Here is a 54,592-nt window from a genome sequence, read left to right on the forward strand (position 1 = left end):
CCTAAGTTCAAACCAGGTAAAGCTCTGAAAGACGCAGTTAATTAATAATTGCGTAGTGCTTTTTACGGCAAGATGCTGTAAAATAATTTTCTTTGCGGCGTGGTGACAACGCTGTATGTTTGACTGGGTAAAGCAAGGCTCGTTGGGTGCTTAGCTCAGTTGGTAGAGCGGCGCCCTTACAAGGCGTAGGTCGGGAGTTCGAGCCTCTCAGCACCCACCAATTCAGTCAAACTCGCAAAGAAACATCAAGTAGTCAGGAGTGGTAGTTCAGCTGGTTAGAATACCGGCCTGTCACGCCGGGGGTCGCGGGTTCGAGTCCCGTCCACTCCGCCAAAATCAAAAAGGCGAACGAGAGTTCGCCTTTTTTCATATTCGACGTCCTGATCGTGTTCTGCCTGTGATTGGTTAGCCATGTTTGAATTTATTCGCACCCACCAACGTTTGATGCAGTTCCTGCTGCTGCTGATCATCTTTCCGTCATTCGCTTTTTTCGGACTGGAAAGTTACACCAGCATGAGCGACTCATCGAGTGCGGTGGCAAAGGTCAATGGTCAGGAAATCACGCAGCCGGAATGGGATGCGGCACAGCGCGAACAGATGGAACGTTTCCGTCAAATGTTCGGCGATCAGTTCGATCCGAAAATGTTCGATACGCCGGAAGCCAAGCAGGAAGTGTTGAACAATCTGATTTCGCAGCGTGTGCTGGCTGCGGAAGCCAAGCACAACCAACTCGCTGTTTCCGACCAGATGCTGCAGCAGACGATCGGCAATATGGCTGCCTTGAAGGGCGCGGACGGCAAGTTTGATTTTGAACGTTACAAGACATTGCTGGCAGCGCAGGGCATGACGCCTGAAATGTACGAAGCTCGTTTGCGTCAGGATATGGTTCTGCAGCAGGTCAATGCAGCGATCCAGACCACAGCGTTTGCGCCGGATTCGCTGGCAAAGCGTTTGTCCGAACTGGGCGAGCAGGAGCGGGAAGTGCAGCAATATTCGTTCAAGGCTGCCGACTACAAGACGCAAGTCAAGGTGACGGACGATATGCTCAAATCGTATTACGAGAAAAGCACGCAGTTCGACGTGCCTGAGCGTGTGAAAGCGGAGTACGTCGTCCTGACTGCGGATGCCGTCGCATCCCAAATCAATGTCAGCGATGCCGATATCAAGGCTTATTATGACCAGAATGCTGCGCACTACAGCACGCCGGAACAGCGTCGTGCGAGCCATATTCTGATCGCGGTAAAGAAAGACGCATCTGACGAAGAGAAAAAAGCAGCAAAGGAAAAGGCAGAGAAATTGCTGGAAGCGTTGCGCAAGAATCCCCAGCAGTTTGCAGAACTGGCCAAAAAGAATTCAGATGATCCGGGCTCTGCAGAACGTGGTGGCGATCTGGATTTCTTTGGCAAAGGCATGATGGTCAAACAGTTTGAGGATGCTGCATTCAAGTTGAAGCAGGGGGAACTGAGCGATCTGGTGCAATCCGATTACGGTTACCACATCATCAAGGTAACGGCGATCAAGCCGTCTTCCGTCAAGCCGCTGGATGAAGTCAAAAACGAAATTGCAGGCGATATCAAAAAACAGTTGTTGACGAAGAAATTTGCCGAAACTGCCGACGTGTTCAACAACACAGTGTACGAGCAGGCTGACAGCCTGAAGGCAGTGGCAGACAAACTGAAATTGAAAATCGAAACCGCTGATAACCTGTCACGTCAACCGAATCCTGCTGTTGCGGCGACGGCACCTTTCAATAACGCAAAATTCCTGACAGCGTTGTTCTCGGATGATGCGTTGAAAAACAAGCGCAATACGGAGGCTGTCGAAATTGCGCCAAATACGCTGATCGCGGGTCGTGTAGTCGAATACAAACCGGCATCGAAACGTCCTTTCGACGAAGTGAAGACGCAAATACATGATCACGTCGTTCAGGTAGAAGCGGCGGCATTGGCAAAGAAAGCTGGCGAAGCAAAGCTGGCTGAATTGAAGACCAAGGATGATGCGTCCGGCTTTGCAACTGCACAGACGATGTCACGTGCGAAAAGTCAGGACGTGAATCCACAGGTGTTTCTGGCTGCGATGAAGGCGGATACCAGCAAGTTGCCGGCATTCGCAGGCGTCGATCTCGGTGCGCAGGGATATAACGTGCTGCGTATCGTACGTGTTGTACAACCGACCAATGTAGACAATGCGAAACGCCAGGCAGAAAAACAGCAGATCGCGAATGCTCTGGCAGAGGAAGAAACGCAAGCCTATATCGAGGCACTGAAGCAGAAAGCCAAGGTCAAGATATTGAAACCGTCGGCAGCGACTCACGCTACTGAATAATGATTTGTCCGGCGCGTACGGGCAATCAATAAAAAAGCCGCTGATTCAGCGGCTTTTTTTATTGAAGCAATCAGTGACGACAGATCAATCTATCGGGCGATTCATTTCGCAATTAGCGGTTCAAGGGCTGGCCAGATATTGTTCAGAATGATCGGGTGAGCATTTTCGTTCGGATGAATGCGATCAGCCTGGAAAAGCTCCGATTTTTCCGCCACGCCTTTCAGCATGAAGGGTACCAGCGCCGAGCCGCTATCTTTCGCCACTTTGGGAAAGAGCGCGGAAAACTGTCGCGTGTAATCGCCTCCGTAATTTGGCGGGATCTGCATGCCGATAATCAGAACCTTGGCTTTTGCATCTTTGGCGTTTTTGATCATCGCCTGCAGGTTGTCTTGCGTAGCCGATAGCGAGAGGCCACGCAACGCATCGTTGGCACCCAGCTCTATGATGACAACATCCGGTTTGTGTTTTGTCAGCAGTGTTGGCAGGCGGGAACGTCCCCCGCTTGTCGTTTCACCGCTGATGCTGGCATTGACGATATGCGCGTCGATTTTTTCCGTGGCGAGCTTCTGCTGTAGCAGGTTGACCCAGCCGCGGCCGCGTTCGAGTCCATACTCTGCAGACAGGCTGTCGCCGAGCACTACGATGGTTTTTGATGCAGAATAGGCGGTCGTTGCCAACGAGGCCAGCATGAGCGTCAGCATCATTTGCAACGTCATCCGAAATAGTGTTCCCACCTGATGAGACAACCTGAAATCAAACGGCATGCCTGAATCCTCTCTTTCGTATCCTGCAGTCGAAGCAATCAATCTGACAAAACGCGTGGCCGATGCAACCGGCGAACTGACCATTCTGCATGGTGTTGATTTTACCGTGCAGGCTGGAGATACGCTGGCGATTGTCGGTGCGTCCGGTTCAGGCAAGTCGACGTTACTCGGTTTGCTGGCGGGACTGGATACGCCTTCGGCGGGAACGGTCAAGCTGGGCGGTAAGGATATCTTCGCGCTGGATGAGGATGGTCGGGCAGGATTACGCAAGGAACGGCTCGGTTTCGTATTCCAGTCCTTTCAGTTACTCGGCCATTTGAATGCTCTTGAAAATGTCATGCTGCCGCTGGAATTGCGCAGCGATACCAAGGCAAAAGAGAAAGCGGAAGCGATGCTGGCACGTGTCGGACTTTCCAGCCGTCTCAGACATTATCCAAAATATCTGTCGGGTGGAGAGCAGCAACGTGTCGCACTGGCACGCGCGTTTGTTAGTGAACCGCCGCTATTGTTTGCCGACGAGCCGACAGGCAGTCTTGATGCAGCAACCGGCGAGTCGGTGATCAAGCTGATGTTCGAGTTGAATCACGAGCGCAAATCCACACTGGTGCTGGTCACGCACGATCCGTCAATTGCGGCGATGTGCAAAAGAACGATCACGATTTCCGCAGGCCGGCTGGTCTGATTGTTCAGATTGGCCGCGACTTGAATGCGTGATCGTTGATCAGACGATTCAGCAACGTTCGGGTTTCCGGAATCAGTTCACTTGCGACCAGCCCGACGGGACCGATTCCGCGCGTCACCAATTCGTCGGCTGCTGCGCCATGCAGCCAGACCGCTGCAAGAGCAGCTTCCCAGACGGGCCATCGCTGAGCCAGCAATGCGCCGCAAACACCCGATAGCACATCGCCGGAACCTGCCGTCGCCAATGCGGGATTGCCGGTCGGATTGATAACGATGTTGCCGTCGGGCGCAGCGATGATGGAGCCGGAACCTTTCAGAATGACGATGGCATTGAACATTATCGCGAGCTTGCGTGCTGCAGCGATGCGATCTGCCTGAACTTCTGCCGTCGTGATTCCGAGCAGGCGGGCAGCTTCGAGCGGATGCGGCGTCAGCAGGACGGAAGTTCGGCATGCCGATATTTTTTGCCGGAACGCGGGTTCTTCCGCAACAAGATTCAGCGCATCGGCATCCAGTACCAATAATTCTTTGGCAGCCAGGGCTTTGGCGAGCAGGTCATGCGATTCACGCGAATTTCCCATACCGGGGCCGGCGACGATCGTTTTACTTGCGAAATCGATTTCCGACGCCATGCGACACATCAGTTCAGGCTGCAGGGTGTCCCAGGTCGGATTGCCGGCAATGGAGGCAACGAATACACGACCGGCTCCGCATTTCGCTGCAGTTCTTGCCGAGAGAATGACTGCGCCGGTCATGCCATGCGCGCCTCCGAGCACCGCGACATCGCCGTAACTTCCCTTGTGTGAATTGTGTTGTCTGGCGTGGAGTGCATGCGAGAACGTATCAATTCCGTTTAATACCATCGCAGATGGAATGAATGATTCGGGAGAAATGTCGAGAAAGGCGACGCTGACTTTGCCGGCATGATCGCGACCATCGCAGGTATGCAGTCCCGGTTTGTTGCCGATAAAAGTAAGGGTACTCGTGGCGCGGACGGCAATACCGGATACGCCGCCGATGACGACGCCGGTATCCGCATTCAATCCGCTCGGAACGTCAAGTGCAAGAACGGGGGCGTGCATGGCATTGACGGTTGCGATCAGTTGTCCGATGTCGCCAGTGATCGTTCTTGCCAATCCAATGCCGAACAGGCCGTCGATAATCAATGACCATTCGGTTTGTGCAATGCTGTCGATATGCTGCAGGTTGATGAATGCGATTCCCTTGTTTGCGGCATGCGCATAAGCTTGTTGCGCATCGGGCGGCAAGGTCGCAGGGTCTGCGGTGAGCAGGCAAATCACTTCGCAGCCGCTTTCTGCCAACAACGCAGCGGCCTCCAGTGCATCGCCGCCGTTGTTGCCCGGACCGGATAGCACGAGAATCGGTTTCGTCTTGTCGTTTTCGCGCTGCATTTCGAGCGCAAGCATGGCGGCGGCTTTGCCGGCGCGCTGCATCAACGTGAATGCAGGAAGAGTCCGTAAGGCAGTCTGCTCGATTTCACGAATGGATTCGACGGAGTAGAGCTGATGCGAGTCGGTCATGATGGCGGACACCTTCGAGAAGAGGAGAATGCCCGCTCGATTCTAGCTGACTCCTGCCGGCACCACGTACATCAGATTAATGTTGATAGCGTAGCGAACTCAGACCATCGACGGCAATATCCGTTGCACGTTCGGAAACGATATCCGCCGCGAGTTTGCCGGCGCCGGCCGCCATCGCCCATCCGGCAGTGCCGTGGCCAATATTGAGGAAGACATTTCTGATCGACGTTGAACCGATCAGCGGTACACCGTCTGGCAGCATCAGGCTGTTACCGGACCAGAAGGTCGCCGCGTTGTAATGGCAGGCGTCGGGAAACCAGTCGTAGGCAACCTTCAACAAGGTATTCAGCGCGGCCTCGCGTTGTGTCGCAGTGCGTGCACCAAGCTCGGCGGTGCCGGCAATGCGAATGCGGTTACCCATGCGCGCGATGGAGGTCTTGTAGGTTTCGTCCATCAATGCATTCAACGGCACCGATTCGAAATTGCGGATCGTCGCTGTCGCAGCGTAATACCTGACAGGTTGTGTCGGCAGTCGCATTCCCAACGGCGCAAGCAGGGCGGCGCTGTCGGCACCGGTCGCCAGCACGACGGCGTCGGCGGACAGATTCAGATCATCGACCTGCATCAGGACACCACGATACGATTGATGGATGGCCTTGACGTCGCAGCCGAAGTGGAATTCCACACCCATTGCCTGGGCCAACTGACGAATCTGGCGTGCGAACAAGGGGCAGTTGCCGGATTCCGCTTGTGGCAGATGCAAGCCGCCGGCGAGCCTTGCCGATGAGTTGAGGGCAGGTTCGAGCAGGCGCACGTCTTCCATCGCGAGAATGTCGTGGCGGATGCCGCTTTCTGTCAGAAAGTCGAATGCCGCTTTTGCCTGTTGCAATTCGCGCTCGGTACGATAAACCTGCAAGTAGCCGGTTGTCTGTTCGTAATCGAGTTGATGCCGGTCGCGCAGATACTGCATCACTTCCTGACTGTATGCGGCAACGCGATGCATGAGACGGCGATTGTGGCGATAGCGCTCGATATCGCATTCCTTTACCCAGCGGCGCATCCAGCTCCATAACGCAGGATCCCAGGTGCGATTGAGGAAGAGCGGCGATTCCGGCTTCATCAACAGAGAGAACAGGGATTTCGGCATGCCGGGAGCAGCCCATGGTGCAACGGCATCGGCCGCCAGAATACCGGCGTCACCGAAGCTGGCTTCTTCCGCAATATTGTTACGGCGTTCCATGACGACGACTTCGTGTCCCGCTTCGGCCAGAAAATAGGCGGTACAAACGCCGACGACACCCGCACCAATGACCGCTACTTGCATTACTTCCATCCTTCTAAAATCAACCCGCCATGTTACCAAGTCGGCGCGTCAATATGTGAGCGCAGGACAAAAGTTCGCATAAATTTTTTCGTCGCTCAGGATGCTTATGCTTACATCGGGGCACGGCATTACGCCGGGAAGCTGGCAAGAAAAAACCGCCCGCAGGCGGTTTTCAGTGTGGACAGATTGTCCTTACATGGGGCGACGGCCGCTGATGATGCGCAGCAAAACGATCACGATTGCAATGACCAGCAGGACGTGAATGAAACCGCCGATGGTGTAGGAACTGACAAGACCGATCAGCCACAGGATGACGAGTACGACAGCGATGGTATAGAGCATGGCATTTCCCTTTCTTCTCCGGATTGGTTATTTGTTGAATGCTCGCCACGGCGTCACTCGACGACGACGGCATGCGGGTACATCTGTTCAGATTCCATTGCAGTCTAGGCCGATGCCCTGAAGGAATCTGTACGTTATCGCACATAGGCAACATCACGCGGGCATACCGTAACGCCAGTCGAATAGAGGCGATGCCGTACGGAACGATCCGGTAAAAATATTGCCAAATCAGGAACATTGTGGAGGCGTGGCGGAAAATGACAGACATTACCAACGAGCAGAAGGTTGCCGGAACCGGCGTCGTTCGTCACGGGAAGATGGATACATCCAAGAACGGGCAGGATAATCCTGCCGTCCTGTTGCCAATTCCAGTCGACGCACGTGGCATTGCGTTGTTGTTGATTGCATCGATTGCGCTGGTATTCGCGTTATCGGTAGCGCACAAGTTTTTCATCCCGCTGGTATTCGGCATTTTCATCGCCTATACATTGAATCCGCTGGTCGTCTGGCTGGAACGTATTCATATCCCGCGTCTGCTCGGGACGTCGATCATTATCGCGGCGATTCTGAGCAGTGCACTGTTGACGGTCTATAACCTGCGCGATGAATTCAACTCCATTCTCAGCGATCTGCCTGTTGCCACACAAAAGATGTCGCGCACATTGAAGAATCTGCATCGCGGTCAGCCAAGCACCATTCAACAAATGCAGGCAGCTGCAACGGAAATCGAAAAGGCGACCAATCAGGCAGCCGGCGTGCGTGCGGCACCGGCGCGGAAAAGTGCCGATCAATCGTTATTCAATCTGAGCGACTGGCTTCGTGCCGGATCAGTCGGGGTGATGACTTTTTTAAGTCAGGTGGTGATGGTGATTTTTCTGGTGTTTTTCTTTTTGCTGTCCGGTGACATGTTCAAGCGCAAGCTGGTCAAGATCAGTGGGCGCTCTCTGTCCACGCGCAAGATCACCGTGCATATCCTTGATGCGATCAATACATCGATCCAGCATTACATGCTGATGCTGCTGGTGACGAATGCATTATTCGGTGTGCTCTTGTGGGTTGCCTTGCAATGGATCGGAATGGCAAACGCCGGAGCGTGGGCGATCGGTGCGGCCTTCCTGCACGTCATCCCGTATTTCGGAACGGTGCTGATCATTGCAGCAACCAGCGTCAGCGCCTTCATGCAGTTCGAAGCGCTCGGACCGGTGCTGGCGGTGTCGATGGCGACGCTGGTCATTTCGACGGTGGTAGGTACGTTCGTCACCACCTGGATGACCGGCCGTATCGCCCGCATGAATGCGGCTGCCGTCTTCGTCTCGCTGTTGTTCTGGACGTGGTTGTGGGGCGCGTGGGGAATGCTTCTCGGCATTCCGATCACGGTGATCGTCAAGGTGATTTCCGAACATGTGGAAGGCTTGCACGCCGTTTCGGAACTGCTCGGCGAATAACAGGACGACAGGACGCGCCGGGCTTGCGATTACGCCGCACAGGCGTATGATTTCAGCAAAATTCGCGATGCACCAGCCGTGAGCCGTGCGCAGGATGCGATGGTCGCGATCGCCACGATTCTTGTCCCGCGCAATCATTCAACCAATCGGGGAGAAAAATAATGGGCAATACGGACGACTTGGGGAAATTACTGTTGCGCGTGGTGCTGGGTGTATTGATTCTGCTGCATGGCGTAGCGAAAATCATGGGCGGCCCCGCGTTCGTCATCAGCGCGGCGACCAGTGCAGGCATGCCGGCCGCCGTCGGTTATCTGGTTTATATCGGCGAAGTGCTTGCGCCAATTCTGCTGATCATTGGCGTCTGGTCGCGGTTGGCTGCGCTGATCATTGCCGGCAACATGGCATTCGCGATCTTCCTGGTCCACATGAAGCAGTTGACGTCGTTGTCGAGCAGCGGCGGCTGGGCACTGGAGTTGCAGGGTATGTTCCTGTTTTCGGCATTGGCGCTGGTATTGCTGGGGGCAGGGCGCTTCAGTATCGGCGGTCGCGGCGGAAAGTGGAATTGATGGAATCGACCCGGACCGACCGGACTCCGGCCTGACCGGGTGGACAGGAGAAAAAGGGGCGCTTCGGCGTCCCTTTCTTGCATTTTGGGCAGCAATTTCGCTGCGGTTCCAGCCGTCAAGACGGCGCGTCGCGGTATAATCACGCTTTCTGATCCACGCGCGGGCCGGCTACCGATATTCTCTGCCATCCCGCCTCAACTACCATCTCGCCATGCTGATTCTGCCAGGTTCCAACGCCCTGTCTGCCTTCCGTACCGAACGTCTTTTACAGCAACTTCACCAGATCGATTCCGCCATCACCGGGGTGACGGGGCGATTCCTGCATTTCGTCGATTCCGCCGCACCGATTGCGCCGGACGACGTCAAGCGCCTCGATGCGATGCTGACTTACGGCGAACCGTATACCGCGAAGACGGAAGGTGAGGAGTTCGTCGTGATTCCGCGTTTCGGCACGATTTCGCCATGGGCCAGCAAAGCGACCGATATTGCGCACAACTGCGGCATGGCCGATATTCATCGCATCGAACGCGGCATCAGTTACGTGGTGCATCTGAAAAGCGGTTTGCTCGGCGGTGCAAAAAAACTGACTGCAGAAGCAACCAATGCCGTACAGGCATTGCTGCATGACCGCATGACGGAAATGGTCTTGCGCAATGCGGACGATGCCATCGGCCTGTTTCGCGAACTGGAAGGCAAGCCATTGGCTTCCATCGATTTGCTGAAAGGCGGAAAGGCCGCGCTGGTCAATGCCAACAGCGAACTCGGTCTTGCATTGTCGGACGACGAAATCGATTATCTGCTGGACGCCTTTACTGCCGCCAAGCGCAACCCGACCGATGTCGAATTGATGATGTTCGCGCAAGCCAACAGTGAACATTGCCGTCACAAGATTTTCAATGCCGACTGGACCATCGACGGCGAGAAGCAGGATCGTTCGCTGTTTTCGATGATCAAGAATACGCACCAGCTGGCGCCGCGTGGCACCGTGGTTGCGTACAGCGACAACTCGTCCGTGATCGAAGGCGCAAGCGTCATGCGTTTCTATCCGCGTGGTGCAGCGCAGGGCAACGTCTATCAGCCATCGGAAGAACTGACGCACATCCTGATGAAGGTCGAGACGCACAATCACCCGACGGCGATTTCGCCGTTCCCGGGCGCATCGACCGGAGCCGGCGGCGAAATCCGCGACGAGGGTTCGACCGGTCGCGGTGCCAAGCCCAAGGCCGGCCTGTGCGGTTTTACCGTTTCGAACCTGATGCTGCCGGATGCCGTGCAGCCGTGGGAAAACGACCGCGACGTCACTGTGCCTTCGTCGAAGGACGATGCCGGCGATGTGAATGTATATGGCAAACCCGAGCGCATTGCTTCGCCGTTGCAGATCATGATCGACGGTCCGATCGGCGCCGCAGCCTTCAATAATGAATTCGGACGTCCCAACCTAGGCGGCTATTTCCGCACCTACGAACAGAACGTCAACGGCATCGTGCAGGGCTATCACAAGCCGATCATGATTGCCGGCGGCATTGGCAGCATTGCTGCCAACCACACGAAGAAAAACGATCTGCCCGTCGGCAGCCTGCTGATCCAGCTTGGCGGTCCGGGCATGCGTATCGGCATGGGCGGCAGCGCCGCATCGTCGATGGCAACCGGCACCAACACGGCCGATCTGGATTTCGATTCCGTGCAGCGTGGCAATCCGGAAATGGAACGTCGCGCACAGGAAGTCATCAACGCCTGCTGGGCGATGGGCGATCAGAATCCGATTCTGTCGATTCATGACGTCGGTGCGGGCGGCCTGTCGAACGCATTCCCGGAAATCACGAACGATGCAAAACGCGGCGCGATTTTCGATCTGCGCAAGATTCATCTGGAAGAAAGCGGCATGGCGCCGAAGGAAATTTGGAGCAACGAATCGCAGGAACGTTACGTGCTGGCCATCGCGCCGGAAAGCCTGCCGCAGTTCACGTATCTGTGTGAACGCGAGCGTTGCCTGTTTGCCGTCGTCGGTACTGCAACCGAAGAACGTCAGTTGAAAGTTGTCGATCCGGAGCACAACAACAACCCGGTCGACATGCCAATGGACGTGCTGCTCGGCAAACCGCCGAAGATGCATCGCGATGTCACCCACGTCGCACAGACATTGCCGGCGATCGACCTGACCGGTATCGATCTGCTTGAAGCGTCGGTGCGCGTGTTGCGCCTGCCGACGGTCGCGGACAAATCCTTCCTGATCACGATCGGTGATCGCACGGTTGGCGGTACCTCGGTGCGCGACCAGATGGTCGGTCCGTGGCAGGTTCCCGTCGCCGATTGCGCAGTTACCTCGATGAGTTTCGAAGGTTATCTCGGCGAAGCAATGTCGATGGGTGAGCGCACGCCGCTGGCTGTCATCGACGCTGCTGCTTCCGGCCGCATGGCCGTCGGCGAATCGTTGACCAATATCGCGGCGGCACCGATTGCCGATATTTCCGATATCAAGCTCTCCGCCAACTGGATGGCGGCGTGCGGTCAGCCGGGGCAGGACGCTGCATTGTTCGATACCGTGAAGGCGGTCGGCATGGAATTGTGTCCGGCACTCGGCATCAGCATCCCGGTCGGCAAGGATTCGCTGTCGATGCGCACGACGTGGAATGACGATGGCGTGAACAAGGCAGTTGTCTCGCCGGTATCGTTGATTGTTTCTGCATTTTCGCCGGTCTACGACGTGCGCAAGTCGCTGACGCCGCAACTGCGTACCGACACTGGCGACACCGTATTGATCGCGATCGATTTGGGACGCGGCAAGAATCGCATGGGAGCCTCCGCCTTTGCGCAAGTCATGCAACAGATCGGCAACGATGCGCCGGATGTGGATAGCGCCGAAGACCTGAAAGGTTTCTTCACTGCGATCCAGCGCCTGAACAAGGAAGAAAAGCTGCTGGCTTACCATGATCGCTCGGACGGCGGCCTGTTTACGACCTTGTGCGAAATGGCTTTTGCGGGGCACGTCGGCCTGTCGGTCAATCTCGACATTCTGACGCTGGAAGGCGAACATGCGAGCGACGCCGGCGATGCGAAAAACTGGGCGGGGCAGGTTGCCGAACGTCGCAACGAAATGACACTACGCGCACTCTTCAACGAAGAACTCGGCGCGGTGATCCAGGTTCGTGCGGAACAGAAATCCGACGTCATGAACGTGCTGCGCGAACACAACCTCGGCGGTTGCAGCCATATCATCGGCAAGCTGAACGATCACGACATGATCGAATTCACGCGTGACGCGAAGACGATCTACAGCCAGTCGCGCATCGACCTGCATCGCTTCTGGAGCGAAACCAGCTGGCGCATCGCGCGTCTGCGCGACAATCCGGATTGTGCCGATGCCGAATACGATCGCATTCTCGACAAGCTGGATCCGGGCATCACGCCACTGCTGACGTTCGATCCACAGGAAGATATCGCCGCATCGTTCATCGCAAAAGGCAGTCGTCCGAAAGTGGCAATCCTGCGTGAGCAGGGCGTCAATTCGCAGATCGAAACCGCTTACGTCATGCACAAGGCGGGCTTTGAGGCAGTGGACGTGCACATGAGCGATTTGATCGCCGGCCGTGCATTCCTGAGCGACTTCAAGGGCGCGATTGCCGTCGGCGGTTTTTCGTACGGTGACGTTCTCGGTGCAGGTGAAGGCTGGGCAAAAACCATTCTGTTCAATGTGCAGCTGGCCGAGGAATTTGCGACCTTCTTTGATCGTGCCGATACGTTTGCATTGGGTATCTGCAATGGTTGCCAGATGATGAGTAATCTGAAGTCCATCATTCCGGGCGCGCAGGCATGGCCGAAGTTCACACGCAACAAGGCGGAACAGTTCCAGGCGCGTTTTTCGATGGTCGAAGTGGCATCGTCGCCGTCGATTTTCTTCGACGGCATGGCGGGTACGCAGACGCCGATCGCAATTGCACACGGTGAAGGTTTTGCCGATTTTTCGCTGACCGGCGACATCGACAAGGCGGTCGTTGCAATGCGCTTTATCGACAACAAGGGGCACGCGACCGAAACCTATCCGTACAATCCGAACGGTTCACCGCAAGGCATCACCTCGGTGACGACGCCGGACGGACGCTTTACCGTGCTGATGCCGCATGCTGAACGCGTCTTCCGCAGCGTGCAGCAATCGTGGCATCCGGAATCCTGGGGTGAGGATTCGCCATGGATGCGCATGTTCCGCAATGCGCGCAAGTGGGTCGGCTGATGGCACCCAACGCGTGACACCGGTTTTACAGATGAAAAGCGAAGCGACCGAAAGGCGCTTCGCTTTTTTTTTGACAGAAACGTACCGCGATTTCAGGAAAGATGTTTTCTGAAGAAAGCCAGCGTACGTGCATTGGCTGTCGTTGCGTCGTCATGATGATAATGGTGTCCGGCGGGCCGTGCAAAAGCGTGATTGCGACCAGGGTAGGTATGAATTTCAATCCTGGAATTGGATGCCGCTGTCTTGCGAATGGTCTCTTGCGCCTGCTTGCTCATGAATTCGTCCTCGCCCGCCAGATGTATCAGCAATGGGCTGCCGACGTTGTCCGCTTCCTGGATAAATTCCTCGGTACGTCCGCCATAGTATTCAACCGCGGCATCGACGCCGACGCGCGCCGCGGTCAGGAAGCTCATCAGTCCGCCGAGACAGAAGCCCATGACGCCGATCTTGTTTGTCGCTTCGGGTAAATGCCGTGTCGCCGCGATCGTGGCTGAAATGTCCCGTACACCTGCGTCGACGTCAAAACGGGTATAGAAATCCAGCGCCTTTTTCCAGTCGGATTCGCTGTGTTCGGACAACTGAAGACCAGGTTGCATGCGCCAGAATAAATCGGGACAGATCGCAACAAAACCTTGTTTCGCTAATCCTTGTGCAATCTGCCGGATGCCGGTCGTCACGCCAAAAATTTCCTGGATCACGATAACGACAGGAGCAGGTACGACCTGCGGCAGAGCGACATAAGCGTGGAATATGCCGTTTGCAGTTTCTACGTTGATGTTCCGATGCATTGGTATTACCTCGCGGGTTGGCATTGATCCGTCTTTGGTTAATCGGCGCCTGTTTCGCCAGCAGCACGCCGTGCTGCGGCGGTGTGAGTTAGGGGATGTCCGACGGGATCAGACGAGATTGATTTGCACGTCGATATTGCCACGCGACATTTTGGAGTACGGGCATGTTTGATGTGCGGCATCGACGAGTGCCTGCACCACGTCGCGTTCCAGTCCCGGCACATTGACGTTGAGGCGAGCCTGCAGGAAGTACGCACCGTCGGTGTTGCACAGGTCGACTTCGGCATCGACCGACAGATCTGTTGGCAGCTTGACTTTCATCTTGCCGGCGGCAAGGCCCATTGCTCCGATGAAGCATGCGGACCAGCCGGCTGCGAACAGTTGTTCAGGATTGGTGCCGGTGCCGGCAGAACCTGGCGATGAAAGCTTGATGTCCAGACGGCCGTCGGAGCTGCGCGATTCGCCGTCGCGTCCGCCGGAAGTGGTGCGGGTTTTGCCGGTGTAGAGTACTTTCGTTGCCTGGGTCATGATATTTCCTTCAATAATGGTTTAAATGTTTGTTGCCTGAATCCACGCTTTAAATCGTTGCGGTCTATGCATTGAAATGAAGCTTTTGCGTTGGATTTTGTCTGGCTTCGTCATCGCGTTGCCATGACTGTATTAGACCGCCGCGACGTATCCGGCGTGTGTCTGAAACAAGGCTGAGTGCAATGTTTTGTATCGCTTTACAGAGCGGATACATTGGGATACATAAGTTTCGGTTACAAGTCTTGCAGTACGACGGAAGCAAACGGTCGATGACGGACCGGGCTTCTGTGAAGCCCGGTCTTGTCATGTCATGCCGATCGTTGTTAACGCAGCGACTTGAACGCCGCCCGCATCTCGACTGCGAAGAGTTGCGGCTGTTCCCAAGACGCAAAGTGACCGCCTTTGTCCACTTCATTGAAGTAGATCAGATGGCGATAGGCCTGCTCGGTCCAGCTGCGCGGTGCGCGATAAATTTCTCCCGGAAATACCGTTACCGCAACCGGAACCGAGATTTCGGTGGTCTTCTGTTCCACGACGTTGAAGTTATTGTTGTTGTTCTCCCAGTAGAGCTGCGCGCCGGAGGTTGCCGTTTTCGTGAACCAGTAAAGTGAGATGTCGTCGAGCATTTCATCCTTGGTGAACGCCTTGTCGGCGTTGTGGCCGCTGTAACTCCACTCCGTAAACTTGTCGTAGAAGAAGGCGGCGAGACCGACCGGTGAATCTTCCAATGCGTAGCCCAGCGTTTGCGGACGGGTCACCATCATGGCTGCGTAACCGCCGCCTTTTTTGTACAGGAAGTTCAGAGAATCGAATGCGGTTTTTTCCACGGCAGACAGACCGGCGGGTGCCGGTTCGCCATTGTTGAGCGCCCTGGCGACATCGGCTGGTACGGTTGCCGGCATGTTGACGTGGATACCGAGTAATCCTGTCGGTGCCTGACGTCCCATTGCATCCGAAATCACCGAGCCCCAGTCACCGCCCTGCGATACGTATTGCTTGTACCCGAGGCGTTTCATCAACACGTCCCAGGCGCGACCGATACGTTCTGGTCCCCAGCCGGCGCTTTGCGGCTTGCCGGAAAAACCGTAGCCCGGCATCGACGGCAGAACCAGATGGAAAGCGTCTTCGGCACGTCCACCGTGCGCGGTCGGATTGGTCAGCGGATCGATGATTTTCAGCATTTCCATGATGGAGCCCGGCCAGCCGTGCGTGATGATCAGCGGCAGGGCATTTTCGTGACGTGAGCGAATATGTGCGAACTGAATGTCGAGGCCGTCGATATTCGTGATGAACTGCGGCAGCGCGTTCAACCGTTTTTCAACCTTGCGCCAGTCGTAGTCTTTTCGCCAGTAACGGACCAGATCCTGCATGCGAGACAGTGGTACGCCCTGCGACAGATCGTTGACTGTTTCGCGAGCAGGCCAGCGTGTGCCTGCAAGACGGCGGCGCAGATCGACGATCGCTTCTTCCGGAACGTGAATGCGAAACGGGCGGATCGAACTGTCTTCTGTTGCGGCGAGCAGCGAGCCAGGCAGCATGCCGGCTGCACCGGCCGCGGCAGCGGTAGCAAGGAAGTTGCGGCGTGTGAGGGAAAGGTTGATGTCGGACATGGTGATTCCTTTAAGGTAAGCGTAGCGTCGCATATGCGTGCGCACGCGTTATTGGCGTTCTTGAAAAATGAACGGTAGCAGTGGGGTACGATGCAGCAGGCATGGCCTGCACGCATCGACGACGCAATCAGCGAGTGTAAAAATCAGTGAGTTCGGTTTATCAGGCCGACTTTATCGAGCCGACGCCCTGGCAGCTTCTTCGATCAGCTTGGTCACTTCGGCAGGATGCGACGTCATCACGACGTGGGATGCACCTGGGATGACAACCGTCTTTTTGGAATGTGCGCGCTCCGCCATGAAGGACAGCGCGGCTTCCGGAATGTTCTTGTCGGCCTTGCCGTAGATGAACCAGGACGGAATGTTTTTCCAAGCCGGCTCGCCCGATGCTTCGGTGATCGCGGCCTCAGTGATCGGACGTTGTGCTTCGGCCATCAGTTTCGCCTTGGCTGCAGGAACGTCAGCGGCGAACTGATCGCGGAACTTGGCCTGATCGATATACAGGTCCTTGCCGCCGTCCGCTAGAGCGACAGGCTGGGCGAGGGCCGAGCCGAGCGTTCCGCCGGGGAATTTGTTTGTCAGTGCGCCTGCGCTTTCGCCGGCTTCCGGTGCGAATGCCGAGACATACACCAGCCCCTTGACGTTGTCGTTGCCGTTGGCCGCGGTCGTGATGACCGAACCGCCGTAGGAGTGACCGACCAGAATGACCGGGCCCGAGACGTTTTTCACGATGCCGGAAACATACGCGGCATCGCCCTTGACGCTGCGCAGCGGATTGGCGGCGCCGATGACGTGATAGCCGTCGGCAATCAGTTTGGCGGCAACGCCATCCCAGCTCGACGATTCGGCAAACGCGCCGTGCACCAGCACGATGGTCGGTTTCGCGTTCGAAGTTGTCGCGACATCCTTCGCCGTGCTCAAAGTCGGCAATGCGGATGCCGCGCCGATGGCGAGGATGAATGCGCCGTTCAGTGCATGTTGGTAGATTCTTTTCATGATGGTTTTCCTTTGTATCGTTGGATGATTAGGTTATTGCTTGTTGCGCTCAACCGTTCGTTCAACGCATGGGGCAGAAGATCTGGTCTGACAATCGCGGGCCATCTTACGTAACTGACAAATCGTCTACAAGAAGGCACATTTTTTATACCGTGGAAGAATGCTTCTCCTGACATGTAGATTTGTACCGTTGATCGAAGGCCTTGTTGGCTGTCTCAATCTCGACTTGATGCACCTGTGCCCATGTGACGAGACCGAGCACCGGTTGCCAGAGCGAGCGACCGAGCTCGGTCAGTTCATAGTCCACACGCGGCGGCACGGTTGGGTAGACAGTTCGCTTCACCAGACCGTCGCGTTCCAGGCCACGCACCGTCAACGTCAGCATCCGTTGCGAGATGCCGTCGAGCGTGCGGCGCATCTCGTTGAAACGTCTGGAACCATCCCCGAGCAGGCGGACGATCAAGATGCTCCATTTGTCGCCGACGCGGGCCAGGACTCTCGTGACCTGCTGGCATTCGCCGCCGCGATGGTCATCGGACATGATTGACTCCTTTCAATAAGAGCGCGATTACAGAAGCGTGGTTATTGAGGTTCCGCAAGCAGGGCGCGGATTTTCGCTTCCGTTTCCTGATACGCACCTTCGCCGAAATGCGTGTAGACGACTTGTCCCTTTTTGTTGATCAGGTAAACCGCAGGCCAGTACTGGTTGCTGTATGCCTTCCAGGTTGCATACTGGTTATCCTGCGCAACGGGATACGTGATGCCGAAGCGCTTGATCGCGGTCTTCACGTTATCGGTGGATCGTTCGAACGGATATTCCGGTGTATGCACGCCGATGACCGTCAGTCCCTGATCCTTGTACTTTTCATTCCAGCTCTTCACGTAAGGCAGCGTGCGGATGCAGTTGATGCAGGTGTGGGTCCAGAAATCCACCAGCACGACCTTGCCGCGCAACTGCTGCATGGTCAGCGGCTCCGAATTCAGCCATTTTTCAATGCCGGTAAATTCAGGCGCCTGCGTCGCTCCGCCGAACGATGCTGCATGGGCAGTGGCGGCATAAAGAGCGGTGACGGCGAGCATGGTTTTCAATATCGATTTCATTTTCAGAATCCTTTCAGGGTTGGGTAAAAGTCGGCGATCCAGGCGTAGATCAGTACGTCGTATTGCAGGTAAATAGCGAAACCGGTCAGCAGAATCAGCACGCCGAAAACCTGCTGCAGACGATGGGTGTGACGGGCGATGACACGTACTCGCGTCGCAATGAACTGGCCGCCGTAGGCGATGATCAACATCGGGATACCGGCGCCGATCGCGTACAGGATCAGCAAGGTGGCGGACCAGCCGATGTCCTGTGCCTTGGCGACCAGAACCAGAATCGATGCCAGTACCGGACCGGCGCATGGCGTCCATACAGCGCCGAGCGACATGCCGAGCAGAAAGCCGCCGAGATTGCCGGAGTTGTCACCGCCGGCGCTCGGACCGATACGGTTCAATGCGCCGCCGGCATGTGCCATCAGCCATTCGTAAGGATGACGCCACAACATCAGCAAGCCGGTCAGCATCAACATGACGATGCCGGCGAGCCGTAGCGTTTCGTGCGCAACGACGACGTGTTGCGATGCGCTGGCCAGCAACATGCCGAGCGTGGCGAAGGTCAACACGAATCCGGCGACGATAAAAAGGGGACGCACCCGATTCACGCGTTGCAGCGTGCTGCCCAGAACAATGGGCAGGATGGGCAGGACACATGGCGAGGCGATGGTAAGTACGCCGGCAAGTAACGCGAGTGGTGCTTCGATCAGATTGTTCATACGGTTCTCCTGTTGGGATGACCGTATTTAATCGTCCGGGCGTATCCGGGATGTGTCGAAAACAGCCCTGAGTGCAATGTTTTGTATCGTGTACAAGTGCAGATACATTGCGATACAAAAGGATGATGTTGGCAGGGTATAAAGCCAACATTCCCGAACGGAATTCCATCTGGATGCACGCTCGGGACGTATTAAACATCCGTCAAAACCCGTCATTCATCAGGAGAATCGATGACCCACTCAATTCACGCCGGCTCATGCCATTGCGGCGCGGTCAAATTCGAAGTGCGTACGGCATTGGAGCCGGCGACGCGCTGCAATTGCAGTCTGTGCCGCCGTAAAGGCGCGTTGATGTCGCCGACATTTGCTGCCGATGCATTGCACATCGTGCAGGGACGCGAACAATTGTCCATGTATCAGTTCAATACCCGCGTCGCGAGACATTATTTCTGCAAGGTGTGTGGTATTTACCCGTTCCATCAGACGCGCAAGGATCCCGATGCATGGCGCGTCAATCTCGGCTGCCTGGACGGCATCGACGCATATGCCCTGGAGAACAACGTGGCCGACGGCGCCAGCCTGTCCGTGATGGAGGATGCATGAACGCGCTCATCAAACGCTTTTTTGCAATCACGGCTTTTCTGGTTGGCGGCATCAGTGTCGAATTGGCGACGCCGGTCAACTGTCTGTTAATCGCCACCAGTCAACCGCGCGGAAGGCGCAGTAAGTTAAGATTCGAAGATGGAAAATAATGACCACATTCTGATCGTCGACGACGATCGCGAAATTCGCGAACTGCTCGCAACGTACCTGGAAAAGAACGGCATGCGCGCATCTGTTGCGGCCAATGGGCGACAGATGCGCACGATGCTGGAGCAGGGAACGTACGACCTGATTGTTCTCGATCTGATGATGCCGGGAGAAGACGGCCTGACGCTGTGTCGCGAACTACGTGCCGGAAAATGGCGCGCGATTCCGATCGTGATGCTGACCGCACGCAGCGAAGAGACGGATCGCATCATCGGGCTGGAGATGGGCGCCGACGATTATCTTGCCAAGCCGTTTGCAGTACGTGAATTGTTTGCACGTATCCGATCGGTATTGCGTCGCGCGCGCATGCTGCCGCCAAACCTGCAAGTCGAGGAGCCGGGACAGTTCATCACGTTCGGCGACTGGAAGCTGGATACCACCGCACGTCATTTGCTCGATGCCCAAGGCACGATGGTTGCGTTGAGCGGTGCAGAATATCGCCTGCTGCGCGTGTTCCTCGATCATCCGCAACGCGTGCTGACGCGTGATCAGTTATTGAATCTGACGCAGGGACGCGATGCCGACCAGTTCGATCGCTCGATCGATTTGCTGGTCAGCCGCTTGCGCCAGCGCCTGCTGGACGATGCGCGCGAACCGCGTTACATCAAGACGTTGCGGAGCGAAGGCTATGTGTTTTCGTCGTCGGTCGATATGGACGGACAGGCATGAACACGTGGAAATTCTGGCCGCGTACCTTGTTCACGCGGCTAACATTGATCCTGTTCATCGGCCTGGCAGTGGCGCACGCGCTGTCTTACTGGATGATCATGCACGAACGGAAGACGGCGACGACCGGCCTGATGCTCGGCTATCTGGAACAGGACGTCGCCAGTTCGGTGGCACTGCTTGACCGCTTGCCGGCTGCCGAGCGTCCGATGTGGCTACCGCGCCTGGAGCGCCGGACGTACAGTTTTTCACTGGAACCGGGATTGCAGGGGCATGCACCGGATACCAAACTGTCCAGCATGATCGCCGAATCGTTTCTCGATTCCATCGGCAGTCGTTATCACGTGACGGCCAATGTCGTGCCGGGCCAAAAAGATCGCGTGCAGGCGCAGCTTGAGCTGAGCGACGGCAGCCCGTTGACGATCGATATGCGGCCGGCCGGTCTGCCGATTTCGCCATGGCTGCCGGTCGTGCTGTTGCTGCAATTGGTGCTGCTCGCGTGCGTGACCTGGGTCGGTGTGCGACTGGCGACCAGACCGCTGGCGCAACTGGCGAATGCGGCCGATACATTGGGGCCTGACCTGCGCGCATCGCGCCTGTCCGAAGACGGCCCGCTCGAAGTATCGCGTGCAGCACGCGCCTTCAATGCGATGCAGGAACGCATCGGCGTCTACATGACGGAGCGGATGCAGATTCTGGCGGCAATTTCGCATGACCTGCAAACACCGATCACGCGCATGCGCATGCGTGCCGACATGATGGAAGACTGTGAGCAGCGGGACAAACTGAATCATGACCTGAAGGAAATGCAGATGCTGGTGAAGGAGGGCGTCACCTATGCGCGTACCTTGCACGGCACCGCGGAAGCACCGTGCCGTATCGATTCCGATGCCCTGTTTGAAAGCATGGTGTTCGATTACATCGATTCAGGAGCGAAGGTGGAGTTGCATGGCAAGGCCGGGCAATCGCTGATGACGCGTCCGCATGCCGTGCGTCGCGTTCTTGGCAACCTGATCGACAACGCGCTGAAATATTCGGGCGATGCGCGCATTTTTGTATCGGCAGATGAAAAGGGCACGGTCACGATCCTGGTGCAGGACAGCGGGCCGGGCATTCCGGAAGAAGAACTGGATGCGGTCTTCCAGCCGTTTTATCGCGTCGAGGCATCGCGCAATCGCGATACCGGCGGCACCGGACTCGGACTTGCCATCGCCAAGCAGCTAACGCAGGCGATGAATGCCACGTTGTCGCTGCGCAATCGACCGGAGGGCGGTCTGGAAGCGCGGCTGACGCTGGGAAATGTCGAAGAATAGAACGCTGCGGAGCGCATTCACGGGCATGCGCATGCGCAGAGATGGATTCGTTCAGGCTAAATGAAGTATCTGGCCGTAAATCGGATATTCATGAGTTGATATCCACCGTTCTGCTTCAAGCAGTTCGATAAATAAAAAAGGCGCTCCTCGGAGCGCCTTTTTTCATCAGGTAATGATTGATTACTTGATCGTTGCCTTCGAACGCAATTGCTGTTGGTACGCCTGCAGTTTGCGTTGCTGCAGCGATTCCACGATTTGTGGTTTCACTTCTTCCAGTGTCGGGATCTTCGCAGCGCGTACGTCGTCCAGACGGATCACGTGCCAACCGAATTGCGTGTGCACCGGCGTTTCCAGCAATTGACCTTTTTTCAGCGAAACCATCGCATCGGAGAACGGCTTCACGAAAGCGGAAGGCGCTGCCCAGTCCAGATCACCACCGTTGTTTGCGGAGCCCGGATCTTTCGATTGCTTGGCCAGATCTTCAAATTTGGCGCCGCCTTTCAGCTTGGTGATGATGGCTTTGGCTTCATCTTCGGTTTCCACCAGGATGTGACGAGCGTGGTATTCCTTGTCGCTGGCTTGTGTCTTGAACTTGTCGTATTCAGCCTTGATGTCGGCGTCCTTGACCGGATTCTTTTTCAGATAGTCGGCAACCAGCGCACGGATAAGGATCGACTGACGGGCGATTTCGATTTGCGCCTTGACGTCGCCATGCGTGCCGAGGCCCAGCTTGTCTGCTTCCTGGATCAGGATTTCGCGGTTGATCAGTTCATCCTTGATCATCGCGCGCAATTCCGGCGTGTCCTGCTGGCCTTGCGCAGTCATTTGCTTGACCATGATGTCCGCACGGGAAGATGGCACCGGCTTGCCGTTCACGACGGCCAGGTTTTGCGCCATGGCAGGCAAGGTTGCGGATACGAGTAATGCGACCAGCAAATGAGCAGGTTTTAAGGTCATGTTGTTTCCTGATGGAAGTGATTTAGAAGGGTGAGGCTAATAATTATTTGCTGACGTAAAGATTTGTCAGATTTCCGACGGTGCAAGGGCGGTTATGGCCAGAGCATGAATATCCTTGTGCATCATGTCACTCAGGCAATCATACACCAGCCGATGACGATTGATGCGGCTCTGCTTTTCGAACTGTTCGGCAACGATAAAAAGCCGGAAATGGCCGACACCAGAGGCTGCACCGGCGTGGCCGGCATGCAACGCCGATTCGTCTTCAAGTTGACAGGCCTCTGGTGCAAAAGTTTCAACAAGACGGGCGCGGATTTGGTCAATGCGAGTAGTCATACAGCCTTTATTGCGGTTCCTTGATGTGTTTGGACAGCATCAGGCTTTGCACGATGATGAAAGCGAACATCAATCCCATGCTGCCGAACAACTTGAAATTGACCCAGCTGGCAGTAGAGAAGTTGAACGCAACGTAAAGATTCAGCATTCCCATCGTGATGAAGAAGGCGACCCACGACAGATTGACGCGACGCCAGATGCCTTCCGGCAGTGACATCTGTTTTTCCATCATGGTGCGGATCAGATTCTTTTTCAGGAACATCTGGCTGAACAGCAGTGCGGCGGCAAAGCACCAGTACAGGACGGTCGGTTTCCACTTGATGAAGGTTTCGTTGTGGAAGTAGATTGTTGCGCCGCCAAATACCACGATGATTGCGAGCGACAACCACAATGTCGTATCGACCTTCTTGCCACGCATCAGCAACCAGCCGATTTGCACGATGGTGGCGACGATCGCGATGGCGGTTGCGAGCAGAATCGGTGCCTGGGCAAGCGTGACGTCACCGCCCGAAACCAGACCGGCCAGATACTGCTGGCCGATACTTTGTGCCGCCTGTGCATTGCCTTCGCCCCATTTGAATACGCCGAAGAAAAGGATAACGGGAAACAGATCGAACAGAAATTTCATGGCGTGTCTTTGTCTCGAACGATTATTTCAGTTCCGGCATCGGCGAAAAACTCAGTGATGCCGAGTTGATGCAATAACGCAGGCCGGTCGGCGGAGGGCCGTCGTTGAAAACGTGTCCCAGATGTGCATCGCAGACGTTGCAGATGATTTCGGTACGTACCATGCCGTAGCTGTGATCGACCTTCTCCTTGACCATCGCCGGGTTCAGCGCCTTGAAGTAGCTTGGCCAGCCGCAACCGGATTCGAACTTGGCATCGGACGCAAACAGTGGTGTGTTGCAGCACACACAGGTATAAATGCCCGGTTCGTGGTGGTCCCAGTAACGGCCGGTAAACGGCGCTTCGGTGGCGGCGTGGCGCGTGACGTCGTATTGCTCGTCGTCGAGTTGCGCGCGCCATTCGGCATCGGTCTTGACTACTTTGTCGATCATGATGAGCAGCTCACTTCCAGTTCGTTGGCCCAGTCAGGGGGCAGGGCGGCGTAATGTTCATTTACGGGCTGTTCGTCGAACGGCCTTTCCAGAATCTGCAGCAGCCTGGCAATTTCGGAAAAATCCTTGTTCTGCGCTTTTTCGATGGCGATCTGGGCCAGATAATTGCGCAGCACATATTTGGGGTTGACCGCGTTCATTGCAAGCTTGCGCGTTGCATCATCGCTGTTTTCCTGCTGCAGGCGTGCGCCATATTGTAGCGCCCAACCGTCAAAAGCGGCGCGATCGATGAAGAGGTCGCGTAACGGCTCCGAGCTGGCCGTGTTGCCCGGTTGCAGGTCGGCGAGTCGACGGAAGAACGTCGTGAAATCGACGTGGCTTTCCTGCAGGATGCCGAACAGGTCGTCCAGCAGCTTGCCGTCTTCCGTCAAGTCGGTCGTCAGGCCAAGTTTGGCACGCATCAGCGCCATGAACTTTTCGGAAAATGCCGGTTTGTAGATACGCAATGCAGCCTGCGTTTCTTCCACGCTGCCGATCAGCGGCAACAGCGCCTGTCCCAATGCATAACAGTTCCACTCTCCGATTTGCGGCTGGCGCGCGTATGAATAGCGGCCTTGCTGGTCGGTGTGATTGCAGATGTGATGCGCATTGAATGCTTCCATGAAACCGAACGGACCGTAATCCAGCGTCAGGCCGAGAATCGACATGTTGTCGGTGTTCATCACGCCATGCATGAATCCTACCGACTGCCACTGTGCCATCAGTTGCGCGGTGCGCAGCGTGACTTCGGTCAGCATGGCCTTGTATGGATTTTCGGTGTCGCGCAACTGCGGGTAGAAATGATCGATGACGTAATCGGCCAGCGTCTTGAGCTCGTCGTGCTTCTCGTTGTAGAACCAGTGCTCGAACGAACCGAAGCGAACGAAGCTCGGCGCCATGCGTGTGGCGACGGCGGAGGTTTCCGGTTGTTCGCGCATGACTAGCTGATCGGAGCCGGTCACACACAATGCGCGCGTGGTCGGAATGCCGAGTGCGGCCATCGCTTCCGAGCAAAGAAATTCGCGGATCGACGAACGCAGGACGGCTCGGCCGTCGCCCATGCGGGAGTATGGCGTCAGGCCGGAACCTTTTAATTGCAGTTCGAACCGACAGGTCGGTGCGTTCGCCGCCGGAACGTCGCCGAGCAGGATCGCACGGCCGTCACCGAGCTGTCCGGCCCACACACCGAACTGGTGGCCGGAATAAACCGCGGACAACGGTTTGGCACCGGCGGGGACACGATTGCCGGTCAATGTTTCGACAAAATTTTCCGTCTGCGTTTCAGAAAAATCGAGACCGATCAACGCCGCAGCCGATGCACTTGCCGCAACCAGATACGGCTTTGGCAACGGTGTCGGCATCAACGTCGTGTAATGCGCAGGCGGCAGCGTGGCAAACGAATTGGAAAACGTCAGTTCATCGAGACGATGGCCGGAACGAGGCGCAGTTTCATTCATGAATACTTTCAATGGCATGACGAGGCGTCTGGCCGGCATGCGCTGCGACGCCATCGACAATAAAAGATGTATTTTGACAGAGAAGGGAAAAGGCCACATCGCCGCTGGAGGGCGATGCGGCGATAGACGTTGTTGGCCTTGCGCAGGCTTTTTCTACAACCAGTATTCGAATTGTCGTGCAAACCATTCTTGCATCCGGTCCGACATCGGACGTTCCGCCCATTTTTCCGGGGTGACTTCAATGGAGTTCTTCAGGTCTTCATTGAATGCGCTTTCCATCGTCGAGCCGAATTCCTGATCCAGTGCGATCAGGTTGACCTCGCTGTTATGCAGGAAGCTGCGCATGTCCAGATTGGTCGATCCAACCGTTGACCAGTAACCGTCGATCACGGCGGTTTTGGCGTGCAGCACGGATGCCTGCAATTCGAAAATGCGCACACCGCTGGCCAGCAGTTCGGTATAGAACGAACGACCGGCGTGCATGACCAGACTGGCATCGGATACGGCGGGGAAGACGAGCTTCACGTCGATGCCGCGTTTCGCGGCGTCTGTCAGTGCATCGATCATCTGCTTGTCGGGTACAAAGTAGGAGTTCGTAATGTGAATCGAGGTTTTCGCCTGCTGCATTGCCAGTACATAGGCCTTGTAGACTTCATAATCACCACCCGGTTTGCTGGCAATGACACGCACGATCTTGTTGCCGACCGGCTCCAGCTTCGGGAAATATTTTCGCGATGCCAGATCGTCTTCCCGCTGGCTGACCCATGTCTGCAGGAACAGCCACTGGAACGACGCGACGGCGGGACCTTCAACCTGAATGTGTGTGTCGCGCCATCCCAGATGACTCTTGTTTTTCGATTTGGAACGGAAGAGGGAGCCGGAAGAATAATCGTCGGTAATATTGATGCCGCCGGTGAAGGCGATCCTGCCGTCGACTACAAGGATCTTGCGATGATCGCGGTTATTCAATCGCCATGACGAACCGAAGCGCTTGAACGGATTGACCGGATGGAACTCGACGACGGCGATCCCGGCGTCGCGCAAGCGTTTGAAGAAATCAGGGTGCGTACCGAGAGAACCGACACTGTCGTAAATCACATTGACCTGCACGCCTTCGCGCTGCTTCTGAATCAGCAGATCGGCGAATTCGTCTCCCATGGAATCCTGGCCAAAAATATAGGTTTCCAGATTGACGTGATCTTTTGCCGTCTTGATCGCGGCGATCATTGCCTTCATCGTCGCCGGCCCGTCGTTGAGCAGCGTCAGCTTGTTGCCGGCAATGAGTGGACTGCCGGTCGCCGCTTCTTCGAGCGCGGCCATTTCCGGCAGATCGACTTTGGAATTGCGCAGACGTTGTGTCAGCAATGATTCCGATTTTTGCGGCGACAGGTCGCCTTGCGCCGTCTTGATGGTCGGTGAGGATTCCGGCGTCAGCGATGCGTTCAGGTAACGCACATCGGGAAGCGAGGCGCACGCGGTGAGGGACAGGCAGACCAGCACGAGCAGGCGAGGAATGGCGAGCCGATGTCGCGATGGTTCGGACCGCTTGAAAGGGTGGCGCAAAAATGTGTCCGTCATGTTGTCTTGTCCCCTAATTGCCATTGTTTTATTACATTCGATGGCGACGACGCATTCCCTCAATAAAAGCGGATCGCGTGCTGCGTTATGCAATCAGACAACAAATTTTCGAAAAAGTTGGCAGTGCGGTAAAACTTGTTCGTGAATTCGTGCTCCAAACTGTAATAGCCGCATTAAGGAACTAAAGAAAATGAAATGGCGGCCGTTAAGAAAAGATGAAGCGCCATATTGGCGTCATTGGAGACAGCATGGACGTTGGCAATATCCCCGCACTCGCCACCAGCATGGCGCAGGAACGCACGGCTAACGCGGTAGCGATCACTGTTTTCAAGAAATCCATGGATATACAGGGCGCGATGGCAATGGCACTCATCGATGCCGTCGGTCAGGTACAGCAGAATCTGCCACCGCATTTGGGAAACAATATCAATACCAAGGCTTGATAACTGGGAGTTCCGATTGGTGTTCCGGTATGCAGCCGGAATCAGTCGGCTATCGCGGTGACAGCAAACGGACAGGAGCCGGCATTGACTGAAACTGCAGAAACGATACGCACGTTCTGGTTTGGCGACGATGCAGATGACGCCGCAGTTGCCGCTCAACAAAGCAAACTGTGGTGGGCCAAGAATGACGCTGCGGATATCGAGATTCGTACTCGCTTCCAGACATCCACACTAGCTGCGGCGAAGGGCGCGCTCGACACGTGGGCAGCGACGCCTTCGGGCACACTGGCATTGATCCTGTTGACGGATCAATTTCCACGCAACATGTATCGGGGTCGTCCGGAGTCGTTTTCCTTCGATCCGATTGCGCTGCACTGGACGCTGCACGCACTCGAGCATGGTTTCGATGCATCGCTGCGCCCGATCGAACGCATCTTCATCTATCTTCCTCTGGAACATGCCGAATCATTGATGTTGCAGCAGCGTGCAGTGCAGTTGTATGAAAAGCTGCTAAGCAATGTGCCGACAGAGCAGCAATCGGTGTTCAGCGGCTTCGTCAATTTCGCCGTGCGTCATCGGGATGTCATCGCCCGCTTCGGACGTTTCCCCCACCGCAATGCCATCCTCGGTCGTGCTTCGACCCAAGAGGAAATCGCTTTTCTTAAAACCGCCGGCTCGTCGTTTTAAGTCGCGTTATGCTGCAATCGCAGCAAGTCCTGCATCAGTTCATCAACTCAACCGAATCCGGTCTTTGCAAACAGTTCTGCCGCCCATTCGGCAAATGCACGTACTTTGGTCGACAGATGGCGATTAGGCGGATACAGAATCCACACTGGCACCAACTCTGACGGATAGTCTTTCATGATGGCGACCAAGTGGCCTGAATCGACATATTCCCGCGCAATAAAGGCCGGCAGTTGCACCAGTCCGATGCCGGAACATGCCGCTGCCGCGCAGCTGTCTGCATCGTTGATGGAGATGCGTTGGATGCCTTGCACGACGGTCTGCACATCGTTTTTCTCGTAAATCAGCGGAAAAACCTTGCCGGTTTTCGGCGATGCGAAGGCAATCATCTGGTGGCGTTCCAGATCTTCCAGATTTTGTGGTTCCCCATGCTTCGCGAGATAGGACGGAGCCGCATACGTCAGCATGCGAAAGTCGCCAAGTCGGCGCGCGACCAGCGATTCGTCATGAATATCGCCGCCGCGAATCACGCAGTCGATGCCTTCATGCACGAGATCGACAGGACGATCGGTGCAGCCGAGCTCCAGATCGATTTCCGGATAACGCGCAAAAAAATCATCGAGCGCCGGTGCAATGATGCGGCGACCGACCGAGCCGGGCACGTCAACGCGCAAACGTCCTTTCGGCGACATCGCTGCATGACTGACCGACGCTTCGGTTTCTTCAAGTTCTCCCAGCAGTCGCACCGCGCGTTCGTAGTAGCCGGCGCCATCCGGCGTCACGCTGACGTGACGCGTGGTCCGGTTCAGTAATTTGACGCGCAGTCGTTTTTCCAGCGCGATGACTTGTGCGGAGACCGTTGCCTTCGGCAGGTTCAATGAAGTTGCCGCCTTCGTGAAACTCTTCAGTTCCACCACGCGGGTGAAGGCGAGCATCGTGTCAAAGCGATCCATGTGCGATTGTCCGATCGTTGAATACAGTCGCATGATTCTATAGTGACTGAACGAAACATGCCGGGAACCTATGCGATTACATGCACTCACTATCGGCAGGCACGCATGAACGCGCAGAAAATTTTCGAACGAGTTTCATCAGGAGAAAAAATGATCACGCTTTACACATGGACCACGCCGAATGGGCGCAAGCCGGCCATCATGCTGGAAGAACTTGGCGTGCCTTATCGCGTGCAGCCGGTCGATATCGGCAAGGATGAGCAGTTCGAGCCGGATTTTCTGACGATTTCTCCGAACAACAAGATCCCTGCACTGGTCGATGACGAAGCAGAAGGCGGCCCACTGACGTTGTTCGAAAGCGGTGCGATCCTGACCTATCTGGCAGAAAAACACGGTCGTTTTCTCGACGCAACGGGGCCGGAGCGTTATCGTGCGCTGGCCTGGCTGTACTGGCAGATTGGCGGCACAGGGCCGATGTTCGGACAGCTCGGTTTTTTTGCGATGCGCGCAAAGGAAAAGCTGCCGCTGGCGATCGATCATTTCACCGAGGAAGCCGATCGTCTGCTGGGCGTAATGGATGGGCATCTGGCAAAAAATACCTATCTGGCCGGCGAACATTACACGATTGCGGATATGGCGAACTATCCGTGGACATTGAGTGCGACGACGTATCTTCAGGAGGTACTGGCCGACAGCATGAAAGACAAACCGGCGGTGCGCCGCTGGCTGGAAAGCGTGGGCCGAAGACCGGCAGTGCAGCGCGGCATGGATGTGCTGAAAACCTGAGCACGCCGAACCGGCACGCCGTATTCTTCAATATTCATCAATAAAAAAAGCGCCCGCAGAAGGGCGCTTTTTCTTTGCGATGACTCGGCGTTCGATAGCGAGGCAAACTTCCTGACTGTTTTTCCGATGGTTACTTTGGGACCGGCCAGGCACGCATTGCCGTCGCTGCAATCGCCAGCAGCTTGTCGCGATTGCCGCCGGTGTCGCGTGCCTGCGTTGTCATGCCTTGCGATACGGTGATGTAGAAATTGGCCAGCGCTGCGGCGTCGGTATCCGCTGGCAATTCACCATCGGCAATACCCTGTTCGATGCGCTCCCTGATCATGCCTTCGACGTTGTCACGCCGTTCAACCATTTTGTGTTGAACATGTTCGGATGACGCTGAGCAGTTGGTGGCCGCCGTAACGACCAGACAACCCGGCGGATGACTCGGGCAGGTGAACTCGACGGCATTGCTTTGCAGCAGACGTTCAATCGCATCGCGTGCGGTCGGTGCCTGTTCGAACAGGCATTGCACCGCGTTGCAATTCTTTGTCGAGTAGCGCTCGACGGCTTCAAGGAACAGTTTTTCCTTGTCGCCGAAAGCTGCGTACAGGCTCGGCGGCGTGATGCCCATGGCCGACGTCAATTCCTGCAGCGACGCGGCCTCGTATCCGAAGCGCCAAAAAACCAGCATCGCACGGTCCAGTGCCGCCTCTCTATCGAAGGAGAGCGGGCGACCGGCCTTTTTGCGTGGTTTTTCGATTGTGTTTTCTATTTCCATAGCGATCGATATTAAATCTCTTGACAGCGTAAAGCAGGCTGGCTACAGTAGCAACTGTATTCTGTAGTGATCACTAGTGAATATGACTGGCGTATGACCGTTTCGTTCACGGATGTACGTATTAAAAGGCTCTGACCCGCCTTTGTCAAGGCTGGAAACGAGTTACTGTCTAATTTTATATGACAGTCCTTCATTGAATCGAGTGTTTATCTTCAGACTTTGGATTTATATACTTCTTCCCATCGAAACTGTTTGCAAGGGAGCATCATCATGAAAACACGCTTCTATCATTTCACCGCTGTTGCTGCAGGGACACTCGCCTTGTCTGCTGCGATGCACAACGACGCATTCCAGAATCTGGTTTACGACAGCGCGTTGACTGGCGGTGCTGTCTGGGCCAATGCCACGATGGCGGTTGGCAATCTTGGTCAGCCCGCAGTTCAGCACTAATGAACATGGATCTGACCGCACAGCAATTATCCGTGAGGGCGTCGTTTCGTTACGCCGAGCACGAGGTTGTGCTGCGCGTTTTCGGCACGGGCGATAACCAGGATAAACAGGACAAACGCGATGCCGGTGCCGGATTGCCGCTGATCGTGTATTTCCACGGCGGCTTCTTCGATTGCGGTTCGGCAGACGCCGCCGACGGTATTGCTGCCGTGCTGGCGGAAAGTGCCGTGGTTGTCAGTGTCGATTACCCGCTTGCGCCGATTGTGCAGTTTCCCGATACAGCGGAAATCGCTTTTGCAGCGCTGCAATGGGCGCAGGCGAAAGCGACGGAATTGGGGGCCGACGGCAAGCGCGTATTTGTCGCAGGTGACCAGGCAGGCGGTAATCTTGCGGCATCGGTTGCGATGATTGCTCGCGACCGGATTGCCGCGACCAGCCGCGGTATCTGGCTGAAAGGTCAGATTCTGATTACGCCAATGCTGGACCCGAACCAGACGTCGACGTCGATGCAGTCGTCTTCCGAATGCATTTGCCGTGACGGTTGGGCGGCGTATCTTCCGGCGGTCAGCGCTGCAATGCATCCGTATGCGGCGCCCGCGCAATCGCGCCGACTGGCGGATCTGGCGCCTGCGCTGATCATCAGCGCCGACAGCGATGCAATGCGCGACGAAGCGGAACAGTATGCAGCGCGACTGATTGCAGCCGGCGTGCCGGTGCACACGCGTCGTCTCGAAGGTTCATCGCATGCGCTGGTACAACCGCATCATCCGGATTTTTCATCGGTCGTTTCGGCGGTGACGCAGTTCATCAACGATCCCGGCTGACGAAATGCCTTCTGAAAACGGCCAGACACATTTGGCATGCATCCGTATAACGCAGCATCGTCCCCATTCAGTTTTAACCATTTCATCAATTCAATTTATCAACAGGGAATAATATGAAAATCTCGACCAAGCCTCGTTTTTCTCGCAGCACGATCGCCATCGCGATTGGTGCGCTTGTCATCGCCGGTGCCGCGACCATTTCGCTTTCCGGTCACGCCGAGAAAACGCCTTCGGCTGCGCCGTCTGCCGCAACCGTCACCGTGGCGAATGTACTCGAGCGTTCGGTCACTGAATGGGACGATTTTTCAGGTCGCGTCGAAGCAGTTGAACGCGTGGAGGTGCGGCCGCGTATTTCCGGCACGATCGACGCCGTGCATTTTCAGGACGGTCAACTGGTGAAGAAGGGCGATCCTCTGTTTACGATCGATCCTCGTCCCTACAAGGCCGAGCTGGCACGCGCCGAAGCGGCACGCGCCGGTGCGGTTGCCCGCCTGTCGCTTGCGAAGACGGAACTGGAACGCACGCGCAAATTGCTGGAAGAACGCGCAGTCGCGCAACGCGAGCTCGATACGCGCGAAAACGCCTTCCAGGAAGCCGATGCCAACCTGAAGGCAACCGACGCTGCCGTGCAAACCGCACGCCTGAATCTGCAATACACGGAAATTACCGCGCCGGTGGCCGGACGCGTCTCGCGTGCGGAAATCACCGTCGGCAATCTGGTTACGACCGGTCCGACGGCACCAACCCTGACGACTGTCGTATCCGTGTCGCCGATGTATGTCAGCTTCGAAGTGGATGAGCCGACTTATATCCGCTATGCAGCAACCGGTGCCGTTGGCAACAGCGGTGTCAATCGCATCCCGGTGGCAATGGGTCTGACCAGCGAAGAAGGCTACCCGCGTCAGGGTCACGTCAAATCGTTCGACAATCGCCTGGATAACGGCTCCGGCACGATCCGCGTACGCGCCGTGTTCGATAACGAAAACGGCACGCTGACGCCAGGCATGTTCGCTCGCGTACGTACCGGCGACGCCAATGCGAAAAATGCATTGCTGATCGATGACAAGGCAGTCGGCACCGATCAAGACAAGAAATACGTGATGGTGGTCGGCGCCGACAACAAGGCGGTCTATCGCCCGGTCGTACTCGGTCCGATCGTCGATGGTTTGCGGGTTGTGCGTTCCGGCCTGAAGAAGGATGAACGCATCGTCGTCAACGGCCTGCAGCGCATTCGCCCGAACGACACGGTTACGCCGGAAGTTGTGGCGATGGATGCACGCGTTGCCGGTGCAGACGCCAAGACAAATGCCAATGTCGTTGCAGCGAATTGATCGGGTTCAACCGCAAACCATTTTTGCCGCATCTGACACGCATCTGAAATTTAAGAAGAAAACCACATGAACATATCCAGATTTTTTATCGACCGCCCGATCTTTGCGGGTGTGCTGTCGTCGATCATCCTGTTGGGAGGCTTGATCGCGATGTTCAACCTGCCGATTTCCGAATATCCGGAAGTCGTGCCGCCATCGGTCGTGGTCAAGGCCAATTTCCCTGGTGCCAATCCGCAAACCATCGCGGAAACGGTCGCCACGCCGATCGAGGAACAAATCAACGGCGTTGAAGGCATGCTTTACATGCAATCGCAGGCGACTTCCGACGGTCTGATGACATTGACCGTGACCTTCAAGCTTGGCGTCTCGCCGGATCAGGCACAGCAACTGGTGCAGAACCGCGTCAACCAGGCGCTGCCGCGTCTGCCTGACGTCGTCCAGCGTCTTGGCGTGACGACGACCAAAAGTTCGCCTGACCTGACGATGGTCGTTCACTTGCTGTCGCCGAACGACCGTTACGACATGGCCTATCTGCGCAACTATGCAGTGCTGAACGTCAAGGATCGCCTTGCGCGTCTGCCGGGCATCGGCGCGGTACAGCTGTTCGGTTCCGGCGATTACTCGATGCGTATCTGGCTCGATCCGCGCAAGGTTGCGGAGCGCGGTCTGTCGGCTGATGACGTCGTGCAGGCGATTCGCGAACAGAACGTCAACGTCGCGGCCGGTGTGATCGGTGCATCGCCGTCGGTGCCGGGTGTCGATTACCAGATATCGGTCAATGCACGCGGTCGTCTGCAGAACGAGGAAGAGTTCGGCAACATCGTCATTCGCACCTCGCCGGATGGTGTCATCACGCGACTGAAAGATGTGGCACGTATCGAACTCGGTGCGAGCGAATATGCATTGCGTTCGCTGTTGAACAACAAGCAGGCCGTCGCCATCCCGATCTTCCAGTCGCCGGGTTCCAATGCGCTTGAAATTTCCGAGAACGTGCGCAAGACGATGGCCGATCTGAAGAAAGACATGCCGGAGGGTGTCGATTACAGCATCGTCTATGACCCAACGCAATTCGTCCGTTCGTCGATCGAAGCGGTCATTCATACGCTGCTGGAAGCAATTCTGCTGGTTGTGATTGTCGTGATCATCTTCCTGCAGACATGGCGCGCATCGATCATTCCGTTGCTGGCGGTGCCGGTATCGGTGATCGGTACGTTTGCGGTGATGCTGGGCTTCGGCTTTTCGATCAATGCACTGAGTCTGTTTGGTCTGGTGCTGGCGATCGGTATCGTCGTCGACGATGCGATCGTGGTGGTGGAGAACGTCGAGCGGAATATCGAGGCGGGCCTGACGGCGCGAGAGGCGACGTACAAGGCAATGCGTGAAGTGTCCGGTCCGATCGTGGCGATCGCACTGACACTGTGCGCGGTGTTCGTGCCGCTGGCATTCGTGTCCGGCCTGACCGGTCAGTTCTTCAAGCAGTTTGCACTGACGATTGCGATCTCGACCGTGATCTCGGCATTCAACTCGCTGACGTTGTCGCCGGCACTGGCTGCGTTGCTGTTGAAAAATCATGGCGCGCCAAAAGACAGATTCCAGTTGCTGATTGATCGACTCTTCGGCTGGTTCTTCGTTCGCTTCAACAAGGTATTTCATCGCGGTTCGGAAAATTACGGCGGTGGCGTAACCAGCATATTGAAACGCAAATCGGTATCGCTGGCTGTCTATGCCGTGCTGATCGGCGCGACGATGTTCCTGTTCCATCACGTACCGGCCGGTTTCGTTCCAGGCCAGGACAAGCAATATCTGGTCGGTTTCGCACAGTTGCCTGATGCGTCGTCGCTCGATCGTACCGAAGACGTGATCCGTCAGATGTCCGATATCGCGATGAAAACGCCGGGTGTGGAATCCGCTGTCGCGTTCCCGGGTCTGTCGATCAACGGCTTCGTCAACAGTCCGAATTCCGGCATCGTGTTCGTTACGTTGAAACCGTTCGACGAACGCAAGAGCAAGGAGTTGAGCGGCAATGCGATTGCACAACAGCTGAACCAGAAGTTCTCGGTGATTCAGGGCGCGTTCATTGCAATGTTCCCGCCACCACCGGTACAGGGGCTCGGCACGATCGGCGGCTTCAAACTGCAGATTCAGGATCGTGGCGCATTGGGTAACGAGGCGTTGAACGATGCGGTCAAGGCATTCATGACGAAGGCGTATGCCGCTCCGGAACTGCAGGGCATGTTCTCCAGTTTCCAGATCAACGTGCCGCAGTTGTATGCCGATCTCGACCGCACCCGTGCACAGCAATTGGGCGTATCGGTGACATCGGTGTTCGACACGCTGCAGATCTATCTGGGCTCGCTGTACGTCAACGATTTCACCAAGTTCGGCCGGACCTTCCAGGTGCGGGTGCAGGCTGATGCACCGTTCCGTGCGCATGCCGAAGATATCGGCTTGCTGAAGGTACGCAATACCGCCGGTGAAATGGTGCCGTTGTCGTCCGTGTTGAAGATGACGCAAAGTCACGGCCCCGATCAGGCAGTGCGTTACAACGCGTTCCCGTCGGCCGACATCAACGGCGGTCCGGCACCGGGCTTCAGCACCGGCCAGGCGCAGGATGCGATCGAACGCATTGCAGCCGAAACGCTGCCGCGCGGTATCGGTTACGAATGGACCGAGATCACGTATCAGGACAAGATCGCCGGCGATACATTGTTCATCATCCTGCCGTTATCGATGCTGCTGGTGTTCCTGGTGCTCGCTGCGCAGTATGAAAGTCTGACGTTGCCGCTCGCCGTGCTGCTGATCGTACCGATGGGGTTGCTGTCCGCGATTTTCGGTGTGTTCCTGACTGGTGGCGACAACAACATCTTCACGCAGATCAGTCTGATTGTGCTGGTGGGGCTTGCCTGTAAGAACGCGATTCTGATCGTGGAATTTGCAAGGGAACTGGAAGATCACGGCAGGGGCGTCTACGAAGCAGCGATCGAGGCAGCACGTCTGCGTCTGCGTCCGATCCTGATGACGTCGATCGCTTTCATCGCCGGCGTGGTACCGCTGATTCTGTCGAGCGGTGCGGGTGCAGAGATGCGTCACGCAATGGGTGTGGCGGTGTTCTCCGGCATGATCGGCGTGACTGCCTTCGGCCTGTTCCTGACACCGATCTTCTACGTCCTGCTGCGTACGCTGGAAAACAGGCTCACGCCGAAGCGCGAGCCTGAAGCGGAAGCCTATGTGCATCATGCGCCAGCGATCACGTCGGACGCTCCGCATAATTACGAGGTATAAAAATGAAAAAATTCAATCTCACTCTTACCGCGCTGACTGCCGCGCTGGTTCTCGCAGGTTGCTCGACGGCGAAACCGCCGGAAACACTGAAGCTCGATACGCCGGCCGCTTATCGCGAGAAGGCAGAACCGTTGCAAGGCGAATGGAAAGTTGCGAAGCCGGCCGATAACACCGATCGTGGTCAATGGTGGAAAGTGTATGGCGACGATAATCTGAGCAAGCTGATTGTCGAGGCGACCGAATCGAATCCGAATCTGACTGCAGCATTTGCACGAGTCAAAGAGTCGCGTGCGATTGCCGGCGTGGTGGATGCGGATCGCGGTTTCCAGCTGGGCGCGGGCTTCGGCCCGACGCGTGTCGGTGGTGTACAGCCGAACGTTCCGACGCCGGATGGCGTCAGTCCGCCGCCATCGACACAATGGCGTGCCGGCGCCAACTTCTCCTATGAAGTCGATCTGTTCGGTCGCCTGTCCGACGCCAGCCGTGCGGCGCAACTCGACGCCGATGCACAGGAAGCGGCGTATCACTCAGTGCTGCTGACATTGCAGGCTGACGTCGCCCAGCAATACTTCACGATTCGCGCACTCGACTCAGAAATCGACGTACTGGAAAAAACCGTCAACCTGCGTCAGGAAGCACTTGACCTCGCCAAGCATCGTTTCGATGCCGGCGATACCAGCGAACTCGATGTAGCGCAGGCAAAGACCGAATGGGCCACGACCAGCGCCGAACTGGAAGGTGTCCGGCGCGAACGTGCGCAACGTGATCATGCACTGGCAGTGTTGCTGGGTCAGGCCCCGGCCCAGTTCAGTCTGCCGGTTGCACCGCTGCAAGCGTCGATTGTGACGGTGCCCGCAGGCTTGCCATCCGATCTGCTGGAACGTCGTCCGGACATCGCACAGGCGCAGCGTCAAATGGCTGCCGCCAGTTCGCGCATCGGCGCAGCGAAAGCCGCGTTCTTCCCGTCGCTGGTGCTGACTGGTTCGGGCGGTTACGCGTCGAATGAATTGCGCGACCTGTTCAAATGGTCGAGTCGCAGCTGGATACTCGGTCCGTTGAGCGGCACGCTGCTGAACCTGCCGATCTTCGACGGCGGTCGCAATCGTTCGAACCTCGCACGAGCCGATGCCGATTACGAAGCGCTGGTCGCGAATTATCGTCAGCAGGTGCTGGTCGGTTTTCGCGATGTCGAAGACAATCTGAGTGCCTTGCGCACACTGGATCGCCAGATGGTGTTCGAGGATCAGGCGACCAAGTCGTCGCAGCTCGCCACCAGGCTTGCAGATTCACGCTATCGCTATGGTTCGGCCAGCTACTTTGAAGTCATCGATGCACAACGCTCAAGCCTGGCGACGCAGCGCTCTTTGATCCGTAGTCAGGGGCAACGTGCGGTGGCGTCGGTTGGATTGATTCGTGCGCTGGGCGGCGGATGGGATTCGCCGGTGGAGAAGGATAAGGATGTGCCTCCGATAGCGAAACAGTAAGCCAGGTAGTCGCCGCGAAATAAAAAAAAGCAGCCATTGAGGCTGCTTTTTTTTGCTGCGCGTGAGCTCAGTGTTTCGACAGACATTCCTTCATGAACGCCTTGCGCGCGTCGCCTGTCTTGTCGACCGCAGCCGCGTTGCAGTTCTTCATTTTTTCGCGTTGAGCCTGTTGTGCAGCGCTGCCTTTTTCATCGTGCTTGCTCAGGCACTCTTTCATGAACGCCTTGCGTTCGTCGCCTTTTTTGCCGCTTGCTTCAGCGTTGCAGGTTTTCATCTTGTTTTGCTGATCGGTTTCTGCGTGAGCCATGTGGAAGGCTAGTGGCAGCATCAGCAGAATGGCGCAGGACAGTTTCTTCATTACGGTCTCCTTGATCGATGGTTGAACGACGGGACAGACAACAGTGGAAGAAGCCATGCGAGGCATTACATCATGAATGCCGTGCGTTGCCAATCATAGAACGAAGGAAGAGAGGGCAGGTAAAGAAACGGTTAAAGAGGGCTCTTGTTACAGTTGTGTCATCGCGACACGTCAACGCTATTCTGGCCGATCTGGCCGAAAATCAACGACGGATCAGTGGTCGCTTCGGCGTGTTCTTCATGTGCATTTTCCACCAGACGCCGACCAGCGAATCGCCCCATGCAACCGCCTTGCGCGGCAGTGTCAACGGATCATCGCCGATAGTGGCCGGCGCACGTTCGCAGGTGACCGCGGTCTTGTATCCGGCTTCGGCAATGGCTTCCACGGTTTGCAGGTTGTGACTGCCGTACGGATAGCAGAAGTGATCGACGGCCTGGCCAAGGACGTCTTCCAGCGCAGCCTTCGATTTCAACGCTTCGTTGAGCGCAAGCTCGGACGTTTGTTCGCCGAGCCGAATGTGGTTGAACGAGTGCGATCCGATGGCGATATTGGCGGACAGCAATTCACGCAATCGTGCGCCGGTCATCAACGGCGGTGCCTGGTGGCCGTCGGCAATCAGCCAGTCGGCCGAGCCGCCGAGCATGCCGGCAATCGCGTAGACGGTCGCCGGGAAATTGTGGCGGTGCAGAATCGGCAGCGCGTATTCGTAAAAATTTTCGTAGGCATCGTCGAAGGTGATGGCAACGGCGCGTGGCGGAATCGGTTTGTCACCGCGTACGCATTGCAGTACTTCGTCCATGCTCAGCACCTTGTAGCCGAACATCTTCAGATAGGCCATTTGCGTGCCGAATCGGCGATGATCGCAATACGTGGCGCGATGCGACTCCATGGCAGGAAAATCGCCAACCTGGTGATACATCAATATCTGGATACGGTTCAAGGCATTCTCCTGCCGACGGCTTCTTCATACACGGCGATGGTGCCGCGCGCCATGCTTTGCAGTGCGAACAGTTGTTCGTAACGTTGACGACCGGCGCGGCCCATGCGATTGCGCAAGTTCGTATTATCCAGCAAAGCGGCGATGGCTTGTGCCAGCGCCGGCGGATCTTCGGTCGGAACCAGCAGGCCGGTCACGCCGTTATCGACCGCTTCGCCAATGCCGCCGACGTCGGTGGCGACGATCGGCAAGGCGAATGCAGCGGCTTCCAGCAATGTCAGCGACAGCGCCTCGCGTCGCGATGGTGCGAGCAGAATGTCGGCACAGCCGTAGATGTTGTTGACGTCGTCACGATGGCCGATGAAGCGCACGCGGTCGGCAATGCCGAGTTGTTCCGCGAGCAGTTGCATTTCTCTGGCAACGGCCGTATCGAGCGAACCGGCCAGGACCAGCGTCCAGCGTTTGTCCGCGACAAGCGCCAGCCCGCGCAGTGCCACATCGTGTCCCTTCGCCGGCATGAAGCGTGCAACCATCACCAGTGCCGGTGCATCGTCAACCTCGAGTTCGGCGCGCATCGTTTCGCGTGGCGTACGCGGCAGCGCCGCGTAATCCGGAACGCCATGATGGACGGTGCGAATTCTGTTTTGCGGATAGCCGCATGTCACGAGAAAGCGCGCAACAGCGTTGGAAACCGCAATGATGCGTGTGGCGCGGCCAAACCATTTGCCGGCGTTGGTTGAATGGGCAGTGGCGACGTTCGGCACACCGGCCAGCTTCGCCGCCCATCCCGTGTAATAAGCACCACGTGTCAGGTGACCGTGCACGAGATCGGCTTTTTCGCGGCGGATCAATCGAATCAGGCTAATCAGCGAACGCAGATCGAAGAAGCCGGTAAAGGAAATCTGCTCGCAGCGGAATCCTGCCGCCTGCAACTGCTCGCCCAGCCATCCTTCGAGCGGGCCGGCGTAAATGCATTCGACACCGTTCGTCGCCAGGCCTTGCATCAATTGCAGCAGGTGACGCTCGGCACCGCCGGCCTTGTGACTATGCAGGACGAAGATGACTTTCATGTGGCGGATAGTGAACGGGAATGGCAGAAGAGTGGGCGATTATAGCGTCTTACCCTTGCGACTTCGCTCGCGAACGGGTTGTCTGTCACCGGAATCGTTGCTGAAATCCAGTTCGGACTGATCTCCGTACCGTTTCTGACAGCGTTCGCAATAAAAACTGCGCCTGTTCGTCTTGCCCAGTTTGCCCTTGCTGAATCGGATATGACAGCGCGGACAGGTCTGTCGCGTGTGGGCCAGCCAGTGCTTTTTCAGTTCGAATGTCCGTTTCCATCGCAAGAAATCGAAACTGTATTCACGCGCCTGTTCGACCAGTTCGCGCAGCTTGCGATCCGACAGCGCACCGACCGTGGAGAGGGGATGCAGGCGAATACGGAACAGGACTTCGTTCTTGATGATATTGCCGACACCCGAGAAAATGGTTTGATCGAGCAAGGCGTCGCAAACCAGCATATCCGGATTGGCACGCAGCTTTTTACGCGCAGCGGCGGGGTTCCATAGATCAGACAGTACATCCGCCGTCCAGTCGTACTGTTCGTCCAGCACGCCTTCGATGATGCGTACCGAACTGGTATAGAAGTTCAGCTCGCCATCGTCGAATTGCAGGTGCAGGCTGGGGTTGCTTTCCTTGCGCTCGTTGATGCGGTAGCTGCCGAACATCAGCAGGTGAATGCGTACCGTCAGGTGCGGCAACTGGATCAGGAAATGCTTGCCCCACGTGCGCAGTGCGACGATGCGTTGTCCCGTAAGGCGCGCCATGTCGATTTTCGCCAGGCCATCGGCCTGAATGATGGTTTTGCCGGCAAACGCTGCGGCTTCTTCCTTCAGCAGGAGGAGCGATGGGCCTTCTGGCATGCTTATTTTTTCTTCTTCGACGGCGTGAAGCCGAGCATCTTCATTGCGGCGGTGATGTTCTGCGCCGACGCGTCATAGTCGTCCCACGGGGTGTTTCCCTTGTCGAGCCGCGTGTGGATGTTGGCGACATGCCATTGCGCGCTGCCATGCAGTTTTTCCACTTCTTCCCATGCAACGGGAACGGAGACGCCGAGTCCGGGACGCGAGCGAACCGACCATGCGGCAACCGTGGTGGCACCGAAGCCGTTGCGCAGATAATCGATGAAAATCTTGCCGACACGATTCTTCGGGCCGCTCTTGGCGACAAAGCGCATCGGCAGCGCTTGTGCCATGTGATCGACGATGGCGTGCGAAAAATCCTTGACCGTGTCCCAGTCGTAGCGTTTCTTCAGCGGTACGACGACGTGCATGCCTTTGCCGCCGCTGGTTTTTGCGAACGAGACGAGACCAAGTTGTTCGAGGAACGAACGCATCAGCAGCGTCGATTCCTGCATGATCGGCCACTCGACGCCTTCGCCGGGATCGAGGTCGAACGTCATGCGATCCGGTTTGTCGATGGCGGTTTTTACACCGTTCCAGGTATGGAACTCGATCACGTTCATTTGCGCGGCCGAAAGCAGGCCGGTCGGATTGGCGATTTCGATCAGCGAGGCGTGATCGGGATCCAGCGCCGGGTCGAGCAGGGTGACACCCGGCAGGCGATCATCCATATGCTTCTGGAAAAACAGTTGGCCACCGATGCCGTCCGGTGCGCGTACGAGGGACGTCGGACGACCTTTCAGATGCGGCATCATCAGCGGGGCGACCAGCGCGTAGTAACGGATCAGGTCGATTTTTGTCAGCCCGGTCGATTCATCGACGACGCGCTCGGGATGGCTGATCTTCAGACCGGAAGGCAGCGTCCCGTGCAGTCCGGCTGTCTCGTCATCAGTGTCCGAACCGGCTTTCGATACGGATCCGGCCGCGGTCTTCGCGCTCTTCTTCGCAGATGTCGCCGTGGTTTTAGAGACGGCAACCGCTTTTTCATGAATGATCGCGGTGGCTTTCTTGTCCGTTCGCAAACCGTGGAAAACTGCCTGGCGCACGTGGCCGCCATTCGTCCATTCGCTGAACGCAATTTCCGCCACGAGTTGCGGTTTGACCCAATGTGCCTTTCGAGCGATGGTTGAGTCCGGCGTGAAGGGTCTCTTGTCTGTTGCCAGCGCGTCCAGTTTTTTCTTCAGGTCCTGCAATGATTTTTCGCTGAAGCCGGTGCCGACGTTGCCGGCGTAATGCAATTTACCTTTGTCGTCATGTACGCCAAGTAGTAACGAACCGAAGCCAGTGCGGGCGCCTTGCGGATCGGTATAGCCGCCGATGACGAACTCCTGACGCTGACCGCATTTAAGCTTGATCCAGTCGGGCGAACGGCGCGCGGCGTAATGGGAATTCCGGCGCTTGCCGATCACGCCTTCCAGTCCCATCCGGCAGGCTGAGGCGACGATGTCTGCGGCAGGAACATCGAATGTGTCGCTGTACCGAACAAGATCGGATGGCGTTTTGGTCATCAGTGTCTGCAACAATCTGCGCCGCTCTTCAAGCGTTGTCTTGCGCAGATCGTACCCATCGTAAAACGGCAGATCGAAAACGTAATAGGCAATCTGCTGCGTCTTCGACGCATCGAATGCGTTTTGCAGCATCTGAAAATCGGGCACGCCGTTTTCGTCCGCCACAACAATTTCGCCGTCCAGCCAGCAGGGCTTGAGTTTCATCTTGCGCAACGCGGCAACCAGCGTCGGCAGCTTGGCGGTCCAGTCATTGCCATTGCGCGTGACGAGCCGGATGTCGCTGCCATCAATGCGCGCGACGATGCGATACCCGTCGAACTTGATTTCGTACAGCCATTCCTCACTATCATTTGGCGGGCCGTTGACCAGCGTGGCGAGTTGCGGAGAGAGCGTTGCAGGCAAGTCGGCGGCAATGGCGCCGGCTGGCAGGGCGTTTTTGCGTCTGGAGGTCGCGCTCTTGCCGGTGGCTTTCTTTGCGGCTGCTTTCTTTGCCACTGTTTTTCCGGTAGTCGGTTTTTCAGTTTTTTCTGCGGCCGCTTTTTTTGTGATTTTTTGCGTACTCTGCGCTGCAGAACCGGCCGCACCGTTCGGTTTGTCTTTCAGTTTGGCGACACTGTCCGGCATTTCATCGACGACGCTGTATTCGGCGGCGGGGCGTGCGTATTCATCCTTTTCCTTGATCAGCAACCACGGTTCCTGTTTCTCGTTCCCGTATTTGCCGGCTTTCATGCGCACCAATACCCATTTGCCACGCAACTTATGGCCGTGCAGCTCGAACTTCAGATTGCCTTTACGATAGCCCTCGTGCGGATCGGTCAGCGGTGTCCACACACCCTTGTCCCAGATGATGACCTTGCCTGCGCCATACTGTTTTTCGGGAATCGTGCCCTCGAATTTGTTGTACGCGATCGGATGATCCTCGACATGAACGGCCATGCGCTTGTCGTGCGTGTCGAAGCTCGGGCCTTTCGGCACCGCCCAGCTTTTCATCGCGCCATCCAGTTCAAGACGAAAGTCGTAATGCAGCCGGGATGCCCAGTGTTTTTGAATGACGAAAGACAATGCCTCGGTATTCGGCATGCCGCCTTCCGCAGGTTCGGACGTGATGCCGAAGTTGCGTTTGGCCTTGTAGGTTTTCAGCGAATCGGAAGTTGCCATCGTCAAGCCGACTTGCGTTTGGGCGCCGCTTTTTTAGCTGCATGCGCGGGGGTTTTGGCTGAAGCCTTTGCCGTCGCTTTGCGAACGGTCGTTTTTTTTACCGGAGCGAACTTGCGGGCGGGCTTTTCGTCGTCTTCAGCCTCGGTTGCCTTGCCCTTGTTTTTGCCGCCCTTGAGGCTGCGTTGCAGCATTTCCGTCAGGTCGTAGATCTTTGCCGACTCGCCGCTTTCCTGCGGTTCGATCTGTGTGACGGATTCGGTATCGCCGGCCTTGATCTTCTCCTCGACCAGATGGAGGATTTGCTCCTTGAAAGAATCGGTGAACGCACCGGGATTCCATTCATCGCTCATGTCGTCGACCAGTTGTTCGCCCATCTTGATTTCCTTGTCGCTCAGGCCTGCGGCCTTGACGCCTTCTTTCGGCAGATCGAGTTCTTCCCATGTGCGAATCTCGTCGCCCCAGCGCAGCAGATTCAGCACGAGTGCCGGTCCGGCCGGAATCAGCACGGCGAGATGCTGGCGTGTCTGGATCACGACCTTGGCAATGCCGACCTTGCCGCTGCGATTGAGAATTTCCCGCAGCAACGCATAGACCTTCGCTCCCTTGTTGATCGGCGCGATGTAATAGGGGCGTTCCAGATAAAGGAAGGGAATCGAATTGGCCGGGACGAAGGATTCGATCTCGATGGTTTGCGTGGTCTTCGGGTAGGCCGCTTCGATTTCTTCCGGCGTGAGAATGACGTAATGGCCGTCTTCGACCTCGATGCCCTTGACGATGTTTTCCTTGGAGATTTCCTTGCCGGTTTTCTTGTTGACGCGTTTGTAACCGACAGGGTCCATCGTGCGCTTGTCGAGCCAGTCGAAGTTGAGGCTGTGCTCTTCAGTCGCTGAATACAGCGCAATCGGAATGTGCACCAGGCCGAAGGAGATGGCGCCTTTCCACAACACGCGTTTGCTGGTCGTTGCCATGATTGGATGTCGTCTAACGGAGAGTATTCATCATGCAATGCCGGGACGACAATCGTCTGTAGGACAAGGCCGGAAAGCGCTGTCGGAAGTGTCTGCGTTATGGGAAAAGCTCGCATGAAAAGACCTGTAAAGAACAGTTGATATGTTGCAGGCGGGAACCGCTATCATGCAATGATATTTTCGAAAACATGAAAGGCCTTGATGCGCCCATTCAGGACGATGTCGTTTTTTCTGTGGAAGCCTCTGCTGCCGATTCTGTTGCTTCATTGCATGGCAACGATCGCATGGGCGGAGTCCGTGCAGACGGCGCGTGCACCGGTCATGCTGGCGAACAGCTATCACCGCGGCATCGATCTCACCGACTACTGGGTCAGCGAAAAATATGATGGACTGCGCGCATACTGGGATGGCGAACGATTGCTGACGCGCGGCGGCGAGACGATCAATCCACCTGCCTGGTTCATTGCGGGCTGGCCGAAGACGCCGATGGACGGTGAGTTGTGGGTCGGTCGCGGACGTTTCGGCGAAGCGGTCTCAACAGCGCGCACACTGCAGCCGGACGACGCGGCGTGGCGCAGGATGCACTTCATGGTGTTCGACCTGCCGGCGCACGGCGGTATTTTCGATCGGCGTCTGCCGGCATTGCGCGAAACGATCGCCGGAATCGGTCAAGGCTGGGTGCAGGTTGTGGCGCAGGAAAAGGTGCGCGATCATCAGTCATTGCAGAAACGATTGCAGGCCGTCGTCAAAGCCGGTGGCGAAGGATTGATGCTGCATCGCGGCGGGTCGCTTTATCGGGCTGAACGCAGCGACGACCTGTTGAAGGTCAAGTTGCACGATGATGCCGAAGCACGTGTCGTCGCCCATTTGGCGGGCAAGGGACGGCATGAAGGTCGAATGGGCGCCTTGCTGGTCGAAATGCCGAATGGCGTACGCTTCAAGCTGGGCAGCGGCTTCACCGACGCGGAACGCGTAATGCCGCCGTCGGTCGGCAGCTGGGTCACGTACCGTTATCGCGGATTCAACGACAGCGGCATTCCACGCTTTGCCAGTTTCGTTCGTGCGCGGGAAGATTTTGATTCGGATTTCAATACGCCGCTGAAGTGACATGCAGCGGCGCTCAACGTTTGTTCATTTGCCAAAGGAGACACCATGTCGACGCTCAATTTCCCTAGAACGCTGGCCGCGGTCGCGCTGGTTTGCACGGCATCGCTGGCTGCTGCCGTGTCGCTGTCCGATCTCAGCAGCAAGGATGCAACTGCCGGTGTGAAGACGGCTCTTGAAAAAGGGGCGACGGTGGCCGTTTCCAGGCTGGGCGTGCAGAACGGTTTTCTGAACAACGACAAGGTAAAGATCGGATTACCTGGCCCTGTTGAAAAAGCCAGGCCGATCCTGAAGATGCTGGGCCAGGGCAAAAGGGTCGACGAGCTTGAAGTATCCATGAATCATGCAGCGGAGGCGGCTGTTGCAGAAGCGAAGCCGCTTCTGTTGAATGCAGTGAAAAACATGTCGATCACCGATGCCAAGAACATTCTGACCGGCGGCGATAACTCAGTCACCGAATTCTTTCGGCAGAAAACTGCAACGCAATTGACGACGAAATTCCTCCCGATCGTGAAGAAGATCACCGACGGCAACGGTTTGTCCGCGCAGTACAACACGCTGATGAGCAAGGCAAGCGCATCGGGACTGACGAAGGAAAATTCCACGGTTGAAAGCTACGTGACGCAGCGCGCGCTCGATGGTCTGTACACGATCATCGGCGAAGAGGAAAAAGCCATTCGTGCCGATCCGGTCGGCACCGGCAGTGCGATTCTGGGCAAGGTGTTCGGCGCACTGAAGTAGACGGTGTCCTGTCGCCCTGACAAGAGCGCATCAAGGCTGGTCGATCGCCAGAACGATCGACCGGTTGAAGGCCGAGGCGAGGTTCTCGCATCCTGTGGCACCGGATAAACCAGTCCGCTGCCTGTTCAGCGCCGAATGTGCACTGAAAAAATGACGCGGTTATGACCGGCAGCGGTAATTTCGGTCACACATGAAGGTTTTTTAAACGCCGAACCGCAAACGTAGCATCCTGCCAACGCGTGCATAAAATTCAATTGTCAGCCCGCCTGATTCTCGTCATATTGCTTGCTGGAAATATGTTTTAGAAAACATATATTTCCTTAAACAATTGATGCAGAAGGCAACAAAAAGGTGCGCGATGACGAAATTTCGTGAGTGGAGTGTGGGTGGCAAACTGTGCCTGATGGTGTTTTTGCTGGTCGGGATCATGTTTGCATTGTATGGCTGGGCTTTCGGCCGCTCGACGATGTCGATGATGGATACGCGGGTTGCAGATGAGGTGCAAGGACAGTCGCGTGTTGCCGTCGATCTGATTGATGTATTCGATCAGGCCAAGCGCGCGGAAACAGGGCGTTTTGCCGGTTTGTTCGCCAGTTATTTCAATGCGCCTTTTTCACTCGACACAACTCGCAGCACGACGCTTGGCGAACGCAAGGCGCCGGTGCTGATGAACGGGTCAACAGAACTCAATCTGGATTTCGCACCGGTCGATCGCTTCACCGTGCAGAGTCAGGGTGTCGCGACGATCTTTGCCAAGACCGGCGAAGACTACGTGCGCATCACGACATCGCTGAAGAAGGAAGATGGCCAGCGCGCGCTTGGCACCGTGCTCGATCATTCGCATCCAAGTTATGCACGACTGCAGGCCGGCCAATCATTCGTCGGCATCGCGACGTTGTTCGGCAAGCAGTACATGACGCAATATGATCCGATTCACGATGCGCAGGGACACGTCATCGGGGCATTGTTCGTCGGTGTCAACATCACGAACGACCTCAAGCAGTTGAAGGATCGCATCCGCGCCATCAAGCTCGGCAAGTCGGGTTATTTCTATGTGGTCGATGCCAAGCCGGGCAAGGATCAGGGCAAGGTGCTGCTGCATCCGGAACTGGAAGGGCAGAATCTTCTGGATGCGAAGGATGCGGACGGACACGCCTACATCAAGGATGTGCTGGAACAGAAAGACGGTCTGATTCGCGTCAACCTGGCCGACGGTGCCACGGCGAATCAGCCGGCGCGTGAAGTGCTGCTGGCATTCAAGCAATATCCGAACTGGGGCTGGGAAGTAATGGGTCGCGTCTATGCAGATGAAACCGAGGGCGAGATTGTCGCGATGCGCAACAATTACGCCATCGCCGGCGCCGTCATCCTGTTGCTGATTGCGGCGTTGCTGTACTGGACGATCCGTCGCATGGTCAGCCTGCCGCTGCAGCAGACCATCGCGATCGCGGCGCGGCTGGAAGCGGGCGATCTGACCGTCAGTTCGAACACGCATCGCGTTGATGATATCGGCAAACTGCTGCACGGCATCGATAGCGTCGGCGGCGGATTGGCGGCGGTGGTTGGCAACGTGCGCCGTTCATCGGAAGCGATCAATGTGGCGGCGCGCGAAATCGCCACCGGTAATCTCGACCTGTCTTCACGTACCGAAGAACAGGCCAGCTCGCTGGAAGAAACCGCATCTTCCATGGAGGAATTGACCTCCACCGTACGGCAGAACGCCGACAACGCGCAGCAGGCGAACCAGCTGGCCGGTTCGGCTTCCGAAGCAGCAACGCGCGGCGGAAAAGTGGTGAACCAGGTTGTCGAGACGATGGGATCGATTCGCGACAGTTCACGCAAGGTGGTAGACATCATTACCGTCATCGACGGCATTGCGTTCCAGACCAACATTCTCGCGTTGAATGCGGCCGTCGAAGCGGCACGCGCAGGTGAACAGGGCCGTGGTTTTGCCGTGGTGGCGGCAGAGGTGCGTAGCCTGGCGCAGCGTTCCGCCAGTGCGGCGAAGGAGATCAAGGAGCTGATCGACGATTCCGTGCAGCGTGTCGATGCAGGCAGCCAACTGGTGGACGATGCAGGGGCGACAATGCAGGAAATCATGACGTCAGTGCAGCGCGTGACCGACATCATGAGCGAAATCACCGCAGCGACCAATGAACAGCGCAGCGGCATTGAGGAGGTCAATCGTGCGATTACGCAGATGGATCAGGTCACGCAGCAGAATGCGGCGTTGGTGGAGCAGGCCGCTGCCGCCGCGGAAGCATTGCAGGACCAGGCGGGACAACTTGTGCAGGCGGTTAGCGTGTTTCGTTTGAACGCGACGGGTGATATGACGCTGTTGCCTGCACAACGCGCGCCGCAATTGACGCACGGTTGATTTTCAACGCAGTCGATCCTTCGTTAAAAAAAACGGCGCCCTGCGAGAAAGGGCGCCGTTTTTTTATGGTCGTCTTACTTCAGCAGAACCGGTCCGGCATCGATCTTGATGCGCATCAGCTTGTACGGTTTTTGCCGCATGTCCTTGCCTTGATGAAAGCCGGCCTGGCGATCAAGCTGGTTGGCGGTGAAATACAGATAGCCGTCGGTGCCGATCGATAATGTGTCAGGCCACAGGATTTCCGGCGATTGTGCGATGGTGGTCCATTGCTTGCCGTCGTATCGACGGATGCTGTGATGTTCGTAGTCGCCGGCATAGATGCGACCAGCATCATCCGCTTCCATTCCATCTGACGCGCCTTTCAATCCCAGGTCTTTCACCTGCTTTGCGACATCGGAGTCGGTGACTGATGCATCGCGCAACGCCGCAGTCGGTACGGAATACATGCGGCGACTCGACAGTGCGCAGTAATACAAGGTCTTGCCGTCGGCTGACAGGGCAATGCCGTCGGACGCAACCTGCAGATTCGACGTTTGCCCGCCGGCAGGACGGTTCATCAACTTCTGGCCGTCGATGACCGGCACGAAGTCTTTCTCGGCAGCAGTCGAAGGATGGTTGGTCAAACGACGCATCGATTTGCCGGTCGCGAGGTCGACGACGATGATGCCGCCGGGGCCGCGTGTCGACGAGTCGGTAATGTAGGCGACGCCTTCCGCACCTTGACGCAGGTCAAAGCGAACATCGTTGATATACGTTGTCGGCAATATGGTCTGCACGTCGAACACGATGGTTTTCACAATCGTGTTGGTCGCCAGATCAACCGCGACCAGTTTGGCGCCGCCATCGATCGGTGTCTGAAAGCCGGGTGCTGCCGTATCCAGAATCCACAGGCGATTCCTTGCATCGGCTACCACGCTTTGTACGCTGATCAGACTGTCGGCAGGACGCGCCGGATCGGCACGGTTGAATTGTGCACTTGGATAAGCGACGGCCTTGCCATCGACAATCTCGGCCACGGTGAACGGCACATCGTCGCCCCAGCGCGGATAGTTGACGAAAATGCGGCCGTTCGGTGCGACGGTAACACCGGTCGGCATGGCGTCGTGGAACGTGGCGACAGTCTCGATGGTGCCGATGGTTGGCGTCGTTTGCGCCGCGAATGCGGTTGTCTGCAACCAGAGCGCGGTAGCGAACATGGCGCCGGCTGCAATGAGTTTCCTGTTCATGCTGTTCTCCTTAACTTGAAGCGGTTAGATCAAAGATTGCTCAGAAACCTTCGAGGACGATCTTGCCGATACTGCGGTTGCTTTCGATCAATGCGTGCGCACGACGCAAGTTGGTTGCGTTGATCGTGCCGAAGTTCTCTGCCGCCGTGGTCTTGATGGTGCCGGCGTCGATCAGGCGGGCAACTTCATCCAGCAATTCGTGTTGCTTCTGCATATCGTCCGTTTCATGCATCGAGCGGGCAAACATGAATTCCCAGTGTACCGAAGCGCTCTTGCGCTTGAGCGGCACGACGTCCAGTGTCGATGGATCGTCGACGATGGCGATCTTTCCCTGCGGCGCAACCGCCTTGACGATTTCTGCATAGTGATGCTCCGTCTGGTTCAGGCTCGCGATGTACTTCACATTGTCGATGCCGATCGCTTTCAGTTCATCGCTCAATGGTTTTGAATGATCGATCACGTGATGTGCACCCAGGTTGCGTACCCATTGCCGGGTTTCTTCACGCGAGGCCGTACCGATCACGGTCAGGCCGGTCAGTTTGCGGGCAAGCTGCACGAGAATGGAACCGACGCCGCCCGACGCGCCGATGATCAGGATGGCATCGTTGGTGCCGCTGCCTTTGGTGACGCCAAGTCGTTCGAACAGCAATTCCCACGCCGTGATGGAGGTCAGCGGCAACGCGGCGGCTTTGCCGAACTCAAGCGAGCCGGGCATGTGACCGACGATGCGTTCATCGACCAGATGCAGTTCGCTATTGCTGCCGGCACGGGTGATCGAGCCGGCGTAGAACACCTTGTCGCCCGGCTTGAACAGGCTGACGTCGCTGCCGACCGCACGCACGATGCCGGCCGCGTCCCAGCCGATTACCTTCATTTCTCCATCCGGCGGATTGACGCCGGAACGCACCTTGATGTCCACCGGGTTGACGGAAATCGCCTTGACCTCGACCAGCAGATCGCGACCGCTGGCAACCGGATCGGGCAGCGTCACATCGGTCAATGCTTCCGGATGGGTGATCGGCTGGGCTTTCTTGTAGGCGATGGCTTTCATGATGATTCCTTTCGTGCGTATTGTTGTGGGCCGTCTGCATTCCGGGGTTTTTTGTCGCCGCTGCAGTACGTTGAGACACAGTTTCCGCTATATTCGCTTTATGAAAAATACGTTTAATCAACTATCACTTTCAAAAATAAAATGAAAATACCGCGAATTGAGGATCTGGTGCTGTTTGTCCACGCAGCCGATTGCGGCGGGTTGTCGGCGGCGGCGCGTGAGCTGGATATGGCGCCGGCTGCAGCCAGTGCAGCGCTGAAGCGGCTGGAGGCGGTGCTGGCTGTGCGGCTGTTCGTGCGTTCGACGCGCAGCCTGCGACTGACGATGGCCGGGGAGCGCTATCTGGCGCATGCACGCAATGTGTTGCAGGAACTGGAAGAGGGTGCCGCCACACTGGCGCAGGCCTCGGAGGTGATCGGCGGCGACCTGAACCTGTCGATTCCATCGGATATCGGGCGTAACCTGTTATTGCCGTGGCTGGACGAATTTCAGGAGAAGCATCCGGCCATCCGTTTTCGCATTCGCATCAGTGATCGATTGGCGGATCTGTACCGTCAGCCGGTCGATATCGCGATTCGTTACGGTGCGCCGGAGGATTCGACAATGGTCGCGCTGCCGCTGGCAGCAGATAATCGGCGCGTCCTGTGTGCATCGCGCGACTACATCAAGCGGCACGGTTCGCCGCGGACGCTGCCGGACTTGCAGAAACACAATTGTCTGCGCTTCGTGCTGGGTGACAACGTTCACGATCGCTGGGTGTTCTGCGGTAAAAAGAAGGCGGAAAGTGTGGTTGTGCAGGGCGATCGCATCAGCGACGATGCAGACCTGGTGCGACGTTGGGCAATCGCAGGTCGCGGGCTGGCGTATAAATCGGGACTCGATGTGGCCGACGATCTGAAAAGCGGTCGACTGGTTGCCGTCATGAACGATTACGAAGGCGAGCCGGCACCACTGAATCTGGTGTGCGCGCATCGTCTGATGCTGTCGCCGGCAACCATCGCGTTAAGGGAGCTTTTGCAGCCGCGACTGGCAAGCCTGTCTTCTTCGCTCCCTTGACTGTTCTTCCTGGCGGACTGACGAAGATGTGAATCGTCAGCCCGCAGGATGGGGCGGAGTTGTCTTTCAGCGTGGATTGACAACAGGGGCGTCCAGCTGCATGTCGTTTTCAATCCAGTCGAACACCGAAGTATGCGTCGGTTGCCACCCCAGTTCCTTGCGCGCCTTGGTCGCCGTCACGCGGCTGTTGGAGCCGAACGAATAGACGGCATGGCCGAAACCCCATTCCTTGATCGCTTCTTCTACCGGCCACGGTTGCGGTGCGCCGAGTTTCAGTCGTTTGGCGATGGAAGCGACGATGTCGGCATAGGAAGCTTCGCCGTTTTCGACAAAGTAGAACGAGCCGGCGGGCGCTTTTTTCAAAGCCAGCAGATACAGCTCGACGACATCCTTGATGTGCACGTTGGACCAGACGTTGAAGCCCTTGCCGACGTAGCGGGCGACGCCGCTTTTCTGCGCTTGCGCCACCAGTGGCGGAATCTGCACGCTGTTCGGGCTGGCGCCGAGGCCGGTGCCGTAAATCATCGTGTTGCACAGGATGACCGAACGCACATTGCGTTGCGCGGCATCGATGATCAGCTTGTCGAGCGAGGCGCGTGCAGCTTTTTCAGGTGCGACGTCAAACGGGGTGTCTTCGGCGAACACCTTGTCTGATTTCCATTCGCCGCGTGCATCGTCGCCGATCACGCTGGAGCCGCTGGTGTGGAGGAACGGTTTGCCCGAACCGGCGAGCGCATCCAGCATTGCTTCGACCGACGCACGATGATCCGAACTGGCGGCATTGATGACGGCATCAGCCAGCCTTGTTTCGTGGGACAGGATGTCGCTGTCTTCCAGTGTGCCGACGACGGGTTCGATGCCGAGGGCGCGCACGCGCTCCGCCTGTTCTGCGGTGCGGACCAGCCCGCGTACCTTGTAGCCTTCTTTCAGCAGGCGAGCCGCCACCGATCCGCCGATATAGCCCGCTGCCCCTGTGATGAATACGTTCATGTTCTGTCCTTTGGAAGTGATTGGCCGAATCGGCATGACCAGACTATGCAGGCATTTATTGTTGAGAAAAATGCCTGTACTATCAAATGATATTTTCTTCAGGGGCAACAATGGAGATCAATTCGGATGATTTGCGCCTGTTCGTTGCGGTGGTCGATAGCGGCACATTAGGCGCGGCGGCGACGCAACTGGGGCAAACCACCTCCGCCGTCAGCCGTGCGCTGGCGCGACTGGAAGAAAAGCTGGCGACTTCACTGCTGGCGCGCACGACACGCAGGATGGAGCTGACCGAAGAAGGTCGTGTGCTGCTGCAAAAGGCACGCACGATTCTGGAGTCGATGGATGAAGCCGAAGAAGCAATCCGGATTCGCCGCCAGCAGCCGAGTGGACGCCTGCGGATCGACGCCGCGTCGCCGTTCATCCTGCACGCGATCGTGCCGCACGTGGCGGAATTCCGGGCGCTGTATCCGCAGATTACGCTGGAACTAACGAGCAACGACCAGGTGGCCGATCTGCTGGAACATCGCACCGATATCGCGATTCGCATCGGTCCGTTGCAGGATTCCACGTTGCACGCGCGTGCCTTGCGCTCCAGTCCGCTGCATCTGCTGGCCAGCCCGGATTACCTGAAAAAGCAGGGCACGCCAGGCACGCCTGAAGAACTGGCATCGCATCAGCTGCTTGGTTTCCTGCAATTCGAATCGGGAAATATGTGGCCGCTGCGTCACGAGGGGGGGGAGGCACTGGCTGTTTCCCCATCACTGTTTGCCTCAAGCGGCGAGACATTGCGTGCGTTGGCCCTGGAAGGACAGGGTATTGCCTGTCTGGCGGACTTCATGACGAAGGACGATATCGCCGCCGGCCGGCTGGTGAAAATTCTGGAAAGTCATTCCACCGGTTACCGTCAGCCGATCCACGCCGTGTATTACCGCAACACCCAGTTGTCGCGACGCATCAGTTGTTTTCTGGAATTTTTGCAACAAAAATTGATGTAGGC

General features: G+C 56.7%; 50 protein-coding genes and 2 tRNA genes. 24 read left to right on the top strand and 28 right to left on the bottom strand.

Going from position 1 to position 54,592, the window contains the following annotated elements; genetic code table 11:
* Positions 1–144: 144 nt before the first annotated feature.
* From VN114_RS01775 to VN114_RS01785, 3 genes are all read left to right on the top strand, one after another.
* Positions 145–220, top strand: a tRNA-Val gene (locus tag VN114_RS01775).
* Between the two features lie 36 nt (positions 221–256).
* A tRNA-Asp gene (locus tag VN114_RS01780) sits at positions 257–333 on the top strand.
* A 78-nt stretch (positions 334–411) separates the two neighbouring features.
* Positions 412–2,325, top strand: a complete 1,914-nt coding sequence (locus tag VN114_RS01785; protein ID WP_325511370.1) for a SurA N-terminal domain-containing protein — start codon at positions 412–414, stop codon at positions 2,323–2,325.
* 101 nt (positions 2,326–2,426) lie between these two features.
* Here VN114_RS01785 and VN114_RS01790 read toward each other — a convergent pair whose 3' ends face one another.
* Entirely contained in the window at positions 2,427–3,089 is a 663-nt protein-coding gene (locus VN114_RS01790; RefSeq protein ID WP_325511372.1) for an arylesterase, read from the bottom strand.
* On the opposite strand from VN114_RS01790, the gene VN114_RS01795 reads away from it, so the two are divergent.
* Positions 3,088–3,771: an ABC transporter ATP-binding protein gene (locus VN114_RS01795; protein WP_325511374.1), complete on the top strand. Its 684-nt coding sequence runs from the start codon at positions 3,088–3,090 to the stop codon at positions 3,769–3,771. The two genes, VN114_RS01790 and VN114_RS01795, sit on opposite strands and share 2 nt — an antisense overlap.
* 4 nt (positions 3,772–3,775) lie before the next feature.
* Here VN114_RS01795 and VN114_RS01800 read toward each other — a convergent pair whose 3' ends face one another.
* From VN114_RS01800 to VN114_RS01810, 3 genes are all read right to left on the bottom strand, one after another.
* Positions 3,776–5,311, bottom strand: a complete 1,536-nt coding sequence (locus VN114_RS01800; RefSeq protein ID WP_325511376.1) for an NAD(P)H-hydrate dehydratase — start codon at positions 5,309–5,311, stop codon at positions 3,776–3,778.
* Positions 5,312–5,387: 76 nt separating this feature from the next.
* A complete protein-coding gene (locus VN114_RS01805) occupies positions 5,388–6,635 on the bottom strand; it encodes a D-amino acid dehydrogenase (protein ID WP_325511378.1) in 1,248 nt (415 codons plus the stop codon).
* Positions 6,636–6,827: 192 nt separating this feature from the next.
* Positions 6,828–6,977, bottom strand: coding sequence for a lmo0937 family membrane protein (locus VN114_RS01810; RefSeq protein ID WP_325511380.1), 150 nt, complete (start codon positions 6,975–6,977; stop codon positions 6,828–6,830).
* 257 nt (positions 6,978–7,234) lie between these two features.
* Between VN114_RS01810 and VN114_RS01815 the strand changes: the two genes are divergently transcribed.
* The 3 genes from VN114_RS01815 (at position 7,235) to purL (ending at position 13,216) form a co-directional block, all read left to right on the top strand.
* Positions 7,235–8,422, top strand: coding sequence for an AI-2E family transporter (locus VN114_RS01815; protein ID WP_325511382.1), 1,188 nt, complete (start codon positions 7,235–7,237; stop codon positions 8,420–8,422).
* Positions 8,423–8,583: 161 nt separating this feature from the next.
* Positions 8,584–8,988 (top strand): DoxX family protein, encoded by a 405-nt coding sequence (locus VN114_RS01820; protein WP_325511384.1) that lies wholly within the window; start codon positions 8,584–8,586, stop codon positions 8,986–8,988.
* A gap of 211 nt (positions 8,989–9,199) precedes the next feature.
* Entirely contained in the window at positions 9,200–13,216 is a 4,017-nt protein-coding gene (gene purL, locus VN114_RS01825; protein WP_325511386.1) for a phosphoribosylformylglycinamidine synthase, read from the top strand.
* Positions 13,217–13,308: 92 nt separating this feature from the next.
* Here purL and VN114_RS01830 read toward each other — a convergent pair whose 3' ends face one another.
* The 7 genes from VN114_RS01830 to VN114_RS01860 form a co-directional block, all read right to left on the bottom strand.
* Complete coding sequence (locus VN114_RS01830; protein WP_325511387.1) at positions 13,309–14,004, bottom strand: dienelactone hydrolase family protein; 696 nt, start codon at positions 14,002–14,004, stop codon at positions 13,309–13,311.
* Positions 14,005–14,112: 108 nt separating this feature from the next.
* Positions 14,113–14,532, bottom strand: a complete 420-nt coding sequence (locus VN114_RS01835) for an organic hydroperoxide resistance protein (RefSeq protein ID WP_325511389.1) — start codon at positions 14,530–14,532, stop codon at positions 14,113–14,115.
* A 323-nt stretch (positions 14,533–14,855) separates the two neighbouring features.
* Positions 14,856–16,142: an epoxide hydrolase gene (locus VN114_RS01840; RefSeq protein ID WP_325511391.1), complete on the bottom strand. Its 1,287-nt coding sequence runs from the start codon at positions 16,140–16,142 to the stop codon at positions 14,856–14,858.
* 171 nt (positions 16,143–16,313) lie between these two features.
* Entirely contained in the window at positions 16,314–17,135 is an 822-nt protein-coding gene (locus VN114_RS01845) for an alpha/beta hydrolase (RefSeq protein ID WP_325511393.1), read from the bottom strand.
* Between the two features lie 145 nt (positions 17,136–17,280).
* Positions 17,281–17,676: a helix-turn-helix domain-containing protein gene (locus VN114_RS01850; RefSeq protein ID WP_325511395.1), complete on the bottom strand. Its 396-nt coding sequence runs from the start codon at positions 17,674–17,676 to the stop codon at positions 17,281–17,283.
* A 41-nt stretch (positions 17,677–17,717) separates the two neighbouring features.
* On the bottom strand, positions 17,718–18,236 hold the full coding sequence (locus VN114_RS01855) for a thioredoxin family protein (protein WP_325511397.1): 519 nt from the start codon (positions 18,234–18,236) through the stop codon (positions 17,718–17,720).
* Positions 18,237–18,238: 2 nt separating this feature from the next.
* On the bottom strand, positions 18,239–18,946 hold the full coding sequence (locus VN114_RS01860) for a cytochrome c biogenesis CcdA family protein (RefSeq protein ID WP_325511399.1): 708 nt from the start codon (positions 18,944–18,946) through the stop codon (positions 18,239–18,241).
* A gap of 231 nt (positions 18,947–19,177) precedes the next feature.
* Between VN114_RS01860 and VN114_RS01865 the strand changes: the two genes are divergently transcribed.
* Genes VN114_RS01865 through VN114_RS01880 form a run of 4 tightly spaced genes read left to right on the top strand, consistent with a single transcriptional unit; the run spans position 19,178 to position 21,735 of the window.
* Positions 19,178–19,549, top strand: a complete 372-nt coding sequence (locus VN114_RS01865) for a GFA family protein (RefSeq protein ID WP_325511400.1) — start codon at positions 19,178–19,180, stop codon at positions 19,547–19,549.
* On the top strand, positions 19,546–19,698 hold the full coding sequence (locus VN114_RS01870) for a hypothetical protein (protein WP_325511403.1): 153 nt from the start codon (positions 19,546–19,548) through the stop codon (positions 19,696–19,698). Before VN114_RS01865 ends, VN114_RS01870 begins: the two co-directional genes overlap by 4 nt.
* Positions 19,688–20,425: a response regulator gene (locus VN114_RS01875; protein ID WP_325511405.1), complete on the top strand. Its 738-nt coding sequence runs from the start codon at positions 19,688–19,690 to the stop codon at positions 20,423–20,425. Before VN114_RS01870 ends, VN114_RS01875 begins: the two co-directional genes overlap by 11 nt.
* Positions 20,422–21,735, top strand: a complete 1,314-nt coding sequence (locus VN114_RS01880; protein WP_325511407.1) for an ATP-binding protein — start codon at positions 20,422–20,424, stop codon at positions 21,733–21,735. Before VN114_RS01875 ends, VN114_RS01880 begins: the two co-directional genes overlap by 4 nt.
* 180 nt (positions 21,736–21,915) lie before the next feature.
* Here VN114_RS01880 and VN114_RS01885 read toward each other — a convergent pair whose 3' ends face one another.
* From VN114_RS01885 to cls, 6 genes are all read right to left on the bottom strand, one after another.
* A complete protein-coding gene (locus VN114_RS01885; RefSeq protein WP_325511409.1) occupies positions 21,916–22,692 on the bottom strand; it encodes a peptidylprolyl isomerase in 777 nt (258 codons plus the stop codon).
* 66 nt (positions 22,693–22,758) lie between these two features.
* Positions 22,759–23,028 (bottom strand): BolA family protein, encoded by a 270-nt coding sequence (locus VN114_RS01890; protein ID WP_325511411.1) that lies wholly within the window; start codon positions 23,026–23,028, stop codon positions 22,759–22,761.
* A 7-nt stretch (positions 23,029–23,035) separates the two neighbouring features.
* Positions 23,036–23,656 (bottom strand): septation protein A, encoded by a 621-nt coding sequence (locus VN114_RS01895; RefSeq protein WP_325511413.1) that lies wholly within the window; start codon positions 23,654–23,656, stop codon positions 23,036–23,038.
* Between the two features lie 22 nt (positions 23,657–23,678).
* A complete protein-coding gene (gene msrB / locus VN114_RS01900; RefSeq protein ID WP_325511415.1) occupies positions 23,679–24,086 on the bottom strand; it encodes a peptide-methionine (R)-S-oxide reductase MsrB in 408 nt (135 codons plus the stop codon).
* Positions 24,083–25,582 (bottom strand): protein adenylyltransferase SelO, encoded by a 1,500-nt coding sequence (locus VN114_RS01905; protein WP_325511417.1) that lies wholly within the window; start codon positions 25,580–25,582, stop codon positions 24,083–24,085. Before VN114_RS01905 ends, msrB begins: the two co-directional genes overlap by 4 nt.
* A 153-nt stretch (positions 25,583–25,735) precedes the next feature.
* Positions 25,736–27,160 (bottom strand): cardiolipin synthase, encoded by a 1,425-nt coding sequence (cls, locus tag VN114_RS01910; protein ID WP_325511419.1) that lies wholly within the window; start codon positions 27,158–27,160, stop codon positions 25,736–25,738.
* A gap of 248 nt (positions 27,161–27,408) precedes the next feature.
* Here cls and VN114_RS01915 point away from each other — a divergent pair, with 248 nt between their 5' ends.
* Complete coding sequence (locus VN114_RS01915) at positions 27,409–27,603, top strand: YjfB family protein (RefSeq protein WP_325511421.1); 195 nt, start codon at positions 27,409–27,411, stop codon at positions 27,601–27,603.
* 84 nt (positions 27,604–27,687) lie between these two features.
* The gene (locus VN114_RS01920) at positions 27,688–28,290 is read left to right on the top strand and encodes a DUF924 family protein (RefSeq protein WP_325511423.1); all 603 of its coding nucleotides are present in this window, start codon (positions 27,688–27,690) and stop codon (positions 28,288–28,290) included.
* A 47-nt stretch (positions 28,291–28,337) separates the two neighbouring features.
* Here the strand turns inward: VN114_RS01920 and VN114_RS01925 are convergent, their stop codons facing one another.
* Complete coding sequence (locus VN114_RS01925; RefSeq protein WP_325511425.1) at positions 28,338–29,240, bottom strand: LysR family transcriptional regulator; 903 nt, start codon at positions 29,238–29,240, stop codon at positions 28,338–28,340.
* A gap of 150 nt (positions 29,241–29,390) precedes the next feature.
* On the opposite strand from VN114_RS01925, the gene VN114_RS01930 reads away from it, so the two are divergent.
* On the top strand, positions 29,391–30,026 hold the full coding sequence (locus tag VN114_RS01930) for a glutathione S-transferase family protein (RefSeq protein WP_325511427.1): 636 nt from the start codon (positions 29,391–29,393) through the stop codon (positions 30,024–30,026).
* A 130-nt stretch (positions 30,027–30,156) separates the two neighbouring features.
* Here VN114_RS01930 and VN114_RS01935 read toward each other — a convergent pair whose 3' ends face one another.
* Positions 30,157–30,789, bottom strand: coding sequence for a TetR/AcrR family transcriptional regulator (locus VN114_RS01935; RefSeq protein ID WP_325511428.1), 633 nt, complete (start codon positions 30,787–30,789; stop codon positions 30,157–30,159).
* 270 nt (positions 30,790–31,059) lie between these two features.
* Between VN114_RS01935 and VN114_RS01940 the strand changes: the two genes are divergently transcribed.
* From VN114_RS01940 to VN114_RS01960, 5 genes are all read left to right on the top strand, one after another.
* Positions 31,060–31,239: a hypothetical protein gene (locus tag VN114_RS01940; protein WP_325511430.1), complete on the top strand. Its 180-nt coding sequence runs from the start codon at positions 31,060–31,062 to the stop codon at positions 31,237–31,239.
* 5 nt (positions 31,240–31,244) lie between these two features.
* Positions 31,245–32,063 carry an alpha/beta hydrolase gene (locus VN114_RS01945; protein WP_325511432.1) on the top strand — a complete coding sequence of 273 codons (819 nt, stop codon included), beginning with the start codon at positions 31,245–31,247 and terminating at the stop codon, positions 32,061–32,063.
* A gap of 113 nt (positions 32,064–32,176) precedes the next feature.
* Positions 32,177–33,394, top strand: a complete 1,218-nt coding sequence (locus VN114_RS01950; RefSeq protein ID WP_325511434.1) for an efflux RND transporter periplasmic adaptor subunit — start codon at positions 32,177–32,179, stop codon at positions 33,392–33,394.
* Between the two features lie 66 nt (positions 33,395–33,460).
* Complete coding sequence (locus tag VN114_RS01955; RefSeq protein WP_325511436.1) at positions 33,461–36,676, top strand: efflux RND transporter permease subunit; 3,216 nt, start codon at positions 33,461–33,463, stop codon at positions 36,674–36,676.
* A 2-nt stretch (positions 36,677–36,678) separates the two neighbouring features.
* Positions 36,679–38,160 (top strand): efflux transporter outer membrane subunit, encoded by a 1,482-nt coding sequence (locus tag VN114_RS01960; protein ID WP_325511438.1) that lies wholly within the window; start codon positions 36,679–36,681, stop codon positions 38,158–38,160.
* Positions 38,161–38,227: 67 nt separating this feature from the next.
* Here the strand turns inward: VN114_RS01960 and VN114_RS01965 are convergent, their stop codons facing one another.
* The 6 genes from VN114_RS01965 to VN114_RS01990 form a co-directional block, all read right to left on the bottom strand.
* Positions 38,228–38,518: a PsiF family protein gene (locus VN114_RS01965; protein WP_325511440.1), complete on the bottom strand. Its 291-nt coding sequence runs from the start codon at positions 38,516–38,518 to the stop codon at positions 38,228–38,230.
* Positions 38,519–38,720: 202 nt separating this feature from the next.
* A complete protein-coding gene (locus VN114_RS01970) occupies positions 38,721–39,458 on the bottom strand; it encodes a polysaccharide deacetylase family protein (protein ID WP_325511442.1) in 738 nt (245 codons plus the stop codon).
* Positions 39,455–40,525 carry a glycosyltransferase gene (locus VN114_RS01975; RefSeq protein ID WP_325511444.1) on the bottom strand — a complete coding sequence of 357 codons (1,071 nt, stop codon included), beginning with the start codon at positions 40,523–40,525 and terminating at the stop codon, positions 39,455–39,457. The genes VN114_RS01970 and VN114_RS01975 overlap by 4 nt, the downstream gene beginning before the upstream one ends.
* Positions 40,526–40,564: 39 nt before the next feature.
* Positions 40,565–41,377 carry a DNA-formamidopyrimidine glycosylase family protein gene (locus VN114_RS01980; protein WP_325511446.1) on the bottom strand — a complete coding sequence of 271 codons (813 nt, stop codon included), beginning with the start codon at positions 41,375–41,377 and terminating at the stop codon, positions 40,565–40,567.
* A 2-nt stretch (positions 41,378–41,379) separates the two neighbouring features.
* Positions 41,380–44,082 (bottom strand): DNA ligase D, encoded by a 2,703-nt coding sequence (ligD, locus tag VN114_RS01985; protein ID WP_325511448.1) that lies wholly within the window; start codon positions 44,080–44,082, stop codon positions 41,380–41,382.
* A gap of 2 nt (positions 44,083–44,084) precedes the next feature.
* The gene (locus VN114_RS01990; RefSeq protein ID WP_325511450.1) at positions 44,085–45,050 is read right to left on the bottom strand and encodes a Ku protein; all 966 of its coding nucleotides are present in this window, start codon (positions 45,048–45,050) and stop codon (positions 44,085–44,087) included.
* Positions 45,051–45,320: 270 nt separating this feature from the next.
* Here VN114_RS01990 and VN114_RS01995 point away from each other — a divergent pair, with 270 nt between their 5' ends.
* The 3 genes from VN114_RS01995 to VN114_RS02005 all read left to right on the top strand — a co-directional run bounded on the left by VN114_RS01995 (position 45,321) and on the right by VN114_RS02005 (position 49,272).
* Entirely contained in the window at positions 45,321–46,157 is an 837-nt protein-coding gene (locus VN114_RS01995) for a DNA ligase (protein ID WP_325511452.1), read from the top strand.
* 45 nt (positions 46,158–46,202) lie between these two features.
* A complete protein-coding gene (locus tag VN114_RS02000; RefSeq protein ID WP_325511454.1) occupies positions 46,203–46,895 on the top strand; it encodes a DUF4197 domain-containing protein in 693 nt (230 codons plus the stop codon).
* Positions 46,896–47,253: 358 nt separating this feature from the next.
* Positions 47,254–49,272, top strand: coding sequence for a methyl-accepting chemotaxis protein (locus tag VN114_RS02005; protein ID WP_325511456.1), 2,019 nt, complete (start codon positions 47,254–47,256; stop codon positions 49,270–49,272).
* Positions 49,273–49,346: 74 nt separating this feature from the next.
* Here the strand turns inward: VN114_RS02005 and VN114_RS02010 are convergent, their stop codons facing one another.
* Together VN114_RS02010 and VN114_RS02015 are read right to left on the bottom strand one after the other, a co-directional pair.
* Positions 49,347–50,498 carry an L-dopachrome tautomerase-related protein gene (locus tag VN114_RS02010; protein ID WP_325511458.1) on the bottom strand — a complete coding sequence of 384 codons (1,152 nt, stop codon included), beginning with the start codon at positions 50,496–50,498 and terminating at the stop codon, positions 49,347–49,349.
* A gap of 40 nt (positions 50,499–50,538) precedes the next feature.
* The gene (locus VN114_RS02015) at positions 50,539–51,549 is read right to left on the bottom strand and encodes a zinc-binding alcohol dehydrogenase family protein (protein ID WP_325511460.1); all 1,011 of its coding nucleotides are present in this window, start codon (positions 51,547–51,549) and stop codon (positions 50,539–50,541) included.
* Between the two features lie 147 nt (positions 51,550–51,696).
* On the opposite strand from VN114_RS02015, the gene VN114_RS02020 reads away from it, so the two are divergent.
* Positions 51,697–52,605: a LysR family transcriptional regulator gene (locus tag VN114_RS02020; RefSeq protein ID WP_325511466.1), complete on the top strand. Its 909-nt coding sequence runs from the start codon at positions 51,697–51,699 to the stop codon at positions 52,603–52,605.
* A 66-nt stretch (positions 52,606–52,671) separates the two neighbouring features.
* On the opposite strand, the gene VN114_RS02025 is transcribed toward VN114_RS02020, so the two are convergent.
* Positions 52,672–53,595: an NAD-dependent epimerase/dehydratase family protein gene (locus VN114_RS02025; RefSeq protein WP_325511462.1), complete on the bottom strand. Its 924-nt coding sequence runs from the start codon at positions 53,593–53,595 to the stop codon at positions 52,672–52,674.
* Between the two features lie 110 nt (positions 53,596–53,705).
* Between VN114_RS02025 and VN114_RS02030 the strand changes: the two genes are divergently transcribed.
* Positions 53,706–54,590: a LysR family transcriptional regulator gene (locus VN114_RS02030; protein WP_325511464.1), complete on the top strand. Its 885-nt coding sequence runs from the start codon at positions 53,706–53,708 to the stop codon at positions 54,588–54,590.
* Positions 54,591–54,592: the final 2 nt, after the last annotated feature.

It is taken from the genome of Oxalicibacterium sp., assembly GCF_035565035.1.
Lineage (GTDB): Bacteria > Pseudomonadota > Gammaproteobacteria > Burkholderiales > Burkholderiaceae_D > Oxalicibacterium.

Excerpts from the sequence above, each read along its gene's own strand:
- VN114_RS01980 (WP_325511446.1), bottom strand. The coding sequence starts at position 41,377 with ATGCCAGAAGGCCCATCGCTCCTCCTGCTGAAGGAAGAAGCCGCAGCG.
- VN114_RS01860 (WP_325511399.1), bottom strand. The coding sequence starts at position 18,946 with ATGAACAATCTGATCGAAGCACCACTCGCGTTACTTGCCGGCGTACTT.
- VN114_RS01955 (WP_325511436.1), top strand. The coding sequence starts at position 33,461 with ATGAACATATCCAGATTTTTTATCGACCGCCCGATCTTTGCGGGTGTG.
- VN114_RS01965 (WP_325511440.1), bottom strand. The coding sequence starts at position 38,518 with ATGAAGAAACTGTCCTGCGCCATTCTGCTGATGCTGCCACTAGCCTTC.
- VN114_RS02000 (WP_325511454.1), top strand. The coding sequence starts at position 46,203 with ATGTCGACGCTCAATTTCCCTAGAACGCTGGCCGCGGTCGCGCTGGTT.
- VN114_RS01945 (WP_325511432.1), top strand. The coding sequence starts at position 31,245 with ATGGATCTGACCGCACAGCAATTATCCGTGAGGGCGTCGTTTCGTTAC.
- VN114_RS01840 (WP_325511391.1), bottom strand. The coding sequence starts at position 16,142 with ATGTCCGACATCAACCTTTCCCTCACACGCCGCAACTTCCTTGCTACC.
- VN114_RS01975 (WP_325511444.1), bottom strand. The coding sequence starts at position 40,525 with ATGAAAGTCATCTTCGTCCTGCATAGTCACAAGGCCGGCGGTGCCGAG.
- purL (WP_325511386.1), top strand. The coding sequence starts at position 9,200 with ATGCTGATTCTGCCAGGTTCCAACGCCCTGTCTGCCTTCCGTACCGAA.
- VN114_RS01835 (WP_325511389.1), bottom strand. The coding sequence starts at position 14,532 with ATGACCCAGGCAACGAAAGTACTCTACACCGGCAAAACCCGCACCACT.
- VN114_RS01855 (WP_325511397.1), bottom strand. The coding sequence starts at position 18,236 with ATGAAATCGATATTGAAAACCATGCTCGCCGTCACCGCTCTTTATGCC.
- VN114_RS01875 (WP_325511405.1), top strand. The coding sequence starts at position 19,688 with ATGGAAAATAATGACCACATTCTGATCGTCGACGACGATCGCGAAATT.
- VN114_RS01850 (WP_325511395.1), bottom strand. The coding sequence starts at position 17,676 with ATGTCCGATGACCATCGCGGCGGCGAATGCCAGCAGGTCACGAGAGTC.
- VN114_RS01815 (WP_325511382.1), top strand. The coding sequence starts at position 7,235 with ATGACAGACATTACCAACGAGCAGAAGGTTGCCGGAACCGGCGTCGTT.
- VN114_RS01870 (WP_325511403.1), top strand. The coding sequence starts at position 19,546 with ATGAACGCGCTCATCAAACGCTTTTTTGCAATCACGGCTTTTCTGGTT.
- msrB (WP_325511415.1), bottom strand. The coding sequence starts at position 24,086 with ATGATCGACAAAGTAGTCAAGACCGATGCCGAATGGCGCGCGCAACTC.
- VN114_RS01805 (WP_325511378.1), bottom strand. The coding sequence starts at position 6,635 with ATGCAAGTAGCGGTCATTGGTGCGGGTGTCGTCGGCGTTTGTACCGCC.
- VN114_RS01940 (WP_325511430.1), top strand. The coding sequence starts at position 31,060 with ATGAAAACACGCTTCTATCATTTCACCGCTGTTGCTGCAGGGACACTC.
- VN114_RS01810 (WP_325511380.1), bottom strand. The coding sequence starts at position 6,977 with ATGCTCTATACCATCGCTGTCGTACTCGTCATCCTGTGGCTGATCGGT.
- VN114_RS01905 (WP_325511417.1), bottom strand. The coding sequence starts at position 25,582 with ATGAATGAAACTGCGCCTCGTTCCGGCCATCGTCTCGATGAACTGACG.
- VN114_RS01795 (WP_325511374.1), top strand. The coding sequence starts at position 3,088 with ATGCCTGAATCCTCTCTTTCGTATCCTGCAGTCGAAGCAATCAATCTG.
- VN114_RS01890 (WP_325511411.1), bottom strand. The coding sequence starts at position 23,028 with ATGACTACTCGCATTGACCAAATCCGCGCCCGTCTTGTTGAAACTTTT.
- VN114_RS01995 (WP_325511452.1), top strand. The coding sequence starts at position 45,321 with ATGGCAACGATCGCATGGGCGGAGTCCGTGCAGACGGCGCGTGCACCG.
- VN114_RS01960 (WP_325511438.1), top strand. The coding sequence starts at position 36,679 with ATGAAAAAATTCAATCTCACTCTTACCGCGCTGACTGCCGCGCTGGTT.
- VN114_RS01935 (WP_325511428.1), bottom strand. The coding sequence starts at position 30,789 with ATGGAAATAGAAAACACAATCGAAAAACCACGCAAAAAGGCCGGTCGC.
- VN114_RS01800 (WP_325511376.1), bottom strand. The coding sequence starts at position 5,311 with ATGACCGACTCGCATCAGCTCTACTCCGTCGAATCCATTCGTGAAATC.
- VN114_RS01895 (WP_325511413.1), bottom strand. The coding sequence starts at position 23,656 with ATGAAATTTCTGTTCGATCTGTTTCCCGTTATCCTTTTCTTCGGCGTA.
- VN114_RS01925 (WP_325511425.1), bottom strand. The coding sequence starts at position 29,240 with ATGGATCGCTTTGACACGATGCTCGCCTTCACCCGCGTGGTGGAACTG.
- VN114_RS01820 (WP_325511384.1), top strand. The coding sequence starts at position 8,584 with ATGGGCAATACGGACGACTTGGGGAAATTACTGTTGCGCGTGGTGCTG.
- VN114_RS02005 (WP_325511456.1), top strand. The coding sequence starts at position 47,254 with ATGACGAAATTTCGTGAGTGGAGTGTGGGTGGCAAACTGTGCCTGATG.
- VN114_RS01930 (WP_325511427.1), top strand. The coding sequence starts at position 29,391 with ATGATCACGCTTTACACATGGACCACGCCGAATGGGCGCAAGCCGGCC.
- VN114_RS01865 (WP_325511400.1), top strand. The coding sequence starts at position 19,178 with ATGACCCACTCAATTCACGCCGGCTCATGCCATTGCGGCGCGGTCAAA.
- VN114_RS01785 (WP_325511370.1), top strand. The coding sequence starts at position 412 with ATGTTTGAATTTATTCGCACCCACCAACGTTTGATGCAGTTCCTGCTG.
- cls (WP_325511419.1), bottom strand. The coding sequence starts at position 27,160 with ATGACGGACACATTTTTGCGCCACCCTTTCAAGCGGTCCGAACCATCG.
- VN114_RS01990 (WP_325511450.1), bottom strand. The coding sequence starts at position 45,050 with ATGGCAACGACCAGCAAACGCGTGTTGTGGAAAGGCGCCATCTCCTTC.
- VN114_RS01830 (WP_325511387.1), bottom strand. The coding sequence starts at position 14,004 with ATGCATCGGAACATCAACGTAGAAACTGCAAACGGCATATTCCACGCT.
- VN114_RS01915 (WP_325511421.1), top strand. The coding sequence starts at position 27,409 with ATGGACGTTGGCAATATCCCCGCACTCGCCACCAGCATGGCGCAGGAA.
- VN114_RS01885 (WP_325511409.1), bottom strand. The coding sequence starts at position 22,692 with ATGACCTTAAAACCTGCTCATTTGCTGGTCGCATTACTCGTATCCGCA.
- VN114_RS02025 (WP_325511462.1), bottom strand. The coding sequence starts at position 53,595 with ATGAACGTATTCATCACAGGGGCAGCGGGCTATATCGGCGGATCGGTG.
- VN114_RS01880 (WP_325511407.1), top strand. The coding sequence starts at position 20,422 with ATGAACACGTGGAAATTCTGGCCGCGTACCTTGTTCACGCGGCTAACA.
- VN114_RS01845 (WP_325511393.1), bottom strand. The coding sequence starts at position 17,135 with ATGAAAAGAATCTACCAACATGCACTGAACGGCGCATTCATCCTCGCC.
- VN114_RS01950 (WP_325511434.1), top strand. The coding sequence starts at position 32,177 with ATGAAAATCTCGACCAAGCCTCGTTTTTCTCGCAGCACGATCGCCATC.
- VN114_RS01790 (WP_325511372.1), bottom strand. The coding sequence starts at position 3,089 with ATGCCGTTTGATTTCAGGTTGTCTCATCAGGTGGGAACACTATTTCGG.
- VN114_RS02030 (WP_325511464.1), top strand. The coding sequence starts at position 53,706 with ATGGAGATCAATTCGGATGATTTGCGCCTGTTCGTTGCGGTGGTCGAT.
- VN114_RS02015 (WP_325511460.1), bottom strand. The coding sequence starts at position 51,549 with ATGAAAGCCATCGCCTACAAGAAAGCCCAGCCGATCACCCATCCGGAA.
- VN114_RS02010 (WP_325511458.1), bottom strand. The coding sequence starts at position 50,498 with ATGAACAGGAAACTCATTGCAGCCGGCGCCATGTTCGCTACCGCGCTC.
- ligD (WP_325511448.1), bottom strand. The coding sequence starts at position 44,082 with ATGGCAACTTCCGATTCGCTGAAAACCTACAAGGCCAAACGCAACTTC.